The 52521-nt window shown below is 69.0% G+C and carries 20 protein-coding genes; 14 read left to right on the top strand and 6 right to left on the bottom strand.

Features of this window, described 5'->3' with window-relative positions; all coding sequences use genetic code 11:
* Positions 1–28: 28 nt before the first annotated feature.
* Positions 29–4000, bottom strand: coding sequence for a type VII secretion protein EccCa (gene eccCa / locus ACFQ7F_RS23500; protein WP_383273460.1), 3972 nt, complete (start codon positions 3998–4000; stop codon positions 29–31).
* Between the two features lie 470 nt (positions 4001–4470).
* On the opposite strand from eccCa, the gene eccD reads away from it, so the two are divergent.
* The 12 genes from eccD (at position 4471) to xdhC (ending at position 43937) form a co-directional block, all read left to right on the top strand.
* Entirely contained in the window at positions 4471–5877 is a 1407-nt protein-coding gene (gene eccD, locus ACFQ7F_RS23495) for a type VII secretion integral membrane protein EccD (protein ID WP_383273458.1), read from the top strand.
* A gap of 88 nt (positions 5878–5965) precedes the next feature.
* On the top strand, positions 5966–7540 hold the full coding sequence (gene eccB, locus ACFQ7F_RS23490) for a type VII secretion protein EccB (RefSeq protein WP_383273456.1): 1575 nt from the start codon (positions 5966–5968) through the stop codon (positions 7538–7540).
* 495 nt (positions 7541–8035) lie between these two features.
* The gene (locus ACFQ7F_RS23485) at positions 8036–8371 is read left to right on the top strand and encodes a hypothetical protein (RefSeq protein ID WP_383273454.1); all 336 of its coding nucleotides are present in this window, start codon (positions 8036–8038) and stop codon (positions 8369–8371) included.
* An 85-nt stretch (positions 8372–8456) separates the two neighbouring features.
* Complete coding sequence (locus ACFQ7F_RS23480; protein ID WP_383273452.1) at positions 8457–8765, top strand: WXG100 family type VII secretion target; 309 nt, start codon at positions 8457–8459, stop codon at positions 8763–8765.
* A gap of 99 nt (positions 8766–8864) precedes the next feature.
* Positions 8865–9338: a type VII secretion system-associated protein gene (locus ACFQ7F_RS23475; protein WP_383273450.1), complete on the top strand. Its 474-nt coding sequence runs from the start codon at positions 8865–8867 to the stop codon at positions 9336–9338.
* Positions 9339–9473: 135 nt separating this feature from the next.
* Positions 9474–12950 (top strand): AAWKG family protein, encoded by a 3477-nt coding sequence (locus tag ACFQ7F_RS23470; RefSeq protein WP_383273448.1) that lies wholly within the window; start codon positions 9474–9476, stop codon positions 12948–12950.
* Positions 12951–13128: 178 nt separating this feature from the next.
* Positions 13129–13584 (top strand): YbaB/EbfC family nucleoid-associated protein, encoded by a 456-nt coding sequence (locus ACFQ7F_RS23465; RefSeq protein ID WP_383273466.1) that lies wholly within the window; start codon positions 13129–13131, stop codon positions 13582–13584.
* Between the two features lie 2 nt (positions 13585–13586).
* Entirely contained in the window at positions 13587–13958 is a 372-nt protein-coding gene (locus ACFQ7F_RS23460; RefSeq protein ID WP_383273446.1) for a hypothetical protein, read from the top strand.
* A 117-nt stretch (positions 13959–14075) separates the two neighbouring features.
* Positions 14076–38849 (top strand): hypothetical protein, encoded by a 24774-nt coding sequence (locus ACFQ7F_RS23455; protein ID WP_383273444.1) that lies wholly within the window; start codon positions 14076–14078, stop codon positions 38847–38849.
* Positions 38850–39194: 345 nt separating this feature from the next.
* Positions 39195–40694, top strand: a complete 1500-nt coding sequence (locus ACFQ7F_RS23450; protein WP_383273442.1) for a xanthine dehydrogenase small subunit — start codon at positions 39195–39197, stop codon at positions 40692–40694.
* Entirely contained in the window at positions 40691–43126 is a 2436-nt protein-coding gene (gene xdhB, locus ACFQ7F_RS23445) for a xanthine dehydrogenase molybdopterin binding subunit (RefSeq protein WP_383273440.1), read from the top strand. The genes ACFQ7F_RS23450 and xdhB overlap by 4 nt, the downstream gene beginning before the upstream one ends.
* A gap of 1 nt (position 43127) precedes the next feature.
* The gene (gene xdhC / locus ACFQ7F_RS23440) at positions 43128–43937 is read left to right on the top strand and encodes a xanthine dehydrogenase accessory protein XdhC (RefSeq protein ID WP_383273464.1); all 810 of its coding nucleotides are present in this window, start codon (positions 43128–43130) and stop codon (positions 43935–43937) included.
* A gap of 103 nt (positions 43938–44040) precedes the next feature.
* On the opposite strand, the gene ACFQ7F_RS23435 is transcribed toward xdhC, so the two are convergent.
* The 5 genes from ACFQ7F_RS23435 to ACFQ7F_RS23415 form a co-directional block, all read right to left on the bottom strand.
* A complete protein-coding gene (locus ACFQ7F_RS23435) occupies positions 44041–44997 on the bottom strand; it encodes a formylglycine-generating enzyme family protein (RefSeq protein WP_383273438.1) in 957 nt (318 codons plus the stop codon).
* A gap of 20 nt (positions 44998–45017) precedes the next feature.
* Entirely contained in the window at positions 45018–46001 is a 984-nt protein-coding gene (locus tag ACFQ7F_RS23430; RefSeq protein ID WP_383273436.1) for an aliphatic sulfonate ABC transporter substrate-binding protein, read from the bottom strand.
* A gap of 61 nt (positions 46002–46062) precedes the next feature.
* Complete coding sequence (locus ACFQ7F_RS23425) at positions 46063–46845, bottom strand: ABC transporter ATP-binding protein (RefSeq protein WP_383273434.1); 783 nt, start codon at positions 46843–46845, stop codon at positions 46063–46065.
* The gene (locus ACFQ7F_RS23420; RefSeq protein ID WP_383273432.1) at positions 46842–47654 is read right to left on the bottom strand and encodes an ABC transporter permease; all 813 of its coding nucleotides are present in this window, start codon (positions 47652–47654) and stop codon (positions 46842–46844) included. The genes ACFQ7F_RS23425 and ACFQ7F_RS23420 overlap by 4 nt, the downstream gene beginning before the upstream one ends.
* Before the next feature lie 19 nt (positions 47655–47673).
* Complete coding sequence (locus tag ACFQ7F_RS23415; protein WP_383273430.1) at positions 47674–48936, bottom strand: ROK family protein; 1263 nt, start codon at positions 48934–48936, stop codon at positions 47674–47676.
* Positions 48937–49389: 453 nt separating this feature from the next.
* Here ACFQ7F_RS23415 and ACFQ7F_RS23410 point away from each other — a divergent pair, with 453 nt between their 5' ends.
* Both ACFQ7F_RS23410 and ACFQ7F_RS23405 read left to right on the top strand, forming a co-directional pair.
* Positions 49390–50901 carry a sulfatase-like hydrolase/transferase gene (locus ACFQ7F_RS23410; RefSeq protein WP_383273462.1) on the top strand — a complete coding sequence of 504 codons (1512 nt, stop codon included), beginning with the start codon at positions 49390–49392 and terminating at the stop codon, positions 50899–50901.
* A gap of 58 nt (positions 50902–50959) precedes the next feature.
* Entirely contained in the window at positions 50960–52357 is a 1398-nt protein-coding gene (locus ACFQ7F_RS23405; protein WP_383273428.1) for a family 43 glycosylhydrolase, read from the top strand.
* Positions 52358–52521 lie beyond the last annotated feature (164 nt).

The raw sequence follows: 52521 nt of genomic DNA, 5'->3' as shown, positions 1-52521 counted from the left end.
GTCAGTTCAGTTCGTACTCGGCGTTCTCTCAGTCGCTCTGCGGCGGGTTCTCCTCCACCAGCGCCGTCTGCACCAGGCGCTCCTTGCGGCGGGCGATGTGCAGAGCACGGCCGGGGGGAAGGTTGCGGGGCTTGGCATTGCCGAAGAGGCGGCCTTCGGTGGGCGGGCAGGACAGCAGGACCGCCGGGTTGTTGGACTCGTCCAGGCGACGCATGAGGCCGTCGCTGAGCCCCCTTCCCGCGCCCATGGCGCTGCGGGCGACGACGAGATGGAGACCCGTCTCGAAGCCCAGCGTCAGATGCTCGAAGAGCGGCTCGAAGGGGCTCTGGAAGGAGGTGCCGGAGACCATGTCGTAGTCGTCGACCAGGACGAAGAGGCGAGGCCCTGTCCACCAGTCGCACTTGCGCATGCGGCCAGGGGCGATGTCGGCGCCGGGGATGCGGGACTTCATCGCGCGGGCCGCGCCCTCGATGGTCTCCTTGAGGTTGTCCAGGGAGATCACATGCCCGATGCGGTACTCCTCGGGGATGGCGTCCACCAGGGTGCGGCGGTAGTCCACCACGATGATCTTCGCCTCGCTGGGCGTGTAGCGGGTGGTGATGCCCTGGGTGATGCGGCGCAGCATGTTGGTCTTGCCGCTCTCGGTGTCGCCGACCACGATCAGGTGCGGGGTGCGGCTGAAGTCGTGCCAGACCGGTTCCAGGGCGTCCTGGTCGATGCCGAGCGGCAGGCGCATGCCACCGCCCTCGGTGGCCTCGGGCGCGGGGAGTTCGGCGAGCGGCAGCCGGTGCGGCAGCATCCGTACCTGTGGCGCGGACTCGCCCGACCAGTGCCGGGCGACCTCGGCGACCAGATGGCCGACGCCGTCACCGAGATCCTCCAGGGAGCCGCTCCCGTCGATGCGGGGCAGACCCGCCAGGAAGTGCATCTTGCTGTCGGCGGTGATGCCGCGGCCACCGCTGCGCGGCACCGAGCGGGCCTTGCGGGTGTCGATCTCGGAGTCCATCGGGTCACCCATCCGCAGTTCGAGGCGGGTGGCGGCCTGGTCACGGACCTGGGCCGAAAGCTCCACCCAGCGGGTGGTGGTGATGAGCAGGTGGATGCCGTAGTTGAGGCCACGGGCGGCGAGTTCGTTGAACTTCGGGATGAGTTGGTCGTAGTCCTGACGGACCGTGGACCAGCCGTCGATCACCATGAACACATCGCCGAAGGGCTCGTCGGGGAACTCCCCGGCGGCCCGGCGCCGACGGTAGGACTGCATGGAGTCGAGGGTGTGGTCGACGAAGAACTGCTCACGGCGGGCGAGCAGTGTCATCACCTCGGCGACGGCCCGGTGCACCCGCTCCGGGTTGAGCCGCGCCGCGACACCGCCGACGTGCGGGAGCCCGGCCAGCTGCGAGAGCCCGCCGCCGCCGAAGTCGAGGCAGTAGAACTGGATCTCGGCGGGGGTGTGGGTGAGGGCGAGAGCGCTGATCAGGGTACGGGCGAGGGTGGACTTGCCGCTCTGTGAACCGCCCGCGATGGCGACATGGCCGCCGGCGCCGGAGAGGTCCACGACCAGCGGGTCGCGGCGCTGGTCGAAGGGCTTGTCCACCAGGCCGACAGGCACCCGCAGCTTGCCGGTGCCTGACCAGCCTTCGGCGCTGAGGCCGCGCCCGGGAACGGGAGCGACGCCGGGCAGCAGGGCGTCAAGGGACGAGGGTTCCTTCAGCGGCGGCAGCCACACCTGATGGGCGGCAGGGCCTGCGTCGCGCAGCCTGTCGAGGGCCACGTCGAGCAGGGTCTCCTCGGGGCCGCTCGGCTCGGTCTCCGGCTCCGGTTCGGGCGCGGCCTCCAGGGTGCGTGGTACCACCCAGCCACTGGTCCACGGCACCACCTGGCTGGCAACCCGGGCCTGTACCACCGCGCCGGTGCGGCGCGCATAGGTGCCGGAGGAGTAGGCGGCGCGGAACCGGGTCAGGGCCTCCACACCGGACTTCAGGAAGCCGCTGCCGGGCTGGGCCGGCAACTGGTAGGCGTCCGGCACACCGAGGACACCCCGGCTCTCCATGGCCGAGAAGGTGCGCAGACCGACGCGGTAGGAGAGGTGGCTCTCCAGCTGGTGCATGCGGCCCTCGTCCAGGCGCTGCGATGCGAGCAGCAGGTGCACGCCGAGCGAACGGCCGAGGCGGCCGATCATCACGAACAGGTCCATGAACTCCCGGTGCGCGGAGAGGAGCTCACTGAACTCGTCGACCACCACGAAGAGGCTGGGCAGCGGGGTGAGATCGGACCCGGCGGCGCGGGCCCGCTCGTACTCCAGGGCGGAGGTGTAGTTGCCCGCCGAGCGCAGCAGCTCCTGGCGGCGCATGAGCTCGCCGTGCAGGGCGTCCTGCATGCGCTCCACCAGAGCGACCTCGTCGGCGAGGTTGGTGATGACGGCGGAGGTGTGGGGGAGTTCCTCCAGGCCCAGGAAGGTGGCGCCGCCCTTGAAGTCGACCAGGATGAAGTTGAGGGTCTCGGAGGAGTTGGTCAGGGCGAGGCCAAGGACGAGCGTCCGCAGGAGTTCGCTCTTGCCGGAGCCGGTGGCGCCGATGAGCATGCCGTGCGGGCCCATGCCTCCCTGTGCGGACTCCTTGATGTCGAGTTCCACCGGGCGCCCGTCCACACCGACCGCGATCGGCACCCGCAGCCGGGCGGAGCCGGTGTTGCGGTCGAAGAGAGTCTGCGGGTCGTGCCGGTGCAGGTCGGGGATGCCGAGCAGGGTGGTCAGCTCGACGTCGCTGTCCAGCGGCTGCGCGATGTCGCTGCCCAGGCTGATCCGGCGGCTCGTGAGCAGCCGGGCCAGTGACTCGGCGCCGTGCGGGCCGAGCCGGTCGGGCCGGCCGAGCGGCACGGAGCGCTCCTTGCGGCTGCGGTCGGTGCGCACCAGGCTCACCTGGTCGGGCCCGGCGGTCAGCCTCAGCGTGTTGCGGCCGGGACGCCAGCGCAGTGCCCCGGAGACGTCCAGGACCAGGGCGTTGCGGTAGCCGTGCCCCTCCCAGCGGTGGCCCTCGGGGACGGTGACGCCGTCAAGGACGACGATCGTGTAGGGCTCGTCACGGCCGGGACGGGCGTCCGGGTCGAAGCCGGGGCGCTCGGCGAACTCCGCGCCGAGCAGATCGTCGAGCTCGGTGAGGTCGGCGGTGATCCGGCGGACCTGGCCCGCGCCGTCCTCCTCGTACGGGTGCAGCGCGTGCGGCAGCCACTTGGCCCACTCCCAGTCGGGCCGCCGCTCGTCGCTGACGCAGAAGGCGATCCACAGCTCCTCGGGCGCGTGGAACACCGCGAGCTGGCCGAGCATGGCGCGGACCAGGGCGCGTACCGCTTCGGTGTCGGCTTCGGAGGTTTCGGTGCCAGATTCTTCGTCGGCGCGGAGCAGGACCCTGGCGGAGGAGCGCAGGTAGAGGCCGAGGGGCTGTCCGGGGATCGTGGAGTAGGCGCGGATGAAGCGGCGCAGGGCGTGCGCGCAGAGGGGTTCGAGGTCCTCCACCGGGTGGGTGGAAACCGGGTTCAGTTCGAGCGCGAGCTGCTGTTCGCCGACCGCAATACGGATCTCGCCGAAGTCCTCGTCGGCGGGGCGGCGTTCCCACAGCCGTGAGGTGCGGGCCAGTGAGCGCAGCGAGCCGGGCTCAGGGTGGCGCCAGGCGAGAGCCCTCTGCTGCTCTGTGATGGTGACCCGGACCCGCTTGCGGGTCTGCGCCAAGTAACGGAGGTAGTCGCGGCGTTCGCCCTTCAGGCGCTGCTTGCGCTCGCTGGACTTGCGCATGATCTGACCGAGCAGCATGGCACCGGCGGAGAGCGCCATGACGCCCATCGCCAGATACATGAAGACGCCGTTCCCACCGCCGGGGCGAAGGAACATCAGCATCATCGACACCGACATGAGCGCCATCGGCAAATAGGTCCATATAGCCGAGGTGTCCGGAACCGTCTCGGCAAGGACCGGCGGCTCCTGAAGGGTCAATTGCCCTTCGGGCATCTCCGGTCCGCGTCTGCGGGCCGGCCGGCGAAACAGCACCACACTCAAGGAACAGAACCTCCGGTTTCACTGACTTTACGGCCCACAGCGAATACCGGGGCACTCGGGGAAAGACCCGCACCGCGTTGATTCTCCGGGTCCCGCGTGACGCGGTGAACACCGGGTGAAAGATTCGGGTGGATAGCGGGGGAACGGGCAACTCCCCTGATGGACAACTCTCTGCCGGACAATGGAGCCGGTCCGCAGTACGACCCGGTGGGTGTAGGCAGTAGTCTGCATTCACGGAACGCGACCTGTCCACGCGGGGCGGTGTTCGCGGTTGGCGCGGACACAATTCCCCGGCCCGGCACCCCCGTTCCTGGCCGCGTGCGTCTTCCGTACTATTCGCACGTCCCCACTCCCTTCGCACGTCCCCACTCCCGGGGAAGTCCTTCCAGACAAAGCCCCCACGGAAGACGAGAGTTCAGCTGATGACCGACAGTGCGGTGGCCGAACTGTGCCGCCTGACCGTACGTGCGCCGAGCGTGTCCGTCGATCTGGCCGTGCCCGCCGACGTGCCGGTCGCCGATCTCCTGCCCACGCTGTTGCGCTACATCGGCGAGGAAGTCGAGGAGGCCGGCCTCGACCACGCCGGCTGGGTGCTCCAGCAACTCGGTGACGCCCCGCTCGACGAGGAGACCACCCTGGCCCGCGCCGGGCTCGCCGACGGCGCCGTGCTCTACCTGCGTCCGCACACCGAGGCGCTGCCCGAGGCGCGGCTCGACGACCTGGTGGACGGGATAGCCGACACCGCGGGCCGCCGGCTGCACACCTGGCACCCCGGAGCGGCCCGCGGACTCCTGGTGGGCACCGCGGTGGCGACCGTGGTGGTCGCCCTCGTGCTGGTGCTCTGGCCCGGGGTGAGTGACTCAGGCTCCCTCAGGGCCGTCTGCGCGGCCGTGGCCGGGCTGCTGATGCTCGCGGGCGCGGGTTCCGCCAGCCGCGCGGTCGGCGACCGGCTCTCCGCGAACGCGCTCGGCCTCCTTGTCGCGCCCTGCCTGGCCCTGGCCGGCTGGCTGCTGCCCGGCGGCGAGATGAGCGGCCCGGACGCGGTGAAGGTCGCGGGGGCGCGGCTGCTCGCCGCGGGTGCTGCCGGTGCGGGCGGCGCGGTCCTCGCGCTCGCCGCCACCGCGGTCGGCGCCCCGGCCCTCCTGGCCACCGCCCTCGTCTCGGTGGCGACCGCGATCGCCGGAGCCCTGATGGGGTACACCGGCATGGGCGCCTCGGCCTCGGTGGCACTGGTGGCGGCGGTGGTCACGCTCGCCGCCAGTGCGGTGGCACCCTTCGCCTTCAAGCTGGCAGGCCTGCGGCTGCCCGCGCTGCCGTCCACCGCCGCCCAGCTCCAGGAGGGCATCGAGCCCTACGCGGGCGACGAAGTCGCCGAGCGCACCGAGTTGGCCGGACGCTGGGTCACCGCGCTCTTCGCCGCCACCGGCACCATCGCCGCCGCTGCCCTGGTCGTCCTCACCCAGCACCCGAGCCTGCCCGAGGTGCTTGCCTCCCTCGTGCTGAGCCTGCTGCTTCTCCTGCACTGCCGCGGCCTTGTCCACATCGGGCAGCGGCTGACCCTGACCGTTCCCGGCGTCTGGGGGCTGCTGCTGCTCGCCCGCGCCTGGGCGGTGGACAGCGACGGCACCGGCCGCCTGGTGGTCTTCGCGGTGCTGTTCGCCGCGGCTGCCGGACTCGTGGTCGCCGCCTGGATCGTGCCAGGCCGCCGGGTGCTGCCGTACTGGGGCCGTGCGGGGGAACTCGCGCACACCCTCTTCGCCGTGGCGCTGCTGCCGCTCAGCCTCTGGGTCGCGGGGCTCTTCGGCTGGTTGCGCGGCCTGTTCGGCTGAGCACACCCGCACACCGGGACAGGGAGCCCGTGCAGCGGGGCAGAGAGCCCGCGCACCGGGACACGGAGAAGGAGTCGTAGGAGAGGCCGTGCAGTCCAAACGAGACCAGGTACACGCCCACAGTTTCATGATGGGCAGGCTCAGTTCGGGCCTGCTGACGGCCGATCCGGACGCCCCGGAGAGCCCGCTCGGACGCACCACACGCGGGGTGATCTTCGGCATCCTCGTGACCGTCCTGGTCGGCGCGATCGCCACTGTCTACGGCCTGCTGCGCCCCGGCGGTAACGACAGCTGGCGCGACGGCAAGCACCTGGTGGTGAACAGCGACACCGGCGCCCGCTACCTGTGGACCGACACCGACGGCACCCTGCACCCGGTGCGCAACTACGCGTCGGCGCGGCTGATCGGAGGCTCCGACCTGGCGGCCGTCGACGTCCGTACCGCCTCTCTGGAGGGCGTCCCGGTGGGCACCGCGGTCGGCATCCCCGGTGCTCCGGACACCGTGCCGGGGCCCGGCCAACTCGATGGCGGCGCCTGGCACATGTGCGTCACCGGGCCGGGCGGGGCGCTCCCCGACACCTCCGGTGCCGTGGCGGACACCGGGGTGAACAAGCCTGGGGCCACCAGCGTCGTGGCCGGGGCACCGCTGAACTCCAGTGACGTCGGCAGTGACCGCGGAGTGCTCGTACGCGGCCCGGACGGTACTGAGTACCTGGTGTGGCGGGGGAGCAGGCTGGCCCTCGACCGCGCGTCCGACGCCCGCAACGCGCTCGGTTACGGCTCCAAGCATCCGATGCCGGTCTCTGCGGCCTTCCTCGACGCGCTGGCGCCGGGACCGGCCCTGGCTCCGCCGAAGGTACCGGGCCGCGGCGAGGTGGGCCCCGAACTCGGGGGCGAGGCCAGCCGGATCGGCCAGCTGTTCAAGGTCAGCGTGCCCGGCGGCGACAGTACCTACTACCTCCTTCGCAAGGACGGCACGGTGCCGCTGACCCGGCTCGGCGCCGCTCTGGCGCTCGGCGACCCGGCCACCCAGAAGGACGCCTACCAGGGGGAGTCGCCCGAGGTGCGCACGGTCGGTGCGGCGGTGCTGCGCGAACACCGGGCGAAGAATCCGGGCCCCGTCGCGTCCGCGGAACTGCCGGACGCGCCGCCGACCCCGCAGTCCGCGACGCGCGGCACCGCGCTCTGCGCGCAGGTGGACGGCGGCGAGGGCGGCGCCCGGATCCGGTCGGTGCTCGTGCCGCTGTCCCGACTCGCCCCGGTCGCGGTGTCCGAGGGCACCGCCCAGCCGCTGAGCCCGGCCTGCGTCCCCACGAACGCCACGATCGTGCGACCCGGCCACGGGGCCCTGGTCAGGGCGCTGCACGCGAGCGGCGCCGCCCATGCGGGAACCACCTACCTGGTCGCGGAGAACGGCGTGAAGTACCGCCTCTCGGCCAAGGAATCGCTGGCCGCACTCGGGTACACGGACGCGGACATCGGCTCGGTCCCGGCACCGCTGCTCGCGGCCCTGCCGACCGGCGCGGACCTGGACCCGGCCGCCGCGTCCGGCGCCGCCGAGCCCAAGGTCACGGCTCCGGCGTGCGGCAGCGCCGACCGGACGAAGAAGAAGAGCGGCGAGAACGATGACGCGAACAAGACGGCTACCGCATCCGGCAGTTGACACACCATACGGATTCGGGCAAGGCGTACATAGCGCGTCGAAGAAAGGGAAAGGGGACGATCGGCGGGGAAAGTCCGCCCCGATCCGACTCATGTAGTGTGAATCTAGTGAAGACATCGGCGTCTTCACGGCACCGGATGCGCACGCGCGAAGCTCAGCAGAAGCTCAGATTTTCCAGGGGGACGGCTTCGCCGACGGAATTCCGGGCCAAGGCCGGAAGCAGGGCTTTCTCCATGCCCGTTCGGTCTCTTCGCATGCCCGCCTTCCGCCCGTTTCGCGATCCGCGGAGCCGAACTCCACATCGCGCCCGCCCGATCGGCCGACGCGTGTGTTCATCCCGCTGCAATCTTGCAACAACTCCGTTGTCATGGAACTGAATTCCGCTGGTCGGCCGATGCTCAGATCTTCCCCAGTCGCGTTGCGCAAAACACTGAGTTCTCTCTAGCCTCTGCGAGGAACGGTGCGATGAACGCGCCTGAACGAAAGGAGCGTGACATGGCGGACAGCGGCGCAAGGAAAGCGGATTATGCCAAGGGCTTGGGAGGAGTCTCCTCCCTGGAGTCGGCCCGGGGTCAGGTCGAGAAGGTCCAGAACAACGTCGCCGAGATCGCCGCGCGTTCGGGCGTCGGCGGTGACGAGGGCCAGGCCCTCCTGAAGCTCTTCCGCAGCTGGAACACCGAGGCGCAGAAGGTCGTCGTCCAGATCAGCACGATGGTCGACGCGCTCCAGGACAACGTGACCTCCGCCAACCGCCTGGCGAAGGAGAACCAGGACCTCACCGAGGTTCTGAACAGCAAGACCAGCCAAGGTGTCTTCGAAGCACTGAGCTGACCCCCACCGCGGCACCGGCCCCTTCTGTGAGGCCGGACTTCGTGAGCTTCCCGGGCCTTGAGCCCGGACTTCGAGAGGAGACGTCATGGCCGACGGCATCATCGACCTGCAATACCCCAAGGTCCAGCAAGCCATCGAGGAGTTGATGGAGCAGACCCAGCTGATCATCACGACCCTCAACAACCTGGAGGACGAGCTGAAGCCTCTCGTCGCCTCCTGGGAGGGTGCGGACCAGGAGAAGTACCGTGAGGTCCAGGCGGAGTGGGACCAGGCCACCAAGAACATGGCCCGGCTCCTCGGTGACAACGGTGAGCTGATCCAGTCCATCCACGACAACCACTCCCGTGACGAGCGCAAGAGCGCCGACAACTGGGGCGGTGTGCGGGCCCGCTAGGCCCAGCTTCACCCACCGGTCCGGCGGGCGCCCGTACGCACGGCGCCCGCCGGATCATCCCGAACCCCCGATCGGCACCGAGCAGCAGGAGAGCGTCCCATGGCTGGTGAGAAAGCTGACGTCAAGCACTTCAATCTCAAGGAGATGGAGAACTTCCGCGACAACGAGGTACAGGCGGTGCACAACCGCGCGAAGACGCACCGCTCGGACGGCTCGAAGGCCGGCGTCCGCACGCTCGAAGAGCGCATCGACCAAAAGACCACCGACGACAACCTCGATCAGAGCAAGCAGTTTCTGCGCATGGGCAAGATGCTCACGGAACCCCTGGTCTCGGGGCCGAAGCTGCTCAAGGGCATCACCGACGCGGCCACGGCCGTCGACAAACTGCTCGGTGACCAGATCGATCTTTTCAAGGAGTTGAAAGAGGCGCTCACCGACACCATCGACGAGGCGAACAAGACCAAGGACAAGAACCTGGAGGCGATCGACGCGAAGACGCTGCTCCAGAGCTTCGAAGACGTCGACACGCTCACCGCCGGCAGCAGTGGTGGCACCGACAGCTCGGACGACTGAGTCTCCTGAGTTCGTGCCGCGCGCAGGCCGGGGCCACGGCCGCCCGGCGAGCCCGCGTGAGAAACATCCGGCCGGACACCCCCACGAGGACGGGGTGCGTCGGCACGGACGACAACAGACCAGAGAGGGCGCCCGGTGGCGGAAGACACAGGCATTGACGGCAAGCACGACGATTACCTCGGCTATGGTGCCGACGCCAAAGATGTGCCGGGCGACACGTGGGGCGACCTGGTCGCCCACATCACCGGCTATCCGGTGCCGAAACGCGCCGTGCTCTTCGACACGCTCCGCTCCGACAAGGGCGGCAAGCTCTTCCGGATGGACTTCCAGGAGAAGAGCATCAAGGACGCCGTCGAGGACTCCACCGGCTTCGCGATGAACTCGGACGACGACTACGACATCTGGTTCTTCGACAAAGACAAGACGATGAGTGTCAAGCAGGCCCGGATCGTCTTCGAGGGCCGCGTGAAGTCCGGTGACGAGGTCATCTTCGCCTCTGCGGACTCCGACAACGTGAACGACGCAAGTGTCCGGTCGGGTGGCGAGTTCACGGACTACAACGACGACAAGATGGACAGTCGGCCACTCGCCCAATACATGAGCGGACCGCGGGCGGCGCTCATGGCTCTGCTGGAGGGCAATACGCAGGGCACCGACTTCAGCGGGGCGTCCGTTTCGCACAACGACGCCGTGGTCCTGAAGTCCTTCGACGACACCGGGGAGTCCTTCGACTATGCCGCGAAGTTCTTCAAGGACCAAGCGCCGATCCTGAAGGAGTGGGAGGACCGCTTCGGCGCGGACGACGCGAGCTGGAAGGGCGAGGCGGCGGACGTCTTCCGCAGCCTGCTCGAGAAGATCCGCGAGAACTACGACAACTACGTCGAGACCTTCAACTCCGCCGTCGGCGGCGGCAGCGGGACCAGCACCGACGGCACGGTGTACTCACGCGCGCTCGCGCTGGGCCGTACGTACCTGGAGGACGCTGCGAGAGATCTGCTCGCCGCATGGCTGAAGTGGGCCAACTCCCGGCATTACGACCCGCATCAGGTACTGCGCTACGTCCTGGACGACCTCGCCACGTGGGTGAACGAGAACAACGTCAAGAAGACGGACATCGAGGCGATCGGTCCCTACTACTTCACCTACATGCACAGCCCGCACAGCGACTTCACGCAGGTGCACGATTACGGCGACCTCACCGACGCCGCCACCTGGAAGAAGGTCGGCGACAAGGCGGTCGAGATCTGGTTTCAGGGTATCGACAAGGACCTGGGCGAGGAAGCCGCCAAGGTGCAGTCCCGCCTGAACAACCACTTCATCGACCTCAGCAAGGACTTCTCCGGAAACATCCCCAAGCCGAAGACGACCAGCACGGCTTCGGAGGACTACAAGGACAAGAAGGCGGACGACGCGACTGACGCGGCCAACAAGGCGAACGCGGACGCCGCCGCGGCCGCGAAGAAGGCGGCTGACGACGCGAAGAAGGCGAACGACGAGAACAAGGCGGCCGCGAAGGAAGCGGCTGACGAGGCGAAGAAGGCGAACGCGGAGAACAAGGCGGCCGCGAAGGAAGCGGCTGACGAGTTGAAGAAGCAGCGTGCGGAGGACAAGGCGGACGCGGCCAAGGCGCGCGCGGACGCCGACGCCGCGGCCAAAGCCAACAGCAAAGCCTTCCAGGACGGCATGAGCGGCCTCAATGGTCCCGGCGGGGGCGGGGGCAACCAGAAGCTCAACCTCGACGACCTGCTGAACCCGGGCGGCAACCAGAACAACGCGAACCACCCGCCGACCGAGAGCCTTGGCAACCTTGGCAACCTGAACGGCCCCGGTGGTGGCCCCGGCGGTTTGAACAGCCCCGGCGGTGGCCTCGGCGACTCGAACAGCCCCGGCGGTGGCGGGGGGCAGCAGTCCGTCGCGGTGCCCCCGATCCCGCAGAACCTGGGTAACCTCGGCAACCTAAACGGCCCCGGTGGTGGCCTCGGCGGCTTGAACAGTCCCGGCGGTGACGGGGCGCAACAGCGCGCCGCCATGCCCCCGGTCCCGCAGAACCTGGGTAACCTCGGCAACCTGAACAACCCCGGCGGCGGGCTCGGCGGGATCAACGGCGGTGCGAACACGCCCCTCAAGAGCCCGACCGGCGGCAGCACCCAGCTGGGCGACAACAAGCAAATCACCGCCGACTTCCCGGACGGCAGCAGCAGCGCCTTCGACCCCGACAGCGGCACGCTCACCACCACCAACCCGGACGGCTCGACCACCACGCAGAACCTGGGCGACGGCACCAAGGTGACGAACCCGGACGGCTCGGTGACCTCGCTCGGCGACGACGGCAAGCTGACCACCAGCTTCCCCGACGGCACCACTCAGAACGTCGACCCCACGACCGGCCAGGCCGTCACCACCGACCCGGACGGCAAAACCACCACCCAGAACCTCGGCAGCCTGGGCAACATCAACGGTGGGAACAGTGCGGGGGGACTGGGTGACCTCAACGGCGGGAACGGCACGGCAGACCTGGGCAACCTCGGTGACATCAACCCCGGTATGGACACCCAGTCGAACGGCGACCTGGGCAATCTGGGCAACCTCGGGGACCTCAACAACATCGGGGACCTCAACAACAACCAGTCCGGCCTGGAGACCCCGACCGGCGGGCACACCTCGCTCGACGGCAACGACTTCACCACCAAGTTCGCGGATGGCGGCAAGGCCACCTTCGACCCGGACACCGGGATGCTCACCAGCACCGACGCGGACGGCAGCACCAAGCTGACCGATCTCACCCACGGGGCACAGGTGACCAACCCGGACGGCTCCGTCACCTCCCTGGACAACGGCGAGCCGAGCACCACCTTCCCGGACGGCAGTAAGCAGAAGATCAATCCGGACACCGGCATCGCCACCCTCACCGACCCGCAGGGCGGCACCAAGACGATCGACCTGCACGACCTCAACTCCGTGGGGGACAAGAACAACCTGGACATCCCCAACAGCCTCGACATCCCCAACGGCGTGGGCGGAGGCGGCGGGGGCGGCACCACCAACCGGGACGTGACGCTCCCCGATCTGAACACCGGTGGCAGCGGCGGCAGCGGAGTGGGCGCGGGCGGCGGCAGCCCGGTATCCGTTGGCGCCGGCGCAGGCCTCAACGGGGGCTCCGGCTCGCTGGACGGTCTCGGTGCGGGTGGGGCTGCCCCGCTCTCCGACGGCGCCTCCGCGAACAGCCCGGCCGCTTCCTCCTCCGGTTCCGGCACACCCGGCGCCCCTGGCACCCCCGGCTCGCCCGGCATGCCGATGGGCGGCGGCGGCATGGGCGGCATGGGCGCGGGCGGCGAGAAGGGCAATGGCGAGCGGGTGCGCTCCGTACTGGTCGACGCGGTGGAGGAGAGCGAGCGGCGCAACCGCCGCGGCAGGCGCAGCCCGTGGAACCGTCAGGAGGACAGCGACACCTTCCTGGCGCCGGCCTCCCGGGTGACGACCACCGGCGGCGACAGCTCCGAGGAAGAGGCGGAGTCGGGCCGAAGGGCCACCACATCCGCCGACTATCTGGAAGAGGATGCCGACGTATGGGGAACCGAGGAGGGCGGAACCCCTTCCGTCATCGGCCGATGATGACCGGAGCCCCGGTTCGACCGTCGCGGAGAGACGAATCCCATTCGGCCCCCGCTTCCGTAACTGGCTCTCACCAGGCAAGATCATGTGCGGAGTTGATGTACGTGGTGCCGGGACCTGACACGCGCGGTCCCGGTCCGGGCGTACGGGAAGACCGAGGCGGAAGGGAGGCGCGGGCCTGATGGAACCATTGGAGAAGCGTCTGGAAAAGGCGATGGCCGAACTCCAGGCGGCCCAGGAGGGGGTCGCGCGCACCGAGCGCGAGCTGCGCGATTCGTCGTTCGCCGTGCTCTCGTCCGACCGCGCGGTCCGCTCCACCGTGGGCCCGCAGGGCGAGTTGACCGGTATCGAGTTCCTGGAGAACAAGTACCGCGACATGTCGCCCCAGGAGCTGGCCGCCAGCGTCCTGGAGTCGGCGAACGCCGCACGCCTGAAGATGAACCGCCATGTGATGAAGGCGTTGGCGCCCTTTGCGGAGCCCAGCAGCGAGGTACCCGAGCTGAAGGGCTTCGAGCTGGACTGGGAGCGGATCTTCGGTCCCGAGGTGCTGCGTGAGGACAACGAGGACACGGCACGCGGTGGTCAGCCGACCCCTGCCTGGCGTGACGCGATCGGCGAGGACGGGGAGAACTGACCATGGGACAGCGGTACTACGCCGATCCGCAGCGCATCGAGGCTCTGGCGGAGCAGCTTGAGGAGATCGGCACTCTGGCCAGTAGCATGACCGAGGAGTTCCTCGACGAGCTGGCTCCCACAGTCAGCTGGCCCGGCACGAGCGGCGACTTCGCCGAGCAGGCCAAGCCGCAGGAGCAGAAGGAGCGGCAGACAGCCAAGGACACCATGCTGTCCATCCGTGACGCCCTGACGGGCATCACCGAGTCCACGGTCGGCCAGGTCCGCATGATGCAGGGCACCCGCGACCGCAACATCGAGGACGTCGAGCAGGGCAGAAACCGCTTGGAAGCCAACGGTCTTGACAGCGACTCGGGCGGGCATGGGCGCCGCTGACCACCGCACCGCAGGCCGCTCCCGCACCACGCCGGGAGCGGCCGCTCGGTCCTGCTCGTGTGGCTTCCAGGGCGGGGCCGCTCCCTCCTGCCCCCGCGGCCCTCAGGACGGACCCCGATGAGCATCCTGGTCTCGGACGTGGTCAACGCGATGATCTTCGGCCTCACCGGGCAGACGCTCATGGACGCCGACGAGGACCTCGCCTACGACAGCAGGCTGCCCTACTCCGGCCTGGGCAAGAAGCTCGACAGAATCTCCTCGCTGATCACGAAGTCGGTTCACGACATCGCCGAGTCGATGCCGGACGACCTGTCCAAGTCGTACGCCAAGGCGATGGGCACGCTCACCAACGACGGCGGCAAGAACTATCTGACCGAATTCGCCGATCAACTCGAATTGATCGCGGAAGGCCGGCGCAAGACCTCCATGGACATCATGGAGTCCAAGTGGCAGGTCATCGCCGAGGTCATCCGGCTGCTCATCGAGATCGCCATCTACCTGGCGATGTCCTTCTTCACCGGTGGCGCGTCGGCCAGCCAGATCCTGCTGGCCAAGCTGCGCAGCCGGTTCATGATCCTCACCACGATGAGCCACCTGCTCCAGCGGCTGCACATCGCGCCCTCGCTGACCGAGGCGTTCGCCGAGGCGTTCACCACCTTCGCGGTGCGCCTCGCGATGATGAACTTCGCCCCGAACGACCGCCGCCCCGACGGGTTCGACGGGGACGCCATCCTCAAGTCAGCGGCGTTCGGCGCCGCCGCCGGTGGCCTCACCAGCATCTTCAACGGCTTCGCGAAGAACATCGTCAACAGTTACGACAGTAACTTCTTCAAGAACGGCCCGGGCAACGACTTCAAGAACGGCCCCAACGGTCCGAACACCTCGGGTATTGGCCCCCCTGGGAACAACGGCCCGAGCCCCAAGCCGAGCCCTGAGCCCGCGCCGACCCCCAAGCCGAAGCCCGAGCCCACGCCGACGCCCACCCCCACCCCGACGCCTACGCCTACGCCGACCCCCACGCCGACACCCATCCCCACCCCGACGCCCACCCCTCCGGCTCCGACGCCCAAGACCACCCCGAGCCCCACCCCGTACGGGAGCGGACCCAACCTCACGAACAACCCGCTCTCCTTCTTCAACAACCCGAACCTGTGGCGGAACAACCACCTGCTGAACAACTACTCCCACATGCCGGGTGCGGTGGCCGGGCACTACGGGATCAAGGGGGTGGCCGACTTCGTCGCGGCCGGTGCCGGTGAGGCGCTGGCGGAGATCCTGATCAAGGGGGCCTTCGACGGCGACTGGTCCACCAGCTGGTCCACCTTCGTCGGCGCGGGTATCAGCAGCCAGGTCGAGTCCACGCTCACCGGCGGGGCGATGAACAGCGGCGCCGAACTGCGCAACGTCATCGACAACTTGCGCAACCAGCCGCCCACCGTCTCCGGCGGCACTCCCGGCTCCGGCACGGGGGACTCGGTCAGCTCCGAGGGTTCTCGCACGGGTGGCGGCTCCGGCCACGCCGACGGTCCCTCGCGGCCGGATACCTCCTCGGGCGGCGACGGCTCCGCGCTCACCTCGCCTCCGCCTGCCACCCAGCAGAACACCGGCCTCGGGGACGTCACCGGAAGCCAGTCGCCCCCGCCCTACGTCGCCGAGAGCCCGCCGCCGTACAGCACTGTCGACCCACCGGCCTACTCGCCCGGTCCGCTGTCCGTGACCGCCGCCGAGAACGACCTGTGGCAGCAGGTCCATCACGGCTCCGCCGAGGTCCGCGAGCAGGCCCTGCACGACCTCGCCGACCTGCGCGGCTCCCAGGCTCCCGGCAGCACCGAGATCGGCGTCCGCGACGGCCTGCACGGCAACTTGTCGCAGGTGCCCGAGGTCCGGGTGGTCCCGGCGGGGAACAGCCCGGCAGGGCAGATCGACGCCGACGGGGTCCGCCGTGCCCTCGACGGCTTCGGTACCCCGGTCACGGTGGACACGCCGCTCGCCACCACCGCGGATGCCTCGGGCAGCGGCGCTGCGGTCCACTCCGGTACCGGTAGTACGGGGGGTGGCGTCGACCCGATGGTGGGCCAGGGGCCCGGCACCGGGGTGGACCACACCGCCGGTCCGGATGGTGTCGCGCCGGGGGAGTCTCCGGAGAGCTCGGGTGCGGACGCCCCGGGGAGCGGCGTGCAGAACACTCCTGACACTCCGGACGAGGTGGCCGGGCAGGGCGACCGTACGAACGAGACGCCGGGACAGAACACGGGCGGGCCCGCTGCCTCCCAGGGCCCTGACACCTCGGCCGCGCCTGATCCCGGCGGCTCGGTTGCGCCTGGTCCTGACGTCTCGGCTGCGCCTGATTCTGGCGGGTCGGTTGTGCCGGACTCTGACGTCTCGGCTGCACCCGGTCCTGGTGCGTCGGTTGCGCCTGGTCCTGACGTCTCGGCTGCGCCTGATTCTGGCGGGTCGGTTGTGCCGGACTTTGACGTCTCGGCTGCACCTGATCCCGGTGCGTCGGCTGTGCCTGGTCCTGACACCTCGGCTGCACCCGATCCTGCCGTGTCGGCTGTGCCTGGCCCCGACGCCTCGGCCACGGCTGGCCCTGACACCTCGGGCGCATCCGGTCCGGCCAACTCCGCCGCCCCGGACTCGGGTAGCTCCGATGGGCAAGGTCCCTCGCCTTCGGCTGCGCCTGGCCCTGTCGCCTCGCCCGTGTCCGGCCCCGGCGCCTCCGCTGCGTCCGGTCCGGGCAACTCCGGTGTTCCGGGCCCGGGCAGTTCCGCCACGGCCAGTCCCGCCGCACCCGGCACGGGTACTGGCGCCAGGCCGGGTGGGGTCCCGGCTGCCAACGGCTCCCCGGCTCCCTCCGCCGCGCAGCCCCAGAGCACGCCCGAAAGCACTCCGTCGACTTCGCAGCCGCCGGAGACCACCTCACCGGCGGAGAGCACCTCGTCTCCGGAAAGCACCGGCCCGGCGGTCGGGAACAGCACCGGTGTTCCGGACTCCGTCGAGAGCACCCTCCTCCCGGATGCCGCCGACATCACCAGCACTCCGCCGAAGGTGAGCACCACCGGCTCGTACGCCGACACGGACGGCGTACGCGATGTCAGCGGCCTGAGTGACGTGAAGGCCGGGCCCGCTCCGTTCGCCGGGAGCCCCTCGCCCACTCAGTCAACGGCGTTGACGATCGTGGTCACGGAGGTTCCGCCACCGGGGGAGGGCGCGCCGGAAGCGGCCGAACTCCTTGACGGGGCCGGGGTGGACCGGGCCGTCGTACTCGGACCGCCGGTCGCGCAGGTGGGGCCGGGGGCCCCGGTACGCGCCGCCGTCGAGCTGACCCGCGATGGGCCGGGCGCTCCGGTCCGGGTCCGCCCGCTCACCGGCCCGCCGACCGCCGTGACCCCGGACGGTACTCCGGATGCTCAGAACGCCGCGTTCCCCGGCGCAGACGTGCTGCTGCCGCTCGCCGACGCCCTCGGCACGGTCTCCTCCGGGACATCGGGCCCGGTGACGCGCCCCAAGGTGGTCTCAGGGCCGACAAGTTCCCTGGACAGCAACGGAGTCGGCCCGGACTCCACAGAGACCAGCCCGCCCGCAGTCGCCAAGCTCGCCACCCTGTCTCGCCCCTGGACCGAGACGGCCACCGACCTGCACCTGGAGTCGGGCGGCGGCAACGGCGACGGAACCGGCGGACGCGGTCCCGGGAACGGCGGAACTCCTCCTCCGCCCACGCCTCCGCCCCCGTCTCCGTCCGTCGCGCCGGACAACTCCCCGGCGACACCTCCCGTAGCGCTCCCGTCCACCGGGCAGATCGTCGTACGTCCCGTCGTCAGCGGCGATACCACCGACAACGGAAACAGCCCTGCGCAGCGGCCCGCGCGCGAGCCGGTCGTCACCACCCTGGACGGCCACACGGTGCCCATCGCCCAGTTGCGGCGCTTGGTGCCGGTCGCGACCGTCAAGCCCCAACCGGGGCGTGCCGTACAGACGTTGACCATCTCGCAGAGTCAGGCAGAGGACGGTACGGCGCGCAGCGCGGGCCGTCGCGCGCTCCTTGGCCAGGACACCTTCCGCGGCGTACGCACCACGTCCGTCACTCCGGCTCCGGAGACCGCCGCGGACCCGCCCGCTCCCCGTACGGTGTTCACCGGTCCGCCGACCGGGCTCCCCGGCTCGGGCACCGAGCGGGGCGCCGACTACTTCGCGGGGCACGGCACCTCCCGCACCGTCACGCTCGGTACCGACGACGCACAACACCCCACCGTGAAGGTCAGCGGTGTGCAGTTCGGCGAGGCATTCAAGTCCTGGGCACAGGACAGCGACAACGACCGGCCGCTGGTGATGTTCTCCTGCGAGACCGGACGGCAGCCCGCGGTCGCCGGGCTGCCGGTGGCACAGCACGTGGCGAACCGCACCGGGCGACCGGTGTACGCGCCCACCACCGAGGTGGGCACGGCCCTGGACCGGGACGGCAACGTCCGCGCGGTGCTCGCCGAAGGTGCGGACGGTCCAGGACGCTGGCGCCTCTTCACCCCCGAGCCCAGCGGCGCCGACCTGGACGGGCTCGCGCGCGACGCGGGTCTGCACGCGGGCCCGGAACCGGCCGACGCCTTCGCCCTGGCCCGTACTCTCCAGCAGATCCGCACCCTGCGCGATGTCTTCGGCCCGGACGCCGAACAGCGGCCGGAGAACCGGGAGTTGCTCGCCGGTCTTGCCTTCGTGGACGGCCTGCGCTGGCTCAGCCCCGACACCGCGGCCCGCTACGGCGACGGCCGGATGACCCCGGACCTGCTGCGCCGGATGGTCGTCGACCGGGGCGGTGCGACGAGCGCCACCACCAGCGACAGTGATCCGGCCGCCTCTCCCACTGTCGAGCAGTACACCGATTTCCTGCACGCCGCGGCCGAGTTGCGTGCGACCGCGGGGCCCGACACCACCCTCGACGCCCTGCTGCCCCCGCCGCCTCCCGCGCTCCCGCCGGCCACCCTTGTCTCGCCGGAGGACGTCCGCGGTCTGGCCTACGCACCCTCCGCGCAGATCACCTGGTCGCTCTCCAGCACCCCGCTGCCGTTGTCGGAGCTGAAACTCAGCTCCGATGACACCGCCGAACTCGCCCGCCGCAGGCCCGATCTGACACCGGCGCCGAGCCGTCCGGAGAGTCTCGCCGAGGACATGACCCTCCTCAGCAAGGCCACGCCCGGCACCGCGGACACCGTGCACGCGGATGGCTTGGCCTTCCGTCGCCTCGAGACGCCGGGTGGCGGGAACTGCCTCTTCCGGTCGCTGCTCGACAGTGCGCGCAGCCATGACGTACCACCGGCGTGGGCCGCGAAGAACGTCGCAGGCCTGCGCAGTCTGCTGAGCGACCGGATCACCGGGTCCGAGCTTGGCGACAGGGTGGCCATGGCGATCCCGGACCCGGTGTTCGCCGTGGTGGACGACCTGCGGATGCGTGCCGTCGCCGGGGTACAGGACCCGGCCGAGCTGAGCCGGATCACCGACCTCTGGAACCGGATCGCGCAGGACGTCATCACCGACGGCGACACCGGCCAGTGGCAGCGGATCCTCCGGGAGAGCGACTACCCGCACCTCGCCGACGTGGCGCCCACTCCCGCCGACGCCTGGCGGCTGGGAGCCAAGGGGCTCGTCGCGTCGGCCGCCGAGTTCCCCGCGCTGTGGGCCTCTCCCTTCGCCGACCTGCTTCCGGAGGCCCTTGCGTCCACCCTCGACGTCGACCTCCGGCTCGTCGAGCCCGACCGGCAGTCGCCGGGGAACACCCGCGTCAACCCCCTCAACCCGGGCGGCCGGGACGGCAGCACCCTGCACCTGGCCTACAACGGCACCGACCACTACGACGCGCTGGTCCCGGCCTCGGCCCCGCTCACCCCCGTACCGGACTCGAACACCACGCCCCCGGATCCGGCTGTCACCGCGACCCCGGATCCGGCTGTCACCACCACCTCGGACCCGGATGTAACCGCGACCCCGGATCCGGCTGTCACCACGACCCCGGACCCGGATGTAACCGCGACCCCGGATCCGGCTGTCACCACGACCTCGGACCCGGATGTAACCGCGACCCCGGATCCGGCTGTCACCACGACCTCGGACCCGGATGTCACCGCGACCCCGGATCCGGCAGTCACCACGACCCCGGACCCGGATGTCACCGCGACCCCGGATCCGGCAGTCACCACGACCCCGGACCCGGATGTCACCGCGACCCCGGATCCGGCAGTCAGCACCACCTCGGACCCGGCAGTCACCGCGACCCCGGATCCGGCAGTCAGCACCACCTCGGACCCGGCTGTCACCACGACGCCGGACCCAGCCCCTCCTGCCCCGGCCACCAAGGACACGGACGGCTCCACCCCCGACAGCAAGGCCCCCGACTCGGGCGACCCCGTGCCGCTGGAGACGCAGCTCGAACGGCACCGTCCGGCACGGTTGCTGACCGGTCCGGATGCCCGGCCGCCGGGCCCGGTACCGCCCACTGTCACCTTCGAGGACGGCAGCCGGCTGCCCACGACCCTGATCAGCCCGGACACCGACCCGGGCGACGGCACCCCGCAAAATCGCCCGACCGGACTCTTCACCGGCGCCGGCATGACCACCCTGCGCTCGCCCGAGCAGGTGGCCGAGGAGATCCTGAGCAAACTTCCTCCGAAGCTGCGCGCCCAGTTCGACGAGGCGGACCTGCTGCGGCTGTTGACTCATCAGCCAAGCGCCTTCACCGCCCCGCGCGGCGCGCGCTTCGTGGGCCGGGAGAAGTCCGGGGTCGGCCATGAGATGACCGTGGAGGCCATCCCGTACCACCGTTGGGTGCGCTTCTCCGACGTGGACGGCGGCACCGTACGGCTCGACACGATGCGACGCGGCCAGGGTGGTACGGGCGGTGGACGCAGCGTGGGCGTCGGGCGACGGATCGCCGCTGGGCTGAGTATGGGTCCGCCGCTCAACTGGCTTTTCAAGCTCGGCTTTTCGCTGGGCTGGACCCGCAAGACCGAATACGCGCAGGGGACTCAGGCGTACAACCAGTCCGAGTGGCGCGCCCACGAGGGCTCGCACCTGCACCTGGACGACGTCCACTACCGGGTGCGGGTGGACCGCGTCACCGAGGCGCCAGTCACCACGAGTCCGGCTACCACGAGTCCGGCTACCACGAGTCCGGCTACCACGGGTCCGGAAACCACCGGCCCGGACAACAACAACCAGACCAACTCACCCTCCCCGACGCCCAATTGGCAGCGCAACCAGGTGCACACCGCCGAGTTCGCGATGCGTGACGGGCTGACCTGGCGGCTGCCCGACGACCTCACCGTGCCTTACGCGGGACCCCAGCGGGCACCGAAGACGCTCACCTTCCCGGACGGGGTCGAGCCGCGGATGGCCGACATCACCGGACTGCACCTGACGGATTCCCCGGAGGACGTTGCACTCGCCATCTCCGGGGCGCGGCCCGGGAGTTCGGCGCACCGCACCCTGGTCTCGTACGTCCGGCCGGGGCGGCTGCACGCCCTGTTCGGCCGGTTCTCCGGGCCGGTCACCGGGCCCGAGCTGACCCAGGGCAGTGGACAGCACCCGCTGGGACACCTGATCGTGGAGCGGTCGGTGCCGCACCGAGCCACGCTGGTCACCGAGTCGGTCAAGGCGGAGTTGCGGGAACTCGCCTACACCACGTACCAGAACGAGGTTAGCCACGTCCGTGACACCCGCATGGGTGTCCAGGTCACCGCTGGGCCGAACTACACCCTCACCGGCCCGGAGACCGACGTACGCCTCCAGGGCGGCCCGCTGGTCCGCGCGGACCTCACCACCGGGCGCGGCCACTACTTCGGCACCACCGCGGCTCGGAAGACCACCGGCCGCGTCCGCAACCACCCGGTCGCGCTCTATCGGGTGGAGCGCACTCTGATGGTGCGCAAGCCCGGCGATCTGCCGTCGGCGGCCCGCCCGGTCCGCGTGGTCAGCCTGGACTGGATGTCCACCCAGGACGCGCGCCGCCTCGCGGGCTGGGACAGCCGTACGCCCGGCCAGGCGGGACCCAACCCGGACGCCGAACCGCCCGTGCCGTGGTACCTCAGCCAAGACGACCCGGTCCACCTGAGCGGCCAGGTCCGTGCCGAGGGCTTCCGTCCCATCGGCCCGCAGATCCAGGTGGAGCAGACCCAGATACAACCGCCGCCTGTAGAGCAGCCGCAGCCGCAGCCGCAGCCGCAGCCGCAGCCGCAGCCGCAGCCGCAGACCCAGTCTCAGACGCAGCCCGAGTCTGAGACGCAGCCCCCACAACCCGCCCCCCAAGACCCCATGCGGGTCTTCGCCGACAGCGTCCTGGACACGCTGCACCGCTCGTACCCGTCGCTGTTCGTCCCGCCGCTGGTGCTGCGCCACCCCCGCCTTGCCAAGTTCTGGTACGGCGACGGGCGGATGCGGACCGCGCTGCACAACGACCGCCAGGTGCGTGAGGCGCTGAACAGGCCCAGCCTGGCGCAGAGCCTGGACGACCTGACGACCACCGGAGTGCCGGTCACCCTCACCGAGGACGGCAAGGTGCGCCGCGGATATCACACGCTCATCCTCACGGCTCGCCTCACCGACCGGCAGTTCGAGACCACCATGAACGAACGCTCACTGCGCAACGGAGTGATCGGCTACGAGATGTCGGGCCAGGGGCAGCAGGCCTCGACGACCCTCTCCGGCGGAGTCGAGCTGGGTATCTCGCCGCGCGACCACGACAAGGTGCCCGGAACCGGACTGCCGCGGCAGGCCGGCAGCGCGTCCCTCGGCGCCCGGTACGCCAAGACCGAACAGAAGGCCACCCGCAGCACGGTCGCGGTCACCCACGACAACCTGATGTTCCAGAACGCCGCCGACCTCTACAGCTACCAGGTGAAGTTGGGCGCCACCTTCGAAGGGCATCGCCGACCGCGCGGCTGGGCCAGGCTCGCTTCGGTCGGCCTGCTCGGCGCAGGCGTCTTCGTCAGCAAGGTCGAGGAGCGGCCGCTGTTCACCGAGGGCAACGAGACCGTGGGCCGGGTGGAACTCGCCGTGCCGGCCGCGCACGGCTCCGACCGCTACGCCCCTGCCGACACGCAGCCCGGCAGGACCGAACCCGCACCCGCACCGCAGCCGCTCTCCTCCGTCGAGGCGGACCAACTCCTCGACGGCACCCACCCGCAGCCCCTTGAGAACTCGCCCGACCGGCAGCTCATCCGGAAGCTGCTGAGCTCCCCGCACGTGGTGCTCAGCACCGAGGGCGGACCGCAGCGCCAGCAGCTCATGCAGGACACCGCCGACCTTGCGTCGGACACCTCCTGGCACGTCAGCGCACCAGGGGCGCCCGTACGCACCGCACTGCGCCGGGCGATGGCGAACCTGGGCGTGGCCGGACAAATCGGCCAGTACCTCGGCCCGTTCGGCTCACGCGTCACCGGTCTGACCGGTGCGGGACCGCTCCAGACGCACTACATGAAGGCCGCGATCCGCGCCGATCTGGACAACGTACGCGTCAAGAGCGACCCGAAGCCGGCCAACATCGAAGCCACCATCGGCAACGAGCACCGCGTCAACGGCACCACGAGCACGGTCCACCACACCACCCTCGGCCTCCAGGGCGCCGACATGCCGCTGAAGCAGGCCCCGGGCCAGGCGGCAGTGGTCGGGTCCTACTCGACCGCCCTCCAGTACGCCTGGGGCAAGGGGCACAGCTTCGCGCAGACCCTCACCCGGGGGCGCAACACCACCCTCAGCTACTCCGGGCGGACGTACCTGGTGGTCGCCGACGCCACCGAGACCGTAGCGGTGCGGGATCGCTGGACGGCCGCGATGGGCGCGGTGGGCACCCGCGCCGGAGCCGGGATCAGCTCCGCGGCCGGGCGGGTCTCCGAGCGCCTCGCACACGGTCTCGCACCGCGCCGGGCCGCCGCCGCGGTGCAACGTATCCGCGACGCGGTGATGTTCCACCTGCCGATGCAGGACGTCATCGAGTCCGGACTCGCCCCGGACGGCCTGGGCACCACCACCCCGCACAACCTCGGCGGCGGCTACCGCCTTCCCGCCTTCCTGCGCGGCCGCCGCTTCCCCACCCATCCCAGCGGCCAGCTCGACGCGAGCGACGCGGCGCGGCAGTTGATGGGGGAGCTCGAGAAGATCGGAGTGCCCTCGCACGACCGCGAGCAGGTCCTCCAGCGTCTTTCCCCGGACTTCCTCCGCTCCCACCTGCACGAGCTGACGACCGACGGGATGACCCTGCCGGTCCGCTACCGCGACTGGTCGAGCCCGCTCCGGCTGCCGGTCGGCGGGAGCAGGGGACAGGTCCGGTTCGCACTGACCCCGGTCACCCACACCGTGGACAGGCTGCGCACCGGATACGAGCTTGAGGACTACCGCAGCATCGCCCGCGACGACGCGGACGGTGTCTCCCAGGACCGTGGCGCCGACGTGACCCTCAGCGGCGGTGAGCGCGCGGCGAGCAGCGGCATTCTCGTCGCCAACCCCTCCCTCCAGGGCACCGCGGCCAAGCAGCGGTCGAGCACCAGGACCGACACCGTCGGCAGTACCGCGATGCCGAACATCGCCACCACCCAGGCGCACGCCGAGATCGTCACGAGTTACACCCTGACCGTCACCATGACGGACGCGACCGGCGAACCGCTCGCCCCCAGCGCCGTCGACACACCCGTCGGCAGCCTCAACGAGATCCTCCCCGCGAGCCTGCTCACCCCGGTCGGCGAAGGAGCCGACAACGCCCTCACCGAGCAGGACGTGCCGGAACCGGAGCGCGCGGTGCGGATGCTGACCGCAGCCCAGGCCCGCCCGGACGGCATCACCGCCTGGCGCACCTCCGCCGCCGGTGACACCACCGGCAGCTCCGACTCCGACGTCCTGTCCTTCGACGACCAGGTCGGCTCGGGCATCCTCGCCGTGGACATCCGCGGCGCGGCGAACGTGCAGGACGCCCTGACGCTCGCCACCGCTCGCGCGGACGGACTCGGTGACGGCGACCTCGGTCGGCGGCACACCGGCAACAGCCTCGCCGCACAGGTACGCATGGCGGGCTTCACCACACTGACCGGTCCCGGCAGCGCCCCCGCACAGGCTCAGCTGGAGGCCACCGCTCAGGGCGGCCTGACCGCGGGGTTCCGTGAGGCGCTCGGCGCGAACGGCTCGCCGCTGCCCGCCCAGGCGTCGGCCCGCCTCTTCGGCCAGTCCCACACCGCCGACTCCCGGATCTACGCGAAGATGCACCGCGGTGGCGCCCGGCTGCTCGCCGTGGAGAACAAGCCGCGCATGGAGGCCATGCAACGCCGGAAGACCTCCGACGCGTTGGACGCGGGCATCTCCGACAACGTCGAGGGCGCGGTCGGCACCTCGCCGCTCGCGGGCAACAGCAATGCGGGCGTCACCAACCCGGGTGCCACGATTCCGGTCGGCGGGGCGAACGACGGCACCACGCTCAAGGGCGCCGTTGACACCACCCTCGGTACGCACATCAAGGTCGTCACCGATCGCAGCATGCTCTTCGCGCTGCCCGTGAGCTGGCTTACGGTGGCCGAGGTGGACCACCGGTTCACCGACAGCCGCCCGCTGCAAGCGCTCGGCAAGCCCCAGCGCGGGCCGCGCGCCGCCGAGGCGGAGACCACCGCACTGGTCTGGCTGCGCGAGGACATCGCCCGCGACCACGGCCTCCTGGACGACACCACCTTCACCGAAGACATTCGCGGGGCCTGGGACGACCAGGCCAAGGCGGCGGGCGACCTCGCCGCGGCAGAGACCGGCTACTACGACGCCCGCGCGCGGGCCCGGGAGACGTGGCTCGACCTGAGCGCGCAGGAGCAGGCCGCGCTCGGCGACGACAACTCCGGACCGCCGACCGACCTGCCGCAGGACGTGGTCCGGTCCCCGGCCGTCGTCGCCTGGCAGGCCGCCCGCCAGGATGTCCACCGCTGGGAGCAGCACGCCGACGCCGCCGCCCGGGACCACCACCGGCTGCACCTCGCCGCCTCCCGCCTCACCGCCCACCACCAGAGCCCCGTCTCGACCCCGGCGCCGGACGCGTCGGAGAAGTACACCGAGCCGGAGTGGCGCTCCGAGGCGCCCAAGCCGTACGTCGTCACCGCGGGGACCGACTCCACCCCGCGCACCATCACATCGCCGGACGGCACCAAGGTGCGCGAGGTGCACGACATGCCGCACGACGGCGCGTCGTTCTTCCACGCGCTGCTCGCCACCGCCGACCGGGACCGCCTGCCCAACCTGCTCGATAAGGATCTCGCCGACCGGTTCACGAAGGCCCCCGGTGACCTGGAGGTCACCGCCGCTGCCGTCGACTCCGCCCGCAACCGCCTCGCCTGGGCGCTGGGCCAGGACGGCAACGAGGATCTGCTCGAAGCCCTCGCCCTGGATGCCGATGACACCTTCACACAGGCCGAACTCAATGCTGAGGGAGTGAAGTTCACCCCGGAGCAGCAGGCCGAGTTCGACGCCTTCGGCCGGCTCCCGCAGACCTTCTGGCCCACCCCCGCGCAACGAGTAGGGCTTGCCGGCGCCGCCTTGAAACGCCCGTTCGCGATCGAGCCATCCCAGAACGACACGCAGCGCCCGGAGGGTGAACCGGCACCGCCGGAGCGCCGCGCGGGCGACAACGGGGCCGCCGATCTGCTGCCCGCCCTAGCCGCCCGAGTCCTTGGCACTCCGCTCACCGTGGTGACCGGCGAGGGCCGCGAGCAGCTCTTCCTGCCGCGCGGTGCCGACCCGGCCGCCGTCAAGGCGACCGCCGCCCCGGTCCTCTTCGCCAACGACGGCTTCTTCTCCGTCGCGCTCCCGCCCGGCACCGCGCCTCCGGTCGCGGCGTCTTTGTCGGCCCCGACGAAGGACCTCGGATCCGGTACGGACACGGGGACTTCGGGCACCGACGCCGGGACGTCGAGCACCGACACCACGCGCTCCGCACCGGAGCAGCAGCCCACGAAACCGCCCGCGCACCGCAGCCACACCACCCTGCCCTGGCATTCGCCCGCCGACAGCAGCGGCCCGCACTACCGCCTCGACCGCGACGGCGTCCTCACCGCACCCGACGGCGCCACCTACACCCAGGGCACCCCGACCGGCCGTGGCAACGGCTTCTTCGGCGCGCTCTCCACCGCCCTGCGCCAGGCCGCGGAGCAGCCCGGACCGGACCGCCACGAGGCGGCACTGCTGCGAAGGCGCGCCGCAGCGCCGCCCACCCGACTGATGCATTTGAACGGCCTCCCGGGCGACCAGGCAGAGCGCGACTCGCTCTTCACGCCCCCGCCCCTCCGGTTCAGCGGCCCGAACGCGCCCGCGCCGAGCCAGGACGAGCTCGATGGCCACCTGCGCCGCCACATCGCCGAGGCCCCGTGGGGTCCTGACGCGGACGGCGCGGTGTCGAAGTGGGCCGCCGCGGCGACCGGCACCACCGTCACCCTGATTGACGAGGACGGCACCGCCCACACCTACCTCGGACCGTCCAGCGACAGCCCCCACCTCCGACTCCGCCGCCGGGGCGGCAACTTCGTACCGCTGACTCTGCACACCCCGGCACCCGCACCGAAGGCTCCGCAGGACCCGGTCTCGCCCCCGGCCTCACAGGATGAGGCGGCCCTCCAGGACCCGGCCGCCGTTCCGCTGCCCCCGTCACCGACGGGCAGCGACCTCCCGGGCCTCCTGGAGGAGGAGGCGTACGAGCTCAGCACGCTGTCGGGTAACGACACGGGCGCGGACGTGCCCGTGGACTCGGACACGGCGCCCGCCGCACCACCGGAGCCGGTGCTCCGTCCCTTCAAGTTGGGGAACTACGAGTTCACCAACCTGAACCAGACGGAGAGGTACCTGGACAAGGCGGTCCGGATCATCGAACTGCTCGACGAGCACGGCACGATCAAGGATTACGTCGGTGACCGTCAGGTCCGGATCACCCTGCGCGTGCGCACGACCGAGACCCCGGCCGATGTGATCGACCGCGGCGTCGACGGCGTCGACATCAATCTCGCCAGCTACTACTTCGAGAAGTACGACACCGGTTACATCATGGGCATGCTCGCCCACGAAATCGGCCTGCATCCCCTCGCCCGCCGCAACCCGGACATTGCCGAGCAGGAGGAGGCGTACCGGGGTATGCCCGTGCTGGTTCCGGGGCTGACCGACCTGAAGCCACCGCGCACCATGAACACCGAGGGAGCGGGCCAGGCCGACCACATCATGGCCGCCCACCCCCGCACCATCCGGCACGGCATCTACCGCGACATCGTCATAGACATGGCCAAGGTACTCGCTCGGCGCGCGCGGGTCGGCGTAGCGGGCGCCAAGTCCAGGGACGTCACCGACCTTTTCGACACCTACCTGATGGACCTGGCCTCCATCGCGATCACCAGCGACTACCGGAAGGACGCGGTCAAGGAGCCCGCGAACATGGCAAAGGTCTACAACGCCTACAAGGAGATGCTCTACGCCCAGCTGGCGGGCAACGCTCCTCTTCGGGACCTCCTGCCGTCGGACAAGGGCTGGTTCGGCATCGCACGGTCCTTCACCCAACTCGGCACCAACATCGCGACCTTCAACAGCGGCGCCAGCATCCAACAGCCCGTCACTCCGGACCAGACCGGCACCACCACAGGCGAGGCACGTCCCAGACTGCCCGAGGCCGACACCGGCACCGTGCCGCAGACCGTGCAGCCCGCCACTTCACCGGCGCGCGGCGCGCGCGACAGCCGACCCCGGTTCGTGGTGCGTTCCGGGTTCGACGCGCGGCGGTTCTCGTACGAGGGCACGCCGGTCACCGACCTCACAGTCCGTGTCGCGTTGCGCGGCACGGACGGCGACGCCACCCGTGTGTTCGACCAACTGAGTGCGGGTGTGGAGGAGTTCCTGAACGACCCGGACCACCGTCTGCCGAACGGTGACCGGCTGCACGTGACCGTCGAGCATGTCGACCCCGCCGACGCCCCGCACCTGACCGTGAACCTGGCGGGCCGGAACCAGGGGATGGATCAGACGACCTGGTGGGCGGACGCCGCTCCGGTGCAGTTGGTGCACGAGCTCACTCACCAGCTCGGTCTGCGTGACGAGTACCGGGATGTCGATTCACCGCACCGCCCCCACATCCTGGGCAGCCTGCTCGGCGACCTCAATGAGGCTCCCGAGGACTCTTCCCTGGCCCCGGGCGGCCTGCGCGACCGTCACTTGGCGCTGCTCGGGGCGCTCATCGGTGACGTGACCCCGGCGCCGCAGCAGAACGCCGACCTGTCCGACCAGAGCTGGACAGCGACCCGAGACGCCGCGACCGCGGAAACCCGCGAGGCCATCTGGGTCGACCCGGTCTCCCTGCCCCGGCCTGCCGACGGCACGGCGGCCACCGAGGTTCCTGCGCACGCTCCGCCCGACTCGGACACGGCACCGAGTTCCTTCAAGCTGGGGAACTACGAGTTCACCAACCTGAATCAGACGGAGAGGTACCTGGACAAGGCGGTCCGGATCATCGAGCTGCTCGACGAGCACGGCACGATCAAGGATTACGTCGGCGACCGCCAGGTCCGGATCACCCTGCACGTGCGCACGACCGAGACCCCGGCCGACGTGATCGACCGCGGCGTCGACGGCGTCGACATCGCGCTGGCGAGCTACTACTTCGAGAAGTACGACACCGGTTACATCATGGGCATGCTGGCCCATGAGATCGGTCTGCACCCCCTCGCCACACAGAACGCGAAGATTCCCGAGGAGGAGGAGCTGTACCAGGGGATGCCTCTGCTGGTTCCGGGTCTTGAGACGCTGAAGACGCCGCGTTTCATGAACACCGAGGGGGCGGGTCAGGCGGACCACGTCATGGCCGCCTTCCCTCACACGATCCGGCACGGCATCTACCGCGACATCGTCGTGGAAATGGCCGAGGTGCTGGCGCGGCGCGCGCGTGTCCGGGTGATGGGTGCCAAGTCGAAGGACGTCACCGACCTGATCGACACCTATCTGATGGACCTGGCCTCCATCGCGGTCACCAATGACCACCGGGCGAGGGCGATCATGGACCCGTCCTATACGGCAAGGGTCTACAACGCCTACAAGGCGCAGCTGGCTGAGCAGCTCGCTCCGAACAGCGCCGTGCACGCCCTGCTGCCCGCGGACAAGGGAAGGCTCGGTGTCCTCGGGGACTTCGCCGCACTGGCCACCAGTGTCGGTACCAACAACCGCGGCGACAGCATCCGGCAACCCGTCACTGTCACTCCGGACCAGACCGGAGCCACCACCGACAGCACAGGCGAGGCCCGTCCCCGACTGCCCCAGGCCAACACCGACGACACGGCGTCCACCGCTTCGGAGCCGGTGCTCCGTCCCTTCAAGCTGGGGAACTACGAGTTCACCAACCTGAATCAGACGGAGGGGTATCTGGACAAGGCGGTCCGGATCATCGAGTTGCTCGACGAGCACAGCACCATCAGGGACTACGTCGGCGACCGCACGGTCCGGATCACCCTGCACCGGCGCACGACCGAGACCCCGGCCGATGTGACGGACCACGGCGCCAAGGGCGTCGACATCAATCTCGCCAGCTATTACTTCGAGAAGTACGACACCGGCTACATCATGGGCATGCTCGCCCACGAGATCGGCCTGCACCCCCTCGCCCGCCGCAACCCGGACATTCCCGAGCAGGAGCAGGCGTTCCGGGGTATGCCCTTGCCGGTGCCGGGACTGACCGACCTGGATCCGCCGCGTACTATGAACACCCAGGGGGCAGGCCAGGCCGACCACATCATGGCCGCTTACCCCCGTACCATCCGGCACGGCATCTACCGGGGCATCGTCATAGACATGGCCAAGGTGCTCGCTCGGCGCGCGCGGGTCAGAGTGCCGGGCGCCAAGGCCCAGGACGTCACCGACCTCTTCGACACCTACCTGATGGACCTGGCCTCCATCGCGATCACCAGCGACTACCGGAAGAACGCGGCCAAGGAGCCCACGAACACGGCGCTGGTCTACAACGCCTACAAGAAGATGCTCTACGCCGAGTTGGCGGACAACACTCCTCTTCGGGACCTCCTGCCGTCGGACAAGGGCTGGTTCGGGATCGCACGGTCCTTCACCCAACTCGGCGCCAACATCCTGACCTTCAACAGCGGCGACAGCATCCAACAGCCCGCCACGCCGGACCAGACCGGCGGCAACACCGGCGAGGCACGCCCCAGACTGCCCGAGGCCGGCACCGCGCCGCAGACCGTGTCGTCCACCACCTCACCGACGCGCGGTGCGAGCGGTCGGCGTGACAGCCGTCCCCGGTTCGTGGTGCGTTCCGGGTTCGATGCCCGGCGGTTCTCGTATCAGGGCGAGCCGGTCACCGACCTCACTGTCCGTGTCGCGTTGCGCGGCACGGACGGCAACACGGCTCACGTGTTCGACCAACTGGCCGCAGGTGTGGACGAGTTCCTGAACGATTCGGACCACCGCCTGCTCAACGGTGACCGGCTGCATGTGACAGTCGAGCACGTCGCTCCCAGCGACGCCCCGCACCTGACCGTGAACCTGGCGGGCCGGGATCAGGCGATGGACCAGACCACCTGGTGGGCCGACGCCGCTCCGGTGCAGTTCGTGCACGAGCTCACTCATCAGCTCGGTCTGCGCGATGAGTACCGGGATGCGGATTCCCCGCATCGCGCCCACATCCTGGGCAGCCTCCTCGGTGACCTCAACGAGGCGCCGGAAGACCTGTCTCTGGCCCCTGCGGGTCTGCGTGACCGACACCTGGCGCTGCTCGGAGCGCTCATCGGTGACGTGACCCCGGCGCCGCCGCAGAACGATGACCAGAGCTGGGCGGCGGTTCGAAGCGCCGCTGCTGCGGAAACCCGCGAGGCCATCTGGGTCGACCCGGTGTCTCTGCCCTGGACCAACACCGACGGCACGGCAGCCACCGAGGTTCCGGCGCACGCTCCGCCGGACTTGGATACTGCGCCGGGTTCCTTCAAGTTGGGGAGCTATGAGTTCCCCAACTTGAATCAGACGGAGGGGTATCTCAACAAGGCGGTCCGAATTGTTGAGTTGCTCGACGAGCACAGCACGATCAAGGCCTATGTCGGTGACCGCCCGGTCCGGATCACTCTGCATGTGCGGACGACGGAGACCCCGGCCGATGTGATCGACCGCGGCGATGACGGTGTCGAGATCGCTTTGGCGAGCTATTACTTCGAGAAGTACGACATCGGTCACATCATGGGGATGCTGGCTCATGAGATCGGTCTGCATCCTCTCGCCGCCCGTGATGCGAGGATCTTCGAGGAGGAGGATCTGTTCCGGGGGATGCCGTTGCGGGTGCCGGGTCTTGAGACGCTGAAGACGCCGCGTTTCATGAATACGGAGGGGGCGGGCCAGGCGGACCATGTCATGGCTGCTTTCCCCGAGTCGATTCGGCACGGTATCTATCGCGGCATCGTCGTGGAGATGGCGGAGATGCTGGCGCGGCATGTACGGGTCGGCGTGATGGGGGCCAAGTCCCGTGATGTCACCGATCTGATCGACACCTATCTGATGGACCTGGCCACGATCGCGGTCACCAATGACCACCGGGCGAAGGCGATCATGGATCCCTCCTACACGGCGAGGGCCTACAACGCGTACAAGGCGCAGTTCGCCGGGCAACTGGCGCAGGCCAGCCCTGTGCGCGCCCTGTTGCCCGCGGACAAGGGAAGGCTCGGTGTCCTCGGGGACTTCGCCGCACTGGCCACCAGCGTCGGAGCCAACAACCGCGGCGACAGCATCCAACAACCCGTCCCTGTCACTGTCGCTGCGGACCAGACTGGCGACACCACCAGCGGCAACATTGGCGAGGCGCGCCCTAGGCTGCCCCAGGCCAACACCGACGGCACGGACACCACCGCCGTTCCGGAGCCGGCTCTCCGTCCTTTCAAGTTGGGGAGCTATGAGTTCACCAACCTGAACCAGACGGAGGAGTACCTGGACAAGGCGGTCCGGATCATCGAACTGCTCGACGAGCACAGGACCATCAAGGACTACGTCGGCGACCGCACTGTCCGGATCACCCTGCACCGGCGTAAGACCGAGACCCCGGCCGATGTGGAGGACAACGGCGACAAGGGCGTCGACATCAATCTCGCGAGCTACTTCTTCGAGAAGTACGACACCGGTTACATCATGGGCATGCTGGCTCACGAGATCGGTCTGCATCCTCTCGCCGACCGCAATACGAGGATCCCTGAGGAGGAGGATCTGCTCCGGGGGATGCCTTACCAGGTGCCGGGGTTGGAGACGCTGAAGACGCCGCGTTTTATGAACACCGTGGGGGCGGGCCAGGCGGACCACATCATGGCTGCCCATCCCCAGTCGATCCGGCACGGTATCTATCGCGGCATCGTCGTGGAGATGGCGGAGGTGCTCGCGCGGCGTGCGCGGGTGGGTGTGTTGGGTGCCAAGTCGAAGGACGTCACCGACCTGATCGACACTTATCTGATGGATCTGGCCACGATCGCGGTCACCAATGACCACCGGGGGAGGGCGATCAAGGACACTTCCTATACGGCGAGGGCCTATAACGCGTACAAGGCGCAGTTCGCGGCGCAGTTGGCGCAGGCCAGCCCCGTGCGGGATCTGCTGCCGGGCGACAAGAGCTGGTACAACGTTACGGGTAGCTTCTTCGGCCTGGGCAGCAGCGTCGCGTTCAACAACCAGGGCGACAGCATCCAACGGCCCGTTGCTCCGACGCAGACCAGTAGCGACACCGGCGAGGCACGCCCCCGACTGCCGCAGGGCAGCATCGACACCGCGCCGACCGTCGCGACGCCGGCGCGTGGTCCGCGTGACAGTCGGCCTCGGTTCGTGGTGCGTTCCGGGTTCGACGCGCGGCGGTTCTCGTACGAGGGCACGCCGGTCACCGAGCTGACGGTTCGTGTCGCGTTGCGCGGTACGGACGGCGACGCCGCCCGCGTGTTCGACCAACTGGGTGCGGGCGTGGAGGAGTTCCTCAATGCCCCGGACTATCGCCTGCTCAACGGTGACCGGCTGCGCGTGACTGTCGAACATGTCGCTGCCACCGAAGCCCCGCACCTGACCGTGAATCTGGCGGGCCGGGACCAGGCGATGGATCAGACCACTTGGTGGGCCGATGCCGCCCCGGTGCAGTTGGTGCACGAGCTCACCCACCAGCTGGGCCTGCGCGATGAGTACCGGGATGCGGATTCCCCGCATCGCGCCCACATCCTGGGCAGCCTGCTCGGCGACCTCAACGAGGCGCCGGAAGACCTGTCTCTGGCCCCTGCGGGTCTGCGTGACCGTCACCTGGCGCTGCTCGGGGCGCTCATCGGTGACGTGACCCCTGCGCCGCCGCAGAACGGCGACCCGACCGAGCCGGCCGACCAGAGCTGGGCGGACGCCCGAAATGCCGCTCCTGCGGAGACCCGCGAGGCCATCTGGGTCGATCCGGTCTCCCTGCCCCGAGCAGCCGACGGCACGGCGGCCACCGAGGTTCCTGCGCACGCTCCGCCCGACTCGGACACGGCACCGAGTTCCTTCAAGCTGGGGAGCTATGAGTTCACCAACTTGAATCAGACGGAGGGGTATCTCAACAAGGCGGTCCGGATCGTCGAGTTGCTCGACGAGCACAGCACCATCAAGGACTATGTCGGTGATCGGCAGGTCCGGATCACCTTGCATGTGCGGACGACGGAGACCCCGGCCGATGTGATCGACCGCGGCGATGGCGGTGTCGAGATCGCTTTGGCGAGTTACTACTTTGAGAAGTACGACATCGGTCACATCATGGGCATGCTGGCCCATGAGATCGGTCTGCATCCTCTCGCCTCGCGTAATACGAGGATCCTCGAAGAGGAGGAGCTGTACCAGGGGATGCCTCTGCTGGTGCCGGGGTTGGAGACGCTGAAGACGCCGCGTTTCATGAACACCGACGGGGCGGGGCAGGCGGACCATGTCATGTCCGCCTTCCCTCACACGATCCGGCACGGCATTTACCGGGGCATCGTCCTGGAGATGGCCGAGGTACTCGCGCGGCACGTACGGGTCGGCGTGGAGGGTGCCAAGTCCCAGGACGTCACCGACCTGATCGACACCTATCTGATGGATCTGGCCTCCATCGCGGTCACCAATGACCACCGGGCGAAGGCGATCATGGACCCCTCCTATACGGCAAGGGTCTACAACGCCTACAAGGCGCAGCTGGCTGAGCAACTCGCCCCGGACAGCCCGGTGCGTGCCTTGTTGCCCGCGGACAAGGGAAGGCTCGGTGTCTTCGGGGACTTCGCCGCACTGGCCGCCAGCATCGGAACCAACAACCGCGGCGACAGCATCCGGCGACCCGGCACTGTCGCTCCGGACCAGACCGGAGCCACCACCGACAGCACCACCGGCGAAGCACGCCCCAGACTGCCCCAGACCAACACCGACGACACGGCGTCCGCCGCTTCGGAGCCGGTCCTCCGTCCCTTCAAGCTGGGGAACTTCGAGTTCACCAACCTCAATCAGACGGAGGAGTACCTCGACAAGGCGGTCCGGATCGTCGGGTTGCTCGACGAGCACCGCACCATCAAGGACTATGTCGGTGAACGCGCGGTCCGGATCACTCTGCATGTGCGGAAGATGGAGACCCCGGCTGATGTGATCGACCGTGGTGATGCCGGTGTGGACATCGCTTTGGCGAGTTACTACTTCGAGAAGTACGACATCGGTTACATCATCGGCATGCTCGCTCATGAGATCGGTCTGCATCCTCTCGCCGACCGTAATACGAGGATCTTCGAGGAGGAGGATCTGCTCCGGGGGATGCCTTACCAGGTGCCGGGGTTGGAGACGCTGAAGACGCCGCGTTTCATGAACACCGTGGGGGCGGGCCAGGCGGACCACATCATGGCTGCCCATCCCCAGTCGATCCGGCACGGTATCTACCGCGGCATCGTCATAGAGATGGCGGAGGTGCTCGCGCGGCACGTGCGGGTCGGCGTGATGGGCGCGAAGCCCAAGGATGTCACCGACCTGATCAACACCTATCTGATGGACCTGGCCACGATCGCGGTCACCAACGACAAGCGGAAGGACGCGGCGTACGAGCCGAGGAACACGGCGAACGTCTACAACGCGTACAGGGCGCAGTTCACCGCGCAGTTGGCGCAGGACAGTCCTGTGCTGGCACTGCTGCCGGCCGAGAAGAGCTGGTACAACGTCACGAGCAATTTCCTGGGCTTGGGCAGCAGCGTCATGTTCAACAACAAGGGCGGCAGCATCCAGCAGCCCGTCGCTGTCACTCCGGACCTGCCCGGCGACTCCACCACCGGCGACTCCACCACCGGTGACACCACCAACGACGGCAACACCGGCGAGGCGCGCCCCAGGCTGCCCCAGGCCGACACCGACGGCACGGAGAACGTCAACGCGACGCCCGCCACATCGGAGCCTGCCCTCCGTCCCTTCAAGCTGGGGAACTATGAGTTCACCAACCTGAACCAGACGGAGGAGTACCTCGGCAAGGCGGTCCGGATCGTTGAGTTGCTCGACGAGCACAACACCATCAAGACCTACGTCGGTAAGCGCCCGGTGCGGATCACTCTGCATGTGCGGACGACGGAGACTCCGGCCGATGTGATCGACCGCGGTGATGACGGTGTCGAGATCGCTTTGGCGAGTTACTACTTCGAGAAGTACGACATCGGTTACATCATGGGGATGCTGGCTCATGAGATCGGTCTGCATCCCCTCGCCACCCGTGATGCGAGGATCTTCGAGGAGGAGGATCTGTTCCGGGGGATGCCCTTCCGGGTGCCGGGCCTTGAGACCTTGAAGACGCCGCGTTTCATGAATACCGAGGGAGCGGGCCAGGCGGACCACATCATGGCTGCCCTTCCCCAGTCGATCCGGCACGGTATCTACCGCGGCATCGTCGTGGAGATGGCGGAGGTACTCGCGCGGCATGTACGGGTCGATGTGATGGGTGCCAAGTCCAAGGACGTCACCGATCTGATCGACACCTACCTGATGGACCTGGCCACGATCGCGGTCACCAACGACCACCGGGCGAAAGCGATGAAGGATCCCTCCTACACGGCGAGGGCCTACAACGCGTACAAGGCGCAGTTCGCCGGGCAACTGGCGCAGGACAGCCCCGTACGGGACCTGCTGCCGGGCGACAAGAGCTGGTACAACGTCACGAGCAGTTTCTTCGGCCTGGGCAGCAGCGTCGCGTTCAACAACCAGGGCGACAGCATCCAACGGCCCGTTGCTCCGACGCCCACCAGTAGTGACACCGGCGAGACCCGTCCCCGACTGCCGCAGGGCAGCACCGACACCACGTCGCAGACCCAGCCGCGGAGGCCGCGTGACAGTCGGCCCCGGTTTGTGGTGCGTTCCGGGTTCGACGCACGGCGGCTCACCTACGACGGCGATCCGGTGACCGACCTGACCGTCCGCATCGCGATGCGCGGCGCGGACAGGCAGGCCGCGCATGCTTTCGCGCAACTCGGCGCGGGTGTGGACGAGTTCCTGAACGCGCCCGGCTATCACCTGCCCAACGGTGACCTGCTGCACGTCACCGTCGAGCACGTCGACCCCGCCGACGCCCCCCACTTGACCGTGGACTTGGTGGGCCGTGACCGTGGGATGGATCAGAACACGTGGTGGGCGGATGCTGATCCGGTACAGATGGTGCATGAGCTGTCTCACCAGCTCGGTCTGCGGGATGAGTACCGTGACGCCGATTCCCCGCAACGGCCGCACATCCAGGGGAGTTTGCTGGGTGACCTTTATGCGGCCCCGGAGGAGTCCTCGCTTGCTGCGGCCGGTCTTCGTGGCCGTCATCTGGCCTTGATGGGCGCCCTGATCGGTGACGTGCCGCCGCCGCATCAGCTGAGCGAGCAGGAGAGCGAGCAGAGTTGGGATGAGGCTCGCACGAGTGCTGCCCCGGTTCCGCGTGAGGCGGTCTGGGTGGACCCGGTCTCCCTGCCCATGTCGGCTGACGGCGACACGGCGGGCACCGAGGCCCCGGCCCGCATGCCGCAGGACCCCAGCACGCAGGAGCCGAGCACGCAGGAGCCGAGCACGCAGGACCCGACCACCGCGCCCGATGAAGCAACGGGGAACTTCGAGTTCACCAACCTGAAGCACACGAACGAGACGTACCGCGACAAGGCCGCCCGCATCATCGATCTGCTGCGGAGGCACGAGACGATCCGGGATTATGTCGGTGACCGTCAGGTCCGGATCACTCTGCAAGTGCGTACGACGGAGACGCCGGCCGATGTGCAGGACCACGGCGACGCAGGCGTCGACATCAACTTGGCGAGCTACTACTTCGAGAGGTACGACGTCGGTTACATGATGGGCATGCTGGCCCATGAGATCGGCCTGCATCCCCTCGCCTCACGGAACACGAGCATTCCTGACGAGGAGTCGATGTTCGAAGCGGTCCCGCTGGCTGTTCCGGGCCTGGACGACCTGAAGACGCCGCGCACCATGAACACCGAGGGCGCGGGTCAGGCCGACCACATCATGGCCGCCTTCCCCAGCAGCACGAGGCACCGTATCCATCGCGACATCGTTCTGGGCATGGCGCGTCTCCTTGAGGAGGACGCACGGGCGAGCAAGAAGGGGGCCAAGGCCAAGGACGTCACTGACCTCATCGACTGCTACCTCATGGACCTCGCCTCCATCGCCCTCACCAACGACCACCGGCCCAACGCGGGGAAGGAGCCCACGTACATGGCCAGGGTCTACAACGCGTACAAGGAGATGTTCGCCGCCCAGCTGGCGCAGGACCCTTCTCTCCAGGGCCTCCTGCCGTCGGGCAAGAGCATGTTCGGTGTGATCAACGATTTCCGGCGCCTCGGCACCTACGTCCTGATCGGCAACAACGGCGACAGCATCCAGAGCCCGACCTCTTGACCGCTGGGGCCCCAGCTACTAGGTTGCGGTGGCCAACGATCTGTAAGTAATGACCGTGACCATCGAAGGAGGCGACCAGCGGATGAACACCAGCTCTGATCTCGGTCGCCTCGCCCAGCGCACGGTCTGGGTTCCCGGTCGTATCGCGCACGGCTGCTGAGTACGCCGTTCTGATGTGCCTGTCTGTGGCACATCCCGGATTTCCCTTCACCATCTCCTGGCACGTCACTCTCGCGTGCCCTTTTGCGCCCGCTCCTCTGTCGTGGCGCCTCTGAACACAGAAAGCTGCCTGAAATTGGCGAACATGATGAAGCGACCGATCGCGGACCGAAACGAAGGCCTGTCATGGTAGCGGCGCGGATCACGGTCAATGGAAAAGAAGCACCGATTTCACCGGCTGCGACCCACACCACAGCACTGGATTTCCTGCGCGAGCGCGGCCTCACCGGCACCAAGGAAGGCTGCGCCGAGGGTGAATGCGGTGCTTGTTCGGTCCTGGTGGCCCGTCCCGGAGTGAACAAGCCCACCGACTGGGTGGCTGTCAACGCCTGCCTGGTCCCTGCCGCGGCCCTCGACGGTCAGGAGGTCATCACCTCCGAGGGTCTCGCCTCCGCCGGTGAAGCCGGCACGCGGCCCGCGCTCCACCCGGTGCAGGAGGAGATGGCCGTCCGCGGCGGCTCCCAATGCGGATACTGCACACCGGGATTCATCTGCAGCATGGCCGCTGAGTACTACCGGCCTGACCGCTGCGCGCACGCGGACTCGGCCGAAAGCACCGAATCGGCCAACAGCACCGACACCGTCGACCGCACCGACGCCGAGCACGGTCCGAACGGGTTCGATCTGCACGCGCTGAGCGGAAACCTCTGCCGCTGCACCGGATATCGCCCGATCCGCGACGCCGCGTTCGCGGTCGGTACGCCCACCGACGAGGACCTCCTTGCGCGGCGTCGCGAGCAAGCCGCGCCCGCACCGGCTGCCACCGAATACGCCCAGGACGGCAGAGAGTTCCTGCGCCCGAGCACCCTGGCGGAAGTACTGCGGCTGCTGCGTGACCGGCCCGACGCCGTAGTGGTTGCCGGAAGTACCGACTGGGGCGTGGAGGTGAATATCCGCTCCCGGCGGGAGAATTGCGTGGTCGCCATCGACCGTCTGCCCGAACTGAGGGAACTGCGGGTCGAATCCGACTACATCGAGATCGGGGCGGCGCAGACGCTCACGGAGATCGAACGCCGCCTCGACGGCCGCATCCCGCTGTTGGCAGAGCTGATCCCGCAGTTCGCGTCCCGGCTCATCCGCAACAGCGCGACCCTCGGCGGCAATCTGGGTACCGGATCCCCGATCGGTGACAGCCCGCCGGTGCTGCTCGCCCTTGAGGCGTCGGTGGTGCTCGCCGACGCCGACGGTGAGCGCGAGATCCCCCTGTCCGACTACTTCACCGGCTACCGGCAGAGCGTGCGCCGTCCCGGCGAGCTGATCCGCGCCGTGCGCATCCCGCTGCCACTGTCGCCGGTCGTCGCCTTCCACAAGATCGCCAAACGACGCTTCGACGACATCTCCAGTGTCGCGGTCGCTTTCGCGCTCGACATCGAGGACGGGATCGTCCGCAAGGCACGCATCGGCCTGGGCGGCGTGGCCGCCACCCCGGTCCGCGCCATCGCCGTCGAGGCCGCCCTGGAGGGCGAGCCGTGGGCGGCGCCGACCGTCGAGGCCGCGGCCCAGGTGCTGCGGGCCCAGGGCACGCCCATGGACGACCACCGCGCCAGCGCGGACTACCGTTCCGCGATGCTCGGCCAGAGCCTGCTGAAGCTGTACGCACGAACCACCGAGGCGGCGTCGTCATGAGCGAGTTGTCCGAGCGCCCCGAAAAGTCCGTCGTCGGTGTCTCCATGCCGCACGAGAGCGCTGCCCTGCACGTGACCGGCGCCGCGCTCTACACCGACGACCTGATCCATCGCACCAAGGACGTGCTGCACGCCTACCCGGTCCAGGCCATGAAAGCCCATGGCAGGATCACCGCGCTGCGCACCGAGCGCGCGCTCGCCGTCCCAGGTGTGGTCCGCGTGCTGACCGTCGCCGATGTGCCCGGTGTCAACGATGCCGGGATGAAGCACGACGAACCACTGTTCCCCGACACCGTCATGTTCTACGGTCACGCGGTCGCCTGGGTGCTCGGCGAGACCCTGGAGGCGGCCCGGCTCGGTGCCGCGGCCGTGGAGGTGGAACTCGACGAACTGCCCTCCGTCGTCACGCTGCAGGACGCGATCGAGGCCGGCAGTTTCCACGGTGCCCGGCCCGTGATGCTGACCGGCGACGCGGAGGCCGGCTTCGCGGACTCCGCGCATGTGTTCACCGGCGAGTTCCAGTTCTCCGACCAGGAACACTTCTATCTGGAGACGCACGCGGCGCTGGCCCTGGTCGACGAGGCCGAGCAGGTCTTCGTCCAGAGCAGCACTCAGCATCCTTCGGAGACCCAGGAGATCGTCGCGCACGTTCTCGGCCTGCACAGCCACGAAGTGACCGTGCAGTGTCTGCGGATGGGCGGCGGTTTCGGCGGCAAGGAGATGCAGCCGCACGGGTTCGCGGCCATCGCCGCGCTCGGCGCCAAGCTGACCGGTCGGCCCGTTCGGGTGCGACTCAACCGGACGCAGGATCTGACCATGTCCGGCAAGCGCCACGGGTTCCACGCCCAGTGGAAGATCGGCTTCGACGCCGACGGCCACATCCAGGCCTTGGACGCCACCCTGACCGCGGACGGCGGCTGGAGCCTGGATCTGTCCGAGCCGGTGGTGGCTCGCGCGCTGTGCCACATCGACAACACCTACTGGATTCCCCACGCGCGCGTCGCCGGTCGTATCGCCAAGACCAACAAGGCCTCCAACACGGCCTTCCGCGGCTTCGGCGGACCGCAGGGCATGCTGGTGATCGAAGACATCATGGGCCGGTGCGCGCCGCTGCTCGGCCTGGACCCGATGGAGTTGCGGGAGCGCAACTTCTACCGTCAGGGCCAGTCGACGCCGTACGGACAGCCGGTCACCCAGCCCGAACGGATCTCCGCCGTCTGGCAGCAGGTCAAGGAGAAGGGCGGACTCGCCGATCGCAAGCGCGAGATCGCCGCCTTCAACGCCGCGCACCCCCACGCCAAGCGGGCAGTCGCGATCACCGGCGTGAAGTTCGGGATCTCGTTCAACCTCACCGCCTTCAACCAGGGCGGCGCGCTGGTGCTGATCTACAAGGACGGCTCGGTCCTGATCAACCACGGCGGCACCGAGATGGGCCAGGGCCTGCACACCAAGATGCTGCAGGTGGCCGCGACCACGCTGGGTATCCCGCTGCACAAGGTGCGCCTCGCCCCCACACGTACCGACAAGGTCCCCAACACCTCGGCCACCGCGGCGAGTTCCGGAGCGGATCTCAACGGCGCGGCGGTGAAGAACGCCTGCCAACAGCTGCGCGAGCGGCTGCTGGAGGTGGCCGCCACCCAGTTGGGTTCGAGTGCCGCGGATGTACGCATCGTCGAGGGCGTCGCCCGCACCCTCGGCAGCGACAAGGAGCTGGCCTGGGACGAGCTGGTGCGCACCGCGTACTTCCAGCGGGTTCAGCTGTCGGCGGCCGGCTTCTACCGGACCGAGGGTCTGCACTGGGACGCGAAGTCTTTCAGCGGCACGCCGTTCAAGTACTTCGCCATCGGCGCCGCGGCGGCCGAGGTCGAGGTGGACGGCTTCACCGGCGCGTACCGCATCCGACGGGTGGACATCGTGCACGACGTCGGCGACAGCCTGTCCCCGATGATCGACATCGGTCAGGTCGAGGGCGGGTTCGTGCAGGGCGCGGGGTGGCTGACACTCGAGGACCTGCGCTGGGACACCGGCGACGGACCGAACCGCGGCCGTCTCCTCACCCAGGCCGCGAGCACGTACAAGCTGCCGAGCTTTTCGGAGATGCCCGAGGAGTTCAACGTGACGCTCCTTGAGAACGCCACGGAAGAAGGCGCGGTGTACGGGTCCAAGGCGGTGGGTGAGCCTCCGTTGATGCTGGCGTTCTCGGTCCGGGAAGCCCTTCGGCAGGCCGCTGCCGCATTCGGGCCGAGCGGGGTCAGCGTCGAGTTGGCCTCGCCCGCGACGCCGGAGGCGGTGTACTGGGCGGTCGAGGCGGCTCGCCAGGATGAAGGCTCCCGGACCGGGGTGGCCCCAGCCGCCCACAACGGCTCTGCCACCAGCGGTCTCGCCGCCAACGGCAAGATCCGTACCGACGCAAAAACATTGAGCGGTGCCTGACATGACGTGGGTCGCCGCGGTCGCACGGTTGCGAGCACGCCGGGAGCCCGGCGTCCTTGTGACCGTCGCAACCGTGCGCGGACACGCCCCGCGCGACGCCGGTGCGAAGCTCGTGGTGGGGGAGGCCGGGGCGTGGGGCTCGATCGGGGGCGGCAATGTCGAGGCCGTCGCGATCGATCGGGCCCGCGAGATGATGGCCGCCTCCAAGCCGGAGCCGGAGCTGATGGACTTCGCCCTGAACGAAAAGGTGACCAACCAGCACGGCGTACAGTGCTGCGGCGGCACGGTCTCGGTGCTGCTCGAACCGCTCCCGGTGGTACGGGCGGTGGCAATCTTCGGCGTCGGGCACGTCGGTCTTGAGCTGGCGCGCATCCTGGCACGTCAGGACCTCGATCTCCATCTGATCGACACGCGCTCCGACATCCTCACCGAGGAGCGGCTCCAGGTCCTTGCGGACGCGGTGGGTCAGGTGCACGTGCATCACGCACTGCTGCTGCCCGAGGAGGTGTTGTCGGAGTTGCCGCGCGGCACCCACGTCCTGATCATGACTCACGATCACGCCGAGGACGCCGCTCTGTGCGACGCCGCTCTGCGTACCACCCATCTCGGCTCCATCGGCCTTATCGGGTCGGCGGCCAAGTGGGTGCGGTTCCGTAAACGCCTCACCACCGAGGGCGGTCACGACGAGGCCACCATCGATCGGATCAAGACGCCGATCGGCCTCGCGGACGTCACAGGCAAGGAACCCGCGACCATCGCGGTGAGCGTCGCCGCCGATCTGCTGCGCACCTTCGAGGCCGACGGGAACTGACCCGCCGACCGGGTCGACACCGATCGGCAACGGATCGAGAGGGCCCCGCATCGATGCGGGGCCCTCTCGGCACGGCCTCGGGCGGTCTGCCGCTCGCTCGGCGTCAGCCGATGTCCCAGGCCATGCGGAAGCCGAGGTTGCCCGCGGAGCTGTCGACGGTGTTCGCGGTGCGGGCGGCGACGCGGTACCGGTTGCAGTACGAGTCGTGGCAGAGATAGGAGCCGCCTCGCATCGCACGACGGTCGGGATGACTGTCCTGCCAGGGGTCGGCGGACCACTCCCAGACATTTCCCGCGACGTTGTAGAGGCCGAACCCATTGGGCTCGAAGGCGTCCACAGGTGCGGTGCCGGCGAAGCCGTCGGCTTCGGTGTTGCGGAACGGAAAGGTGCCCTGCCAGATGTTGCAGCGGTGCTCCCCACCCGGCGTGAGTTCGTCGCCCCAGGGGTAGCGGGCCTGGTCAAGGCCTCCGCGTGCGGCGTACTCCCACTCCGCCTCGGTGGGCAATCGCCCTCCGGCCCACCGGCAGAAAGCGGTCGCGTCTCGCCACGTCACGTGGATCACGGGATGGTCCCAGCGGCCGTCGAGGCGACTGTCCGGCCCTTCCGGTCTGTTCCAGAGGGCACCTTGGACGCCGCACCACCAGAGGGTTCCCGGCGGGCGTGGTGACGTCTTGCGCAGCGGGCCCGGCAGGAACTTCGCGAACACGTAGCTCCAGCCGAACCCCTCCGCTTCGGTGACGTAGCCGGTCTGCTCGACGAAGGCCGCGAAGCGGGTGTTGGTGACCGCGTGTGCGTCTATGGCGAAGGGCGGGACCGATACGTCGCGGACGGGCCCTTCGCCGTCACCGGGGTTCGCGTCCGCGTCCTCGCTGCCCATGCGGAAGGTTCCACCGGGGAGAGAGATGCGGTCGGCGTATCCGGCGTACTCGGCGTTTTCGGCGTGTGCGGGGCGGCACGCGGCCGTGCCGGAACGAACGGCTCCTTCGTGCGTGTCGGGCAGATCGCGCGCCTGCGGCTTCGGGCCGGAGGGGGCGCAGCAGCTCTTCATGGGGAGGCTCATTTCCGGCCCGTGGTCCAGGACTACTTGCTGTACGCGTTCGTGTAGAGGTCGCCTGTGTAGTACTCATCAGGGGCCGGGTTGTCGTCCAGCTGCTTGTTGCGGACGAAGAAGTCGCCCAGCGTCTTCAGCCACTTGTCCACCTCGCCGCTCTTGGTCTTCGCGGCCAGGTCCTTGGTGGAGAGGGTCTGGACGTGCGAGGCGTCGGCCCTGGCCTGGGCCTCGGTGACCTGGAGCATCTTGGCGGTGAGCGTGATGGTCTCCTCGGGGTGCTGCTTGCGCCAGTCGTTTGCCTGCTGCAGCACCTTGATCACCTTGCTGTTCTTCCCCTCGGGCACCTTGGTGCCGGCGACGAACGCGGTGGGGAAGGCGTCCCCGGTGTCCTTGGTGCTGGCTATCTCCTCGAGGCCCGGGACCTTCTTCTTGATGGTGTCGATGGCGGGGTAGAAGAAGCCCGCACCGTCGATCTTCCCGGAGGAGAAGGCGGAGACGATGGTGGACGGGTCCATGTTGACCTTCTCGATGTCCTTCGTCGTCATCCCGGCTTTCGCCAGGGCGATGTTGAGGACCATGTCACCGGAGGTGCCCTCGGGCACACCGACCCGCTTGCCCTTGAGGTCCTTCATGGACTTGTTGCCGGGCTGGCCGATGACCCGGTCGGCGTACGTGAGGGTGTTGATGGCGACGACCTTGGCCTTGCCTGAGGCGGGCAGCCACATCGCGCCGGGGCCGATGTAGCCGTAGTCGAGGTTCCCGGCGCTGAGCGCCTGGACCTGCACCGGACCGTTGTTGAACGACTTCACCTGTGCGGTCAGGCCCGCCTTCTTCCACATCCCCTGCTTCTCGGCGATCGCAAGCAGGCTGGCACCGTTGTAGTCACCGATGTAGCCGAACCGGACCGTGTTGTTGTCCTCGGAAGCGCTGTTGGAGCAGGCGCTGACGGAGAGCGAGAGCATGAACGCGACGGGCAGCGCCGTGACGGCGTGCCTGATCGACCTTCTGGGCATGCGGAATGTCCTCTCGGGGTGGTGCACGGGGTTGGTTGTACGAAGTGCCCGGGACGGTGGGTCAGGCGGCGGCCTGGGGCGGGGCTTCCTGGTGGTAGACGGAGGTCCACACCTCGTTGCGGATGTGCCGGAACTCGGGCGAGAGCCGGATCTCCTCGGTGCGGGGGTAGGGCAGATCCACGTCGATGACGCGGTGGATGCGGCCGGGCTTGGCGGCCATGACAACGACCCGGCTCGCAAGGTAGACGGCCTCGTCCACGTCGTGGGTGATGAAAAGGACGGTGCGCTTCTCCTGGCTCCAGGTCTCGAGCAGTTGGTCCTGCAACTGCACCCGGGTCAGGGCGTCGAGCGCACCGAACGGCTCGTCCATGAGCAGCACTTGGGGATCGACCGCGTACGCACGGGCGATGGCGCAGCGCTGTTTCATTCCGCCGGAAAGCGTCTTGGGCAGGGCGTCGGCGAAGTCGCTCAGGCCGACGAGGCTGATGGCCTGATCGGTGCGTCGGCGTCGCTCCACGGCCGGTACGGAGGCGAGCTTGAGCCCGAACTCCACGTTCTGCCGCACGGTCAGCCAGGGGAACAGGGCGTACTGCTGGAAGATGACCCCGCGGTCGGGGCCGGGGCCTGACACCGGCGTGCCGTCGACCAGGACGCTGCCCGAGTCGGGCTCCTGCAGTCCCGCGGCCATGCTCATCAGGGTGGACTTGCCGCAGCCGGAGGGGCCTACGACGGTCACGAACTCCTGGTCAGCGATGTCCAGGCTCACCCCGCCGAGCGCGGTGAAGGTCGAGTCCTTCAGCGGGAAGGTCTTCACCACGTCGCGGAAAGTGATCTTGCTGTTCATCGTCGCTCCTGCCAGCCGGTGAGGCGTCGCTCGGCCAGCAGCAGTAGCCGGTCCATGATGAGCCCGAGCACGCCGATCGTGATCAGGGACACGAAGATCGTGTCCATTTCGAACCAGGTGGACGCCTTCTGCATCCGGTAGCCCAACCCCTCCTGGGCACCGATGAGTTCGGCGGCGACCACGGTGGCCCAGGACGCCCCGAGGCCGATCCGCATACCGACGAGGATGAACGGGGTGGAGGCGGGGACGACCACCTTGGCGAAGATCGTGCGGTCCGACGCACCGAGCACCCGGGCCGCGTTGATCAGTGTCTTGTCGACGTCGATGACACCCTGGAAGGAGGAGAGGACGCAGGCCATGAACGAGGCCAGGAAGATCACGGCGATCTTGGGCACCTCGCCGATCCCGAGAAGCACGACCGCGAGCGGAATGAGCGCGAGCGGCGGGATGGTGCGGAAGAACTGGATGTACGGCTCGACCAAGGCGCGCACGGTGGGATACCAGCCCATGAGGAAGCCGACCGGCACGGCCACGGCCACGCCGATGGCGTAGCCGAGAAAGACCCGGCGCAGGCTGGCCGACGTATCGGACGCCAGGGTGCCGTCGGAGATCATGGTGCCGGCCTTCTGCGCCACCGCAGTCGGCGTGGGCAGGTTCTCGACCAGGCCCAGGGCGGCCACCACGCCCCATACGGCGATGCCCGCCGCCACCGCGACGGCGTTGAGGAGCAGGGGCCGGTGCCGGGAGCGGCGCGGTTGCTCCTTACGCCCCTCGGTGGCCGTCTTGTCGACAGGAGTGATCACAGCCATGGGTTCCTCGCTGGTGGCTTCACGCGTTCTCCTCGGAGACGGGCTGCGGGTAGTGGGAGAGCAGGGGGGATTCATGGAGAACGAGGGCGATGCCGCCAAGCGCGCTGCCGGCCTCGCCGAGCGTCGCGCGCCGTACGTCCACGTGCCGGCGGGCCAGTGGCATCAGCTGCTGCCGCAGGGCCCGTTCGACTGGTTCGAGGAGGGCGGGGCCCGCCTCCGCCAGCTCGCCGCCGATGACGATGACGCCCGGGCCGACGGCATGACAGACCGCGGCAAGGACCCCGCCGACGTCGTTGCCGACGTGCTCGAGCACGTTCAGGGCGGACGGTTCGCCGGCGGCGGCTGCGTCAAGGAGTCCAGTGAGGTCGTCGGCCCGGCCACCGGCTTCGCGGTAGCGGTTGAGGACCGCGTCGAGCGAGGCGCGGGTCTCCAGACAGCCGGTCCCGCCGCATTCGCACGGTCTGCCTGCCGGGTCCACGGTGATGTGCCCGAACTCGCCGGACAGGCCGTTGCGGCCGCGGTGCAGCGCGCCGCCCACGACAAGGCCGCCGCCGACGCCGTGCGACAACCGCAGGTAGAGCACGTCGCTGCTGTCCGCCGCCGCGCCCCATACGGCTTCGGCGAGCGCCGCGAGCCGGGTGTTGTTGTCCAGGAGCACCGGCACACCGAACTGTTTGCGCAGCAGGTCCGGCAGGCCGTCGATGCCCTGCGCGCGGGCGTTCTCGCTGCCGGGGTCGGTGATCGGTCCGACCACGCCTACGCCGATCGCGCTGAGCGTGTCGAGGTGGACGCCGCCTGCCCCGTCATGCCGCTCACGCCCGTCTCGCACGCTGCCGCCCATCGACCCCACGGGTGATCCGATGGCCGACGTGGCGAGAAGACGCTCCGCGATCTCGATCCGCTCGGGCCAGGACAGGTCCGCGGCATGGGCCTCACTCGCCGAACCGATCACCTCATGGGCGAAGTTGACCGCCGCGACATGCACGGCACGGCGCGCGAAGTCGATGCCGACCGCCTCGCCCGCGGCCGGGTTGAGGCTGAGCTTCTCCACCGGCCGGCCGCGCTTGCGCACCTCGACATGCGGTGTGCCCGCGACCACGGAACCATTGCCCAGGAGCCCGGCGACGATGTCATGGAGCGTGGTTCGGGACAGCCCGCTGCGGTCGCCCAACTCGGCGCGGCTCAGCGGACCGTGCTTGCGGAGCAGCTCGAGAACAGCTTGCTCATGGCTGCGTCGAAGCCGCGTCAGCGGGCCGTCGTGTTCGTGCATGCAGGACAGCATGTGAGTGCCGAGTATTTTCGTCAATGAGTCGAAACAAATTGTTCATGTGAATGCCACACCGGCAAGAGGCTCTTCATCGACACCGGCCTGACCTGCTGACACGTACGGGCAGGTCCGCCCGGAAATCCGGCCGCGAGGCCCTTCGGCGGCGCGCGACGAGGGTCATGCGCCCTGATGGGCTACCTCTGCGTGTTTTACGTACGTACTCTTGACTTAAATGATCGCCGGGTCGGAGCATGCGTCGGACGGCACCATCGGGCACGCACCGGAAGCCACTTCACACACCGGAGACCGCGTCACGCTCCCAAAGCAGCAGCGTCGGCCACCCCGAACCGGCTTCCGTCGAGGCGTCATGACGGCGTGCCAGACATCCAGACGTCCGATGCGTCGGCCCGCCCCGGCCGACGCGCGAGCCGGACCGACCGACCCGAGAGGCCCTCCGTGCGCCACAACATGCTCTTCCTGATGACCGACCAACACCGGGTGGACACCCTGGGCGCGTATGGCAACCCGCACACGCGGACACCGAACCTCGACCGGCTCGCGGCCGATGGCACACGCTTCGACAGCTTCTACACCCCCACCGCCATCTGCACCCCGGCGCGCGCGAGCCTGCTCACCGGGGCGGCGCCGTTCCGGCACAAGCTGCTCGCCAACTACGAGCGCAACGTCGGCTATCTGGAGGACCTCTCCGACGGTCAGTTCACCTTCTCCGAGCAACTGCGTTCCGAGGGCTACAACCTGGGCCTGGTCGGCAAGTGGCACGGCGGCGTGCGGCGCAACGCCGCCGACTACGGCTTCGAGGGCCCCGACCTGGTCGGCTGGCACAACCCCGTGGACCACCCCGACTACCTCGCCTACCTGGCGGAGAACGACCTGCCCCCGTACCGCATCACGGATCCGGTGCGGGGCACGACACCCAACGGCAGCCCCGGAAACCTCCTTGCCGCCCGACTCCACCAGCCGGTCGAGGCCACCTTCGAGTACTACCTGGCCACGCGCACCATCGAGATGCTCCGTCGCTTCGCCGCGCAGGAGGACCACGGCGGTGGGGCACCGTTCTTCCTGGCCACCCACTTCTTCGGCCCGCACCTGCCGTACATCCTCCCGGACGCGTACTACGACATGTACGACCCCGATCTGGTCGAACTGCCCGCCTCCGTGAGTGAGACCTTCGCGGCGAAACCGACCGTGCAGCAGAACTACAGCAAGCTGTGGGCCTTCGACACCATGACGCTTGAGGAGTCGCGGAAGCTGATCGCCGTCTACTGGGGCTATGTCACGCTCATCGACGAGCAGATCGGCCGCATCCTCGACGCGATGCGCGAGCTGGGCCTGGACGAGAGGACAGCGGTCTTCTTCACCGCCGACCACGGCGAGTTCACCGGCTCCCACCGGCTGCACGACAAGGGTCCTGCGATGTACGAGGACATCTACCGCATCCCCGGCCTGCTTAAGGTCCCCGGCGCCCCGCAGGGTCAGGTGCGCGAAGAGTTCGTCTCTCTCACCGACTGCACCGCCACCATCCTCGACCTGGCGGGCAGCAAGACCGGGCCGGCCGTGGACAGCCGCAGCCTGCTGCCCCTCGTACGTGGCGAGCACCCCCAGTGGGACGAGCACCACCTCGCAGAGTTCCACGGCCACCACTTCCCCTACCCGCAGCGGATGTTGCGCACCAGAAGCCACAAATTGGTGATCAACCCGGAATCCCGCAACGAGCTGTACGACCTCGACGCCGACCCCGACGAGCTGCACAACCGCCATGACCACCCCGAAATGCGGGGCATACGCACGGCACTGACCCGGCAGCTGTACGACCTGCTCCGTGAGCGCGGCGACAACTTCTATCACTGGATGACGCCGATGTACGACGTGGAGACGGACTACGACACGACCCTCTCCGCGTTCGAGACCGGCGGCCTCGAAGCATGTCCGACGGCGAAGAGTGCCGAACGCCCCAACTGAATTTCCACAGCCCGGTGTTCTCGACGACAGACGACAGACGACAAAGGATTCGCTACTGATGACCAGATCCGAGAACGGAACGCACATCGGCCGACGGTCCATGCTGGTCGGCATCGCCGGCTCCATGGGGGTGGCCGCACTGCCCTCGGCCACTGCCCAGGCGCTGCCCGCACTGCCCGAGGAGGCCGCATTGCCCGCGGAGACAGCGGCGACGAAGCATCACAAGCATCACCCGTCGAACTGGCCCGACCCCAAGCCGTACGGCGTCGCGGATGCCCGCGAGGACTTGTGGCCGCGCGAGGACAACTCCTTCGTCCTGCCCCTCGAACTCCGTCCCCGCGACAAGGAGCTCGGCCGGGTCTGGATGCGCGACACCTACGTCAACTGCTTCGTCGTCGACGGCCGTCCGCTCTACGTCGCCACCGGCACCACCCGCGTGCCCGGCCTCACGGCGGCAGGCCCCTGGAACGACGGCATCTTCGTGTGGACGGCACGGTCCCTGCACGGCCCGTGGAAGCTGGCCGACACCACCGGCATCCGGCCCGGTGCCGAGCGCGGCAAGGTGTGGTCCCCCGAGTTCGTCGGGGAGAACCGCCCCGGTCGCACCGTCGTCGCACCGTGGCAGGAATACTGGTACGACGACGGCCAGTTCGGTAAGCGTGCCAATGCGTGGGCGCCCGAGCTGCACTACTTCCGCGGCAAGTGGTACATCGTCGCGTGCATGGGCGACCACTCCCAGAAGGTCGGCTCGTTCCTGCTGGTGAGCGAGGGCGGGGTCGCGGGCCCGTACCGTCTCGCCGAGGGCAACCTCGACAAGCCCTTCGGTGAGTCGTTCATCGGCGGACCGTCGTTCATCAAACCCGGCGCCTACCACCACATCGACGGCGGCCTCTACTCGGAGGGCTCCGACGCGTGGCTGGTGCTGCACAACAACCTCTACGCCAAGTTCCGCCCCGACATGGAGGACATCGTCACCACGACGAACCTCCCGGTGTTCAAGCAGACGCCCTACACGCCCGAGCCGTACCTCGAGGGCGCCTACGTTTTCAAGCACGGCGGCAAGTACTACCTGGTGCACGCCGCGTGGGACCGCACATCGATCGATGCCTACGGCAGCCCCCGCTACGCCTACGACGTCGGGGGCGCCGGCCGGACGCAGTACCAGTACGACGCGATCGTCGCCGTGGCGGACCGTTTCGAAGGCCCCTACTCCGAGCGCTGGACCGCGGGCGTGGGCGCCGGGCACAACAACTTCTTCACGGACAGCGACGGAGACCTGTGGGCGACCTTCTTCCGCAACCCGGCGTTCGGCTACTGGGCCGACCCGTCCCGCGTCGATGACGCCGCGGTAGCCGGTGTCGTACGCCTGGAGTGGACCGGCCCGAAGGGCAACCGCCTGTACGTACGGCGCCAGAGCCGGAGCCAGAGCCAGACCCAGAGCCAGACCCAGAGTTAGAGATTCAGCAGCGCCAGGCTCTGCGACAACCCTGCTCAGGGAATCAGGACAGCCCGCCCCCGTACCCGGCCCTGACGCAGCAAGCCGAGCACTTTCGGCGCCGAGGACAAGGGGAACTGCTCCGTCTCTACCTGGAGCGCTCCTGAGCGGGCCAGGGCGACGAC

The organism is Streptomyces sp. NPDC056486 (assembly GCF_042795295.1).
Taxonomy (GTDB): domain Bacteria; phylum Actinomycetota; class Actinomycetes; order Streptomycetales; family Streptomycetaceae; genus Streptomyces.
The sequence above is the reverse complement of the archived record's forward strand: the minus strand, read 5'-3'. Positions and strand labels throughout refer to the sequence as shown.

Coding starts and splice junctions, on each gene's coding strand:
- eccCa (WP_383273460.1), bottom strand. CDS start 4,000: ATGCCCGAAGGGCAATTGACCCTTCAGGAGCCGCCGGTCCTTGCCGAG.
- eccD (WP_383273458.1), top strand. CDS start 4,471: ATGACCGACAGTGCGGTGGCCGAACTGTGCCGCCTGACCGTACGTGCG.
- ACFQ7F_RS23485 (WP_383273454.1), top strand. CDS start 8,036: ATGGCGGACAGCGGCGCAAGGAAAGCGGATTATGCCAAGGGCTTGGGA.
- ACFQ7F_RS23480 (WP_383273452.1), top strand. CDS start 8,457: ATGGCCGACGGCATCATCGACCTGCAATACCCCAAGGTCCAGCAAGCC.
- ACFQ7F_RS23475 (WP_383273450.1), top strand. CDS start 8,865: ATGGCTGGTGAGAAAGCTGACGTCAAGCACTTCAATCTCAAGGAGATG.
- ACFQ7F_RS23460 (WP_383273446.1), top strand. CDS start 13,587: ATGGGACAGCGGTACTACGCCGATCCGCAGCGCATCGAGGCTCTGGCG.
- ACFQ7F_RS23455 (WP_383273444.1), top strand. CDS start 14,076: ATGAGCATCCTGGTCTCGGACGTGGTCAACGCGATGATCTTCGGCCTC.
- ACFQ7F_RS23450 (WP_383273442.1), top strand. CDS start 39,195: ATGGTAGCGGCGCGGATCACGGTCAATGGAAAAGAAGCACCGATTTCA.
- xdhB (WP_383273440.1), top strand. CDS start 40,691: ATGAGCGAGTTGTCCGAGCGCCCCGAAAAGTCCGTCGTCGGTGTCTCC.
- xdhC (WP_383273464.1), top strand. CDS start 43,128: ATGACGTGGGTCGCCGCGGTCGCACGGTTGCGAGCACGCCGGGAGCCC.
- ACFQ7F_RS23435 (WP_383273438.1), bottom strand. CDS start 44,997: ATGAGCCTCCCCATGAAGAGCTGCTGCGCCCCCTCCGGCCCGAAGCCG.
- ACFQ7F_RS23430 (WP_383273436.1), bottom strand. CDS start 46,001: ATGCCCAGAAGGTCGATCAGGCACGCCGTCACGGCGCTGCCCGTCGCG.
- ACFQ7F_RS23425 (WP_383273434.1), bottom strand. CDS start 46,845: ATGAACAGCAAGATCACTTTCCGCGACGTGGTGAAGACCTTCCCGCTG.
- ACFQ7F_RS23420 (WP_383273432.1), bottom strand. CDS start 47,654: ATGGCTGTGATCACTCCTGTCGACAAGACGGCCACCGAGGGGCGTAAG.
- ACFQ7F_RS23415 (WP_383273430.1), bottom strand. CDS start 48,936: ATGCTGTCCTGCATGCACGAACACGACGGCCCGCTGACGCGGCTTCGA.
- ACFQ7F_RS23410 (WP_383273462.1), top strand. CDS start 49,390: ATGCTCTTCCTGATGACCGACCAACACCGGGTGGACACCCTGGGCGCG.
- ACFQ7F_RS23405 (WP_383273428.1), top strand. CDS start 50,960: ATGACCAGATCCGAGAACGGAACGCACATCGGCCGACGGTCCATGCTG.